The organism is Arthrobacter sp. 9V, assembly GCF_902506065.1.
In the GTDB taxonomy this organism is placed as follows: Bacteria; Actinomycetota; Actinomycetes; order Actinomycetales; family Micrococcaceae; genus Arthrobacter.
The window spans coordinates 3,030,914-3,087,434 of sequence record NZ_LR732912.1 but is presented as its reverse complement, the minus strand read 5'-3'; the positions used below and the strand labels follow the sequence as shown (position 1 = coordinate 3,087,434).

At 62.8% G+C, this 56,521-nt stretch carries 56 protein-coding genes (2 of these 56 cut by a window edge); 37 read left to right on the top strand and 19 right to left on the bottom strand.

Features of this window, described 5'->3' with window-relative positions; all coding sequences use genetic code 11:
• A protein-coding gene (locus BACI9J_RS14245) for a MaoC family dehydratase (RefSeq protein WP_159734952.1) crosses the window boundary here: on the top strand, window positions 1–229 show its 3' portion. 257 nt of this gene lie to the left of the window's left edge; the window shows 229 of its 486 coding nt (coding positions 258–486); the start codon falls outside the window, past its left edge; it ends in the stop codon at window positions 227–229.
• A gap of 55 nt (window positions 230–284) precedes the next feature.
• Window positions 285–1,124, top strand: a complete 840-nt coding sequence (locus BACI9J_RS14240) for an HpcH/HpaI aldolase/citrate lyase family protein (protein WP_159734951.1) — start codon at window positions 285–287, stop codon at window positions 1,122–1,124.
• Between the two features lie 86 nt (window positions 1,125–1,210).
• Here the strand turns inward: BACI9J_RS14240 and BACI9J_RS14235 are convergent, their stop codons facing one another.
• The 7 genes from BACI9J_RS14235 to BACI9J_RS14205 are packed head-to-tail and all read right to left on the bottom strand — an operon-like array spanning window position 1,211 to window position 8,550.
• Window positions 1,211–2,386, bottom strand: a complete 1,176-nt coding sequence (locus BACI9J_RS14235) for a Gfo/Idh/MocA family protein (protein WP_442858642.1) — start codon at window positions 2,384–2,386, stop codon at window positions 1,211–1,213.
• Window positions 2,371–3,072 carry a ThuA domain-containing protein gene (locus BACI9J_RS14230; protein ID WP_159734950.1) on the bottom strand — a complete coding sequence of 234 codons (702 nt, stop codon included), beginning with the start codon at window positions 3,070–3,072 and terminating at the stop codon, window positions 2,371–2,373. The genes BACI9J_RS14235 and BACI9J_RS14230 overlap by 16 nt, the downstream gene beginning before the upstream one ends.
• Before the next feature lie 49 nt (window positions 3,073–3,121).
• A complete protein-coding gene (locus BACI9J_RS14225) occupies window positions 3,122–4,126 on the bottom strand; it encodes a sugar phosphate isomerase/epimerase family protein (RefSeq protein ID WP_159734949.1) in 1,005 nt (334 codons plus the stop codon).
• Window positions 4,127–4,137: 11 nt separating this feature from the next.
• Complete coding sequence (locus tag BACI9J_RS14220) at window positions 4,138–5,358, bottom strand: Gfo/Idh/MocA family protein (RefSeq protein ID WP_159734948.1); 1,221 nt, start codon at window positions 5,356–5,358, stop codon at window positions 4,138–4,140.
• 30 nt (window positions 5,359–5,388) lie between these two features.
• A complete protein-coding gene (locus tag BACI9J_RS14215; RefSeq protein ID WP_159734947.1) occupies window positions 5,389–6,288 on the bottom strand; it encodes a carbohydrate ABC transporter permease in 900 nt (299 codons plus the stop codon).
• On the bottom strand, window positions 6,288–7,226 hold the full coding sequence (locus tag BACI9J_RS14210) for a carbohydrate ABC transporter permease (RefSeq protein WP_159734946.1): 939 nt from the start codon (window positions 7,224–7,226) through the stop codon (window positions 6,288–6,290). Before BACI9J_RS14210 ends, BACI9J_RS14215 begins: the two co-directional genes overlap by 1 nt.
• A gap of 4 nt (window positions 7,227–7,230) precedes the next feature.
• Window positions 7,231–8,550, bottom strand: coding sequence for an extracellular solute-binding protein (locus BACI9J_RS14205; RefSeq protein ID WP_159734945.1), 1,320 nt, complete (start codon window positions 8,548–8,550; stop codon window positions 7,231–7,233).
• 279 nt (window positions 8,551–8,829) lie between these two features.
• On the opposite strand from BACI9J_RS14205, the gene BACI9J_RS14200 reads away from it, so the two are divergent.
• Complete coding sequence (locus tag BACI9J_RS14200; RefSeq protein WP_159734944.1) at window positions 8,830–9,897, top strand: LacI family DNA-binding transcriptional regulator; 1,068 nt, start codon at window positions 8,830–8,832, stop codon at window positions 9,895–9,897.
• Here the strand turns inward: BACI9J_RS14200 and BACI9J_RS14195 are convergent.
• Window positions 9,868–11,328, bottom strand: coding sequence for a lipase maturation factor family protein (locus tag BACI9J_RS14195; RefSeq protein WP_159734943.1), 1,461 nt, complete (start codon window positions 11,326–11,328; stop codon window positions 9,868–9,870). The two genes, BACI9J_RS14200 and BACI9J_RS14195, sit on opposite strands and share 30 nt — an antisense overlap.
• 103 nt (window positions 11,329–11,431) lie before the next feature.
• Here BACI9J_RS14195 and dxr point away from each other — a divergent pair, with 103 nt between their 5' ends.
• From dxr to BACI9J_RS14170, 5 genes are all read left to right on the top strand, one after another.
• Entirely contained in the window at window positions 11,432–12,616 is a 1,185-nt protein-coding gene (dxr, locus tag BACI9J_RS14190) for a 1-deoxy-D-xylulose-5-phosphate reductoisomerase (protein ID WP_159734942.1), read from the top strand.
• 33 nt (window positions 12,617–12,649) lie between these two features.
• Complete coding sequence (locus BACI9J_RS14185) at window positions 12,650–13,981, top strand: M50 family metallopeptidase (protein ID WP_159734941.1); 1,332 nt, start codon at window positions 12,650–12,652, stop codon at window positions 13,979–13,981.
• A gap of 84 nt (window positions 13,982–14,065) precedes the next feature.
• Window positions 14,066–14,359 (top strand): YciI family protein, encoded by a 294-nt coding sequence (locus BACI9J_RS14180; protein WP_159734940.1) that lies wholly within the window; start codon window positions 14,066–14,068, stop codon window positions 14,357–14,359.
• Between the two features lie 48 nt (window positions 14,360–14,407).
• Window positions 14,408–15,574, top strand: coding sequence for a flavodoxin-dependent (E)-4-hydroxy-3-methylbut-2-enyl-diphosphate synthase (gene ispG / locus BACI9J_RS14175; protein ID WP_011774258.1), 1,167 nt, complete (start codon window positions 14,408–14,410; stop codon window positions 15,572–15,574).
• Complete coding sequence (locus BACI9J_RS14170; RefSeq protein WP_159736483.1) at window positions 15,537–16,415, top strand: GNAT family N-acetyltransferase; 879 nt, start codon at window positions 15,537–15,539, stop codon at window positions 16,413–16,415. The genes ispG and BACI9J_RS14170 overlap by 38 nt, the downstream gene beginning before the upstream one ends.
• Before the next feature lie 34 nt (window positions 16,416–16,449).
• Here BACI9J_RS14170 and BACI9J_RS14165 read toward each other — a convergent pair whose 3' ends face one another.
• The 3 genes from BACI9J_RS14165 to BACI9J_RS14155 are packed head-to-tail and all read right to left on the bottom strand — an operon-like array spanning window position 16,450 to window position 18,577.
• Complete coding sequence (locus BACI9J_RS14165) at window positions 16,450–17,079, bottom strand: TetR/AcrR family transcriptional regulator (RefSeq protein WP_159734939.1); 630 nt, start codon at window positions 17,077–17,079, stop codon at window positions 16,450–16,452.
• A complete protein-coding gene (locus BACI9J_RS14160) occupies window positions 17,076–17,819 on the bottom strand; it encodes an ABC transporter permease (protein WP_159734938.1) in 744 nt (247 codons plus the stop codon). Before BACI9J_RS14160 ends, BACI9J_RS14165 begins: the two co-directional genes overlap by 4 nt.
• Before the next feature lie 8 nt (window positions 17,820–17,827).
• Window positions 17,828–18,577 carry an ABC transporter ATP-binding protein gene (locus BACI9J_RS14155; RefSeq protein WP_159734937.1) on the bottom strand — a complete coding sequence of 250 codons (750 nt, stop codon included), beginning with the start codon at window positions 18,575–18,577 and terminating at the stop codon, window positions 17,828–17,830.
• A 528-nt stretch (window positions 18,578–19,105) separates the two neighbouring features.
• Here BACI9J_RS14155 and BACI9J_RS14150 point away from each other — a divergent pair.
• Window positions 19,106–20,917, top strand: coding sequence for a proline--tRNA ligase (locus BACI9J_RS14150; RefSeq protein ID WP_159734936.1), 1,812 nt, complete (start codon window positions 19,106–19,108; stop codon window positions 20,915–20,917).
• Window positions 20,914–21,711 carry a sulfite exporter TauE/SafE family protein gene (locus BACI9J_RS14145; protein WP_159734935.1) on the top strand — a complete coding sequence of 266 codons (798 nt, stop codon included), beginning with the start codon at window positions 20,914–20,916 and terminating at the stop codon, window positions 21,709–21,711. Before BACI9J_RS14150 ends, BACI9J_RS14145 begins: the two co-directional genes overlap by 4 nt.
• Window positions 21,712–21,728: 17 nt before the next feature.
• Here BACI9J_RS14145 and BACI9J_RS14140 read toward each other — a convergent pair whose 3' ends face one another.
• The 4 genes from BACI9J_RS14140 to BACI9J_RS14125 are packed head-to-tail and all read right to left on the bottom strand — an operon-like array spanning window position 21,729 to window position 25,567.
• Window positions 21,729–22,505: an aspartate dehydrogenase domain-containing protein gene (locus BACI9J_RS14140; protein WP_159734934.1), complete on the bottom strand. Its 777-nt coding sequence runs from the start codon at window positions 22,503–22,505 to the stop codon at window positions 21,729–21,731.
• A 4-nt stretch (window positions 22,506–22,509) separates the two neighbouring features.
• Complete coding sequence (locus BACI9J_RS14135; protein ID WP_236558697.1) at window positions 22,510–23,532, bottom strand: aminoglycoside phosphotransferase family protein; 1,023 nt, start codon at window positions 23,530–23,532, stop codon at window positions 22,510–22,512.
• Between the two features lie 34 nt (window positions 23,533–23,566).
• Window positions 23,567–24,295 carry a VIT1/CCC1 transporter family protein gene (locus tag BACI9J_RS14130; protein WP_159734933.1) on the bottom strand — a complete coding sequence of 243 codons (729 nt, stop codon included), beginning with the start codon at window positions 24,293–24,295 and terminating at the stop codon, window positions 23,567–23,569.
• A gap of 51 nt (window positions 24,296–24,346) precedes the next feature.
• Window positions 24,347–25,567 (bottom strand): DUF4439 domain-containing protein, encoded by a 1,221-nt coding sequence (locus tag BACI9J_RS14125; protein ID WP_159734932.1) that lies wholly within the window; start codon window positions 25,565–25,567, stop codon window positions 24,347–24,349.
• A gap of 30 nt (window positions 25,568–25,597) precedes the next feature.
• Between BACI9J_RS14125 and rimP the strand changes: the two genes are divergently transcribed.
• The 6 genes from rimP to BACI9J_RS14095 all read left to right on the top strand — a co-directional run bounded on the left by rimP (window position 25,598) and on the right by BACI9J_RS14095 (window position 31,906).
• Entirely contained in the window at window positions 25,598–26,209 is a 612-nt protein-coding gene (gene rimP / locus BACI9J_RS14120; protein ID WP_159734931.1) for a ribosome maturation factor RimP, read from the top strand.
• Complete coding sequence (nusA, locus tag BACI9J_RS14115) at window positions 26,209–27,189, top strand: transcription termination factor NusA (RefSeq protein ID WP_159734930.1); 981 nt, start codon at window positions 26,209–26,211, stop codon at window positions 27,187–27,189. The genes rimP and nusA overlap by 1 nt, the downstream gene beginning before the upstream one ends.
• 128 nt (window positions 27,190–27,317) lie before the next feature.
• On the top strand, window positions 27,318–27,728 hold the full coding sequence (locus BACI9J_RS14110; protein ID WP_159734929.1) for a YlxR family protein: 411 nt from the start codon (window positions 27,318–27,320) through the stop codon (window positions 27,726–27,728).
• 152 nt (window positions 27,729–27,880) lie between these two features.
• Window positions 27,881–30,757 (top strand): translation initiation factor IF-2, encoded by a 2,877-nt coding sequence (gene infB, locus BACI9J_RS14105; RefSeq protein WP_159734928.1) that lies wholly within the window; start codon window positions 27,881–27,883, stop codon window positions 30,755–30,757.
• A gap of 77 nt (window positions 30,758–30,834) precedes the next feature.
• Window positions 30,835–31,338 carry a 30S ribosome-binding factor RbfA gene (gene rbfA, locus BACI9J_RS14100; RefSeq protein ID WP_062067557.1) on the top strand — a complete coding sequence of 168 codons (504 nt, stop codon included), beginning with the start codon at window positions 30,835–30,837 and terminating at the stop codon, window positions 31,336–31,338.
• A gap of 85 nt (window positions 31,339–31,423) precedes the next feature.
• Window positions 31,424–31,906, top strand: coding sequence for a nucleoside deaminase (locus BACI9J_RS14095; RefSeq protein WP_236558696.1), 483 nt, complete (start codon window positions 31,424–31,426; stop codon window positions 31,904–31,906).
• A 23-nt stretch (window positions 31,907–31,929) separates the two neighbouring features.
• On the opposite strand, the gene BACI9J_RS14090 is transcribed toward BACI9J_RS14095, so the two are convergent.
• Window positions 31,930–33,084 carry a pyridoxal phosphate-dependent aminotransferase gene (locus tag BACI9J_RS14090; protein WP_201296585.1) on the bottom strand — a complete coding sequence of 385 codons (1,155 nt, stop codon included), beginning with the start codon at window positions 33,082–33,084 and terminating at the stop codon, window positions 31,930–31,932.
• 34 nt (window positions 33,085–33,118) lie between these two features.
• Between BACI9J_RS14090 and truB the strand changes: the two genes are divergently transcribed.
• The 8 genes from truB to BACI9J_RS14050 all read left to right on the top strand — a co-directional run bounded on the left by truB (window position 33,119) and on the right by BACI9J_RS14050 (window position 40,856).
• Window positions 33,119–34,066, top strand: a complete 948-nt coding sequence (truB, locus tag BACI9J_RS14085; RefSeq protein ID WP_201296584.1) for a tRNA pseudouridine(55) synthase TruB — start codon at window positions 33,119–33,121, stop codon at window positions 34,064–34,066.
• Window positions 34,067–34,068: 2 nt separating this feature from the next.
• Window positions 34,069–34,422: a hypothetical protein gene (locus BACI9J_RS14080; RefSeq protein WP_159734924.1), complete on the top strand. Its 354-nt coding sequence runs from the start codon at window positions 34,069–34,071 to the stop codon at window positions 34,420–34,422.
• Between the two features lie 2 nt (window positions 34,423–34,424).
• Complete coding sequence (locus tag BACI9J_RS14075; protein WP_105692316.1) at window positions 34,425–34,877, top strand: hypothetical protein; 453 nt, start codon at window positions 34,425–34,427, stop codon at window positions 34,875–34,877.
• An 89-nt stretch (window positions 34,878–34,966) separates the two neighbouring features.
• Window positions 34,967–35,989 carry a bifunctional riboflavin kinase/FAD synthetase gene (locus BACI9J_RS14070; RefSeq protein WP_159734923.1) on the top strand — a complete coding sequence of 341 codons (1,023 nt, stop codon included), beginning with the start codon at window positions 34,967–34,969 and terminating at the stop codon, window positions 35,987–35,989.
• Window positions 35,990–36,109: 120 nt separating this feature from the next.
• A complete protein-coding gene (rpsO, locus tag BACI9J_RS14065) occupies window positions 36,110–36,379 on the top strand; it encodes a 30S ribosomal protein S15 (protein ID WP_017198030.1) in 270 nt (89 codons plus the stop codon).
• Between the two features lie 241 nt (window positions 36,380–36,620).
• Window positions 36,621–38,873 carry a polyribonucleotide nucleotidyltransferase gene (locus tag BACI9J_RS14060; RefSeq protein WP_017198029.1) on the top strand — a complete coding sequence of 751 codons (2,253 nt, stop codon included), beginning with the start codon at window positions 36,621–36,623 and terminating at the stop codon, window positions 38,871–38,873.
• Window positions 38,874–38,955: 82 nt separating this feature from the next.
• Window positions 38,956–40,299, top strand: a complete 1,344-nt coding sequence (locus BACI9J_RS14055) for a M16 family metallopeptidase (protein ID WP_159734922.1) — start codon at window positions 38,956–38,958, stop codon at window positions 40,297–40,299.
• A 47-nt stretch (window positions 40,300–40,346) separates the two neighbouring features.
• Entirely contained in the window at window positions 40,347–40,856 is a 510-nt protein-coding gene (locus tag BACI9J_RS14050; protein ID WP_236558694.1) for a DUF1579 family protein, read from the top strand.
• Here the strand turns inward: BACI9J_RS14050 and BACI9J_RS14045 are convergent.
• On the bottom strand, window positions 40,853–41,119 hold the full coding sequence (locus BACI9J_RS14045; RefSeq protein ID WP_159734921.1) for a MoaD/ThiS family protein: 267 nt from the start codon (window positions 41,117–41,119) through the stop codon (window positions 40,853–40,855). The two genes, BACI9J_RS14050 and BACI9J_RS14045, sit on opposite strands and share 4 nt — an antisense overlap.
• Window positions 41,120–41,123: 4 nt before the next feature.
• Window positions 41,124–42,284: a GTP 3',8-cyclase MoaA gene (gene moaA, locus BACI9J_RS14040; protein ID WP_159734920.1), complete on the bottom strand. Its 1,161-nt coding sequence runs from the start codon at window positions 42,282–42,284 to the stop codon at window positions 41,124–41,126.
• Window positions 42,285–42,418: 134 nt separating this feature from the next.
• On the opposite strand from moaA, the gene BACI9J_RS14035 reads away from it, so the two are divergent.
• From BACI9J_RS14035 to BACI9J_RS13995, 9 genes are read left to right on the top strand one after another with little or no spacing between them, the layout of a single operon-like run.
• On the top strand, window positions 42,419–43,189 hold the full coding sequence (locus tag BACI9J_RS14035) for a response regulator transcription factor (RefSeq protein WP_159734919.1): 771 nt from the start codon (window positions 42,419–42,421) through the stop codon (window positions 43,187–43,189).
• Window positions 43,176–44,441: a sensor histidine kinase gene (locus BACI9J_RS14030; RefSeq protein ID WP_159734918.1), complete on the top strand. Its 1,266-nt coding sequence runs from the start codon at window positions 43,176–43,178 to the stop codon at window positions 44,439–44,441. The genes BACI9J_RS14035 and BACI9J_RS14030 overlap by 14 nt, the downstream gene beginning before the upstream one ends.
• Window positions 44,438–46,018, top strand: a complete 1,581-nt coding sequence (locus BACI9J_RS14025) for a molybdopterin-dependent oxidoreductase (RefSeq protein WP_159734917.1) — start codon at window positions 44,438–44,440, stop codon at window positions 46,016–46,018. Before BACI9J_RS14030 ends, BACI9J_RS14025 begins: the two co-directional genes overlap by 4 nt.
• 59 nt (window positions 46,019–46,077) lie before the next feature.
• Complete coding sequence (locus tag BACI9J_RS14020) at window positions 46,078–47,304, top strand: molybdopterin molybdotransferase MoeA (protein ID WP_159736480.1); 1,227 nt, start codon at window positions 46,078–46,080, stop codon at window positions 47,302–47,304.
• Window positions 47,292–47,855, top strand: coding sequence for a cyclic pyranopterin monophosphate synthase MoaC (gene moaC, locus BACI9J_RS14015; RefSeq protein ID WP_159734916.1), 564 nt, complete (start codon window positions 47,292–47,294; stop codon window positions 47,853–47,855). Before BACI9J_RS14020 ends, moaC begins: the two co-directional genes overlap by 13 nt.
• Window positions 47,852–48,349: a MogA/MoaB family molybdenum cofactor biosynthesis protein gene (locus BACI9J_RS14010; RefSeq protein WP_159734915.1), complete on the top strand. Its 498-nt coding sequence runs from the start codon at window positions 47,852–47,854 to the stop codon at window positions 48,347–48,349. The genes moaC and BACI9J_RS14010 overlap by 4 nt, the downstream gene beginning before the upstream one ends.
• Window positions 48,339–48,794 carry a molybdenum cofactor biosynthesis protein MoaE gene (locus BACI9J_RS14005; protein WP_159734914.1) on the top strand — a complete coding sequence of 152 codons (456 nt, stop codon included), beginning with the start codon at window positions 48,339–48,341 and terminating at the stop codon, window positions 48,792–48,794. The genes BACI9J_RS14010 and BACI9J_RS14005 overlap by 11 nt, the downstream gene beginning before the upstream one ends.
• A 51-nt stretch (window positions 48,795–48,845) precedes the next feature.
• A complete protein-coding gene (dapB, locus tag BACI9J_RS14000; RefSeq protein ID WP_159734913.1) occupies window positions 48,846–49,604 on the top strand; it encodes a 4-hydroxy-tetrahydrodipicolinate reductase in 759 nt (252 codons plus the stop codon).
• 3 nt (window positions 49,605–49,607) lie between these two features.
• A complete protein-coding gene (locus BACI9J_RS13995) occupies window positions 49,608–50,096 on the top strand; it encodes a hypothetical protein (RefSeq protein WP_159734912.1) in 489 nt (162 codons plus the stop codon).
• Here BACI9J_RS13995 and BACI9J_RS13990 read toward each other — a convergent pair.
• Window positions 50,072–51,307, bottom strand: coding sequence for a heparan-alpha-glucosaminide N-acetyltransferase domain-containing protein (locus BACI9J_RS13990; protein ID WP_159734911.1), 1,236 nt, complete (start codon window positions 51,305–51,307; stop codon window positions 50,072–50,074). The genes BACI9J_RS13995 and BACI9J_RS13990 overlap by 25 nt on opposite strands.
• A gap of 89 nt (window positions 51,308–51,396) precedes the next feature.
• On the opposite strand from BACI9J_RS13990, the gene BACI9J_RS13985 reads away from it, so the two are divergent.
• The 4 genes from BACI9J_RS13985 to BACI9J_RS13970 all read left to right on the top strand — a co-directional run.
• On the top strand, window positions 51,397–51,732 hold the full coding sequence (locus BACI9J_RS13985; RefSeq protein ID WP_159734910.1) for a hypothetical protein: 336 nt from the start codon (window positions 51,397–51,399) through the stop codon (window positions 51,730–51,732).
• A gap of 126 nt (window positions 51,733–51,858) precedes the next feature.
• Window positions 51,859–52,791, top strand: a complete 933-nt coding sequence (gene dapA, locus BACI9J_RS13980) for a 4-hydroxy-tetrahydrodipicolinate synthase (protein WP_159734909.1) — start codon at window positions 51,859–51,861, stop codon at window positions 52,789–52,791.
• A gap of 6 nt (window positions 52,792–52,797) precedes the next feature.
• Window positions 52,798–54,489, top strand: coding sequence for a ribonuclease J (locus BACI9J_RS13975; RefSeq protein ID WP_159734908.1), 1,692 nt, complete (start codon window positions 52,798–52,800; stop codon window positions 54,487–54,489).
• A gap of 75 nt (window positions 54,490–54,564) precedes the next feature.
• Window positions 54,565–56,521: the 5' portion of an FtsK/SpoIIIE family DNA translocase gene (locus tag BACI9J_RS13970; protein WP_159734907.1), read on the top strand. It continues 911 nt past the right edge of the window; the window shows 1,957 of its 2,868 coding nt (coding positions 1–1,957); the start codon lies at window positions 54,565–54,567; the stop codon falls past the right edge of the window.

Genomic DNA, 56,521 nt, shown 5'->3' with positions numbered 1-56,521 from the left:
TATTGCGCAGTTGGGGCTGACGGATGTCACTTTTCCGCACCCGCTGTATCACGGCGATACCCTGTACACGGAAACGGTGATCACGGGAAAACGGTTGTCATCTTCGCGGCCCGGTCAAGGCGTGGTGACCATGCAGCACACCGGCCGTAACCAGGACGGGGCAGTGGTGGCCCTGGCTACCCGGACCTGCCTGATGTGGACGAAGGAAGCGCACGCCGCGCAGTCCTGAATCCCGGCGTTACATCGTCCCCAGTACTTCTCAGCACCCAGCAGCAAGGACTTTCATGCTCTCTTCCGATGTAACTCACTTCACCATGGGTCCGGCCCTCCTCTTCTGTCCTGCGGACCGGCCGGAGCGCTTCGGAAAGGCGGCGGATCGGTCCGACGCCGTCATCCTTGACCTTGAGGACGCAGTGGCTCCAGCGGACAAGCCCGGAGCCCGCGCCGCGATTTTGGCGCAGTTAGGCACAGACGGGTTGGAGCCGGACCGCACCATTGTTCGGGTCAACCCCGTGGGGACGCCGGAGTTCGAGGAGGACCTCGAAGCCCTGGCCGCATCGCCCTACCGCACGGTCATGCTCGCCAAGGCTGAGAGCGCTGCGCAGCTCAAGTCTCTGGAGGGCTATCGGGTCATCGCGCTGTGTGAAACGGCGGCAGGCATTCTCAACGCCTCGGCAATCGCAGCGGAGCCGAACGTCGTAGGGCTGATGTGGGGTGCCGAGGACCTGTTGGCTTCCCTCGGTGGCCTTTCCAGCAGGTACGACGACGGCGGGTACCGGGCTGTGGCCCTGCACTCCCGCTCCGCTGTGCTGCTTGCCGCCAAAGCCGCCGGCAAGGAAGCAATCGACTCCGTCTACGTGGACATCCCGGACCTTGAAGGTCTGGCGGCTGAGTCGCGGGATGCCGTGTCCAGTGGCTTCGGGGCAAAGGCCTGCATCCATCCGAACCAGGTAGCGGTTGTTCGGGAGGCCTACGCACCCACTCCGGGAGCAGTGGCCGAAGCCACTGAACTGTTGAACGCGGCAGAAGCTGCAGGGACAGGTGTCTTCCAGTTCAAGGGCAAGATGATCGACGGCCCTATCCTCAAGCACGCCCAAGCGACGCTTCGCCGGGCCCGCCCCTAAGCACGAATCCGGCCCTCGTTCGTCCCGCACGTCGCAGTACGGCGGGAGGAACGCACAAGAGCCGGATTCGTGGGGCGGTCAGAGCCCTAGGTGAGCACCGACGTCGGGATTTCCGCCAGTTCAACCAGTTCCGTCAGCTCAACCACGGGGGGCCGCGAGGCCGTGCTCTTGATGGCCACTGCCTGACCGCTCTTGGCAGATTCCAGCACCGATTCCATGACGTCCAAGGCATGGAAGGCCAGCTGGCCGCCGGCACGGGGTTCCTGCCCGGCCGGGGTCGCGGCGAGGTCCGCAATGCCAAAGCCGCGCCCGGAATCCACATAGCCGGCAGAGACGGGGAGTGTTTCCCAATCCTCGGCGCCGAGTGCGAACAACTGCACGTCTCCGTCGAAATGATTCGGGTCCGGGACGATCAAGGACCCGGTTTCGCCGTGGATCTCAATGTTGGGACTCTTCGTCTGGACGGCGTCGAAGCTCATGAACAGGGTGGACAGCGCGCCGGATGCGTGGACCAGGACACCGGTGACGTGCGAGTCGATGTCCACCGGAACCACCTGTCCCTGGCGCGGGCCTGAGCCGATGGTGCGTTGGTTCCGGGTGTGGCTGGCCGCGCCGACCACCGACACCACTGGCCCCAGCAAAGTAACCAGCGCAGAGACGTAGTACGGGCCCATGTCCAGCAGGGGTCCGCCGCCGGGCTGGTAGTAGAAATCGGGATTCGGGTGCCAGCGCTCGTGGCCCGGCGTGGCCATGGTGGCGGTGGCCGAGATTGGCGCCCCGATCAGTCCGTCGTCAATGGCCTTGCGGGCTGTCTGGATTCCGGTTCCCAGCACGGTGTCCGGGGCACAACCCACGGTAACTCCTGCCGCAGCGGCAGCCTGCAGCACCTGCTGAGCCTCGGTGGTGGTGGCAGCCAGCGGCTTTTCGCCGTAAACCGATTTTCCGGCCGCGATGGCCCGCAGTGCGATGTCAGCGTGAGCGGCAGGGATGGTGAGGTTCAGGACCAGTTCCACATCATCGGCGGCCAAAAGTTCGTCCACGGACAGTGCCCGGACGCCGTCGTACGAATCGGCAACCGCCTGCGCCCTGGCCGGGTCGAGGTCCGCAACGGCCACCAGGTTGATCGAATCGAGACGGCGGAAGTTGCTCAGGTACTGGGCAATGATGGCGCCGCAACCGATCACTCCCACGTTGAGCGGTGAAGAGGTATTGAGCGGTGAGGAGGTGTTCATCGGCTTGGCCGGGGTTATCGGGAGGCCCACAGCATGCCCCTTTCAATGATGGTGCGAACGTTGCTGTCCTGGAGGATTTCCACGCGGTGGCCCGGGGTGCAGACGAAGATTTTGCCCTTGCCCCACTGGCGGGTCCAGATGGCCGGCGAGGTGACTTCGCGGTTCCATGGATCCCACTCGCGAACTTTTTGGGTAGTGGTTGCCAGGACATCAATGTAGTCATCGGACAGGACCCAGTACTGTTCCGTGACGAGGTCGAAGTCACCGATTCCCCGCGTGATGGGGTGTTCGGAGGCGGCGGGCAGCATATTGACGGTGTAAGGGACGTAGTTGTCCGACTGCTCTCCGATTTGCTCATCGGCGTGTTTGCCGGGGTGGCAGGCGAACTGGCCGCCGATCAGGTGCAGGTAGTCCGAGTTGTTGCGGTAGGAATCAGCGATTCCACCGTGCCAACCAGCCAGGCCGGTGCCGTTTTCAACAGCAGCACGCAGGCCCTCAAATTCGTCCTTCTCAATGCTGGTCATGGTCATGCACTGCACGATCAGGTCAACAGTGGCCATGTATTCGGGGTCGGCATAGATCTTGGGGGATTCCTCCACCCGGACGTCGTAGCCGTTGTCCTTCAGGTAGGGGATGAACAGCTCTGTGGCTTCCACCGGCTGGTGTCCGTCCCAGCCGCCGCGGACCACCAGCGCTGTCTTGTTGTTGCTTGTCATGGTTTCCTTCATTTCGAGGCGTTTGTCATTGAGTCAGGGCTTGTTGCGATCAGCGCGTTGCGAAGGCAGCATCGAAAGCGGCAGCCGGAGGGCGTATGGCCGCAAGATCGCGGACCATGCGCAGCGCCTGGGGAGCGCCGAGCAACCTGTCCATGCCGGCGTCCTCCCACTCGATGCTGGTAAGGCCTTCATAGCCAATGGCATTGAGTGTGCGGAAGATCGGCTCCCAGTTCACGTCGCCATGACCGGCAGTGACGAAGTCCCACCCCCGCCGGGGATCAGCCCACGGCAGGTGGGAACCCAGCCGGCCGTTCCGTCCGTTGAGTTGGCGGACTGATTCCTTCACGTGGACGTGGAAGATCTTGTCCGCAAAGTCCTGGAGGAACATCACAGGGTCAAGGTCCTGCCAGATGAAATGGGAGGGGTCAAAATTGAGGCCAAAGTTCTCCCGGTTGCCTATCGCGTCCAACGCACGTTTGGCGGTCCAGTAGTCATAGGCGATCTCCGAGGGGTGGACTTCCAACGCGAACCGGACGCCCACTTCGTCAAAGACGTCCATGATGGGGTTCCAACGGTCCGCGAAGTCCTGGTAGCCGCGTTCGATCATGGCTTCGGATGCGGGCGGGAACATGGCCACGCACTTCCAAATGGATGAACCCGTAAATCCGGTGACCGTCTTCACCCCCAGCCGTGCCGCAGCATGCGCGGTGGTCTTCATGGCTTCCGCGGCCCGTTGACGGACCCCCTCCGGCTCACCATCGCCCCAGACTGAAGGGCTGAGGATGTCCTGATGGCGTTCATCAATGGGGTTGTCGCACACCGCTTGTCCCGTGAGGTGGTTGGCGATCGCGTGAACACTCAGTTGGTGCTTCTCCAGGATGTCCAGCTTGCCCTGCAGGTATCGGTCATCCTCAACTACGAGCTGCGGGTCCAGATGATCACCCCAGCAGGCGATCTCCAGACCGTCGAAGCCCCACTCGCCGGCCAGCCGCGCCACTTCCTCGAACGGAAGATCGGCCCACTGACCAGTGAACAGGGTAATGGGTCGGTTCATGATGGTTCCTTTCACACGTTCTGCCAGCGGCTTGCGTTCTCTGCGCTCGCCTCCACTGCGGCGAGCACTTTTTGCACCTGCAAAGCGTCAGCGAACGACGGCGTGGGCTGCTCGCCTGCGCCGATGGCAGTGACCAGGTCCACCACTTGGTGCGTGAAACCGTGCTCATAGCCGAGGCCGTGACCCGTGGGCCACCAGTTGCCCGTGTAGGGGTGGGACGGCTCGGTGACCATGATCTTGCGGAAGCCCGCATCAGGTTCCAGCGCGGAATCGTAGAACTGCAGGGAGTTCATGTCCTCGAAGTCGAAGGCGATCGATCCCTTGGTGCCGTTGAGTTCCAGGCGCATGGCATTTTTACGTCCCAGGGCAAAACGGGTAGCTTCGAAGATGCCGATCGGCCCGGCGGCGCCGCCGGCTCCCGAGCCTGCGTCAGCACCGGCGTCGGGCGTGGCCTCGAAACGGGCCGTGAACAGTGCGGCGTCATCCACGGTGACCGGTCCACGCGGACCGTCCGCTCCGCCGTGACCGCCCAGGCCCACAAGGTCCCCGCCCACGGGGCGCTCCTTCACGAAGGTCTCCAGCAGCGCCGAAACCCCGCTGACGTTCAGTCCCGTGATCCACTGGGCGGCGTCGATGCTGTGCGCACCGATGTCGCCGAGCGAACCGGACCCGGATTTGGACTTGTCAAGCCGCCATGTCAGCGGAGCGTCGGCGTCACTGAGCCAGTCCTGAAGGTACTGGGCACGGACGTGTCGGATGCTGCCGAGGCGACCGTCGTCCACCATCCGCTTGGCCAGTGCCAGGGCGGGGGTGCGCCGGTAGCTGAACCCGCACATGGAGAATACTCCGCGTTGGGCCGCTGCCTGGGCCACCTGCGTCATCTTTTCGGCTTCTTCCACGGAGTTCGCCAAGGGCTTCTCGCAGAGGACATGCTTGCCGGCCTCGAGCGCCGCGATGGCTATGTCGGCGTGGGTATTACCGGGCGTGCAGATGTCGATGAGGTCAATGTCATCGCGTTCAATGAGCCGCCGCCAATCGGTCTCGATGGATGCCCAGCCGTATTTGCCGGCTGCTGCCCGCACACCTTCTTCGTTCCTGCCCGCCACAGCGGTCAGTTCCGGAACGAGGGGAAGATCAAAGAAGCGTGGCGCGGTACGCCAGGCGTGCGAGTGGGCGGCGCCCATAAAGGCATAGCCCACCATGCCCACCCGCAGGGGTTGAGTCTCCGTCATAGGAAGTCCTTTCTGGTTGTTGGCGTCCGGCTACTTGCTGAAACCTGCGGTGAGGCCGCTGAGCAACTGCCGGCGCGCCACGACGTAGATCACCAGCAAAGGAAGCGTGGCCAGTACCACGGAGGCGAGTACCGCCGGGATGTTGACGCTGAACTCACCCTGGAAGGTCCACAGTGACAACGGCAGAACCCTGGTGTCCGGGCTTTGCGTGAGAATCAGCGGGAACAGGAATCCGTTCCAAACATGCAGTGCGTTGTAGATGCCTACCGTGATGACGGCGGGCTTGGTCATGGGCAGTGCGAGCCGCCACATCATGGCCCAGTCAGAACAGCCGTCCAGCCGCATCGACTCAAAAAGCTCGTTGGGAACATCCCGCATGAAGTTGGACAGGATGAGCACCGATACGGGGATCGCAAACGCAATGGAGGGCAGTATCAGCGCCAACAAGGTGTCATACATGTGGGCCTTGGTGATCATCCAGTAGATGGGGATGATGGTTGCGTGCAGCGGAATGGCCAGGCCCAGCAGGAAGACGTTGTTGGTCCAGCTGAGGAACCTGCCCTTGCCGCGCACAATGGCGTAGGCGGCCATGAAGGCGACGAACAGCGCCGGTACCACGCTGCCCACAGTAACAATAAGGCTGTTGGTGAAGTACTTGGCGAAGTCGTTCTCCAGGACAAGCTTGTAGTTGTCCAACGTTGGCTCGGCCGGTGGCAGCATCGGGTTGGAGGTGAAGAACCCTGCCTGGTTCTTCAGGCTGGTGATCACCACGTAGTACACCGGCACAATGATGATCGCCAGCCAAAGCCAGCCGCCCAGGCCGCCCAGGAAGTTTGGTCGCGAGCGGCCGAGTTTCGGAGGACGACGTCGGGTGGTTGCCGGTTGCGGCAACGCCGCCGGTGTCGTGGGCAGTTGTGTGGTGGAAGCCATTACGCACCTTCCAATTGGCTGGCGTTGCGGTTCTTTCCGCCGAGTCGTTGCAGGAACAGGGCCAGGGCCAGTCCGATGACAACGAGGATGACGCCCAAGGCGCTCGCCGCTCCCATATCGTTCGCTTTGAAGCCGGTCAGGTACATGTGCAACGGCAGGAGCCTGGTGGAGTAGCCGGGCCCGCCGGCGGTCAGCACGAAGATCAAGTCGAAGTACGCCAGGGAACCCACCACCATGAGGGTGGAGGAGGTGATCATGGTGTATTTGAGCTGCGGCAAGGTGATGTTGAAGAACTGTTGGACACGGCCGGCACCGTCAATTTGCGCAGCCTCGTACAGCGAGGCTGGAATCTGTCGCACGCCGCCTTGGTAGATCAGGGTGTGGAAGGGCACGAACTGCCAGGCGATGACGAAGACCACCACGAACAGCACCAGATCCGAGTTGCCCAGCCAGTCCTGTGCCAGGAAGGGCAGCCCCAGGCCGGGGCCGAGTCCGAAGTTGGGATCCAGCAGGGCTTTGAAGGCGATGGCCACAGCTGCCGAAGAGAGAAGCAGCGGTACAAAGTAGAGGACGGCCAGAGCTGCACGGTACTTCTGGCTGGCGGCCGTGAAGACGCCAAGCAGAAGGCTAATGGGTGCCTGGACAATGAAGGAGAAAAACATGATCTTGGCCGTCACCAACAAGGCGTTGCCGGTGACTGGATCAGCCAGGACCGTATTCCAGCTGGACAGTCCGTCCAGCTTGATCTCGCCCAGGCCGTCCCAGCTGGTGAAGCTCAGGAACAGCACTCCCAGGAGCGGGAGGATGGCGAAGAGCATGAAGAATGCCAGGGCGGGGACGGCCAGCCACCCTGACGGACCCTTTTCCAGGGTCCGTCGGGTGCCTGTGGTGCGTCCGACGCCCAACTCCTTGCGTGGAGTGGTGGTAGTTGCGGACACAGTATTACTTCCCGATCGTCGCGTTCATTGTGGAAGCGAACTGTTCAGGGGTGATCTTCTTCAGGAAAATCTGGTCCAGGTTGGCCAGCATGGCATCGCCTTGCGCGGGGCTCAGCGCCTGGTCCCAGGAAAGCGTGAAGTCCGGAGCGTCCTTGGCCATGCCGTATACATAGGTCAGGAAGTCCTTGTCAGGGGATGCCGCGAGCTTGTCTTCAATCCCGGTGACCACAGGCACTGCGCCTGAGTTGATCAGGCTTTGGACGTTCTCGTCGTTGAACATTCCGTCCTTGACGTATTCCAGGGCGGTCTTCTTTTGCTCTTCAGTGGCCTTGGAAGACACGGACCAGAAGTTGGACGGGTTTCCTACAACGTTTGCCGGATCGCCCTTGCCGCCTTCAACGGTGGGGAAGGGGGTGTAACCGAGCTTGCCGCTTGAGACGAAATCGGCCGCATCCTTCTTCATTCCCTGGTAAATCCAGCTGCCTTGCAGGATCATGGCGGTCTTGCCCGTGTACAACAGGGCCTGGTCCGCGTTGCTGTCAGCGGCGATGGAGGAGAAGCCGTTGATGAAGCCGCCGGCGTCAACCAGCTCCTGGATCTTGGTCAGTGCCTCCAGTACGGCGGGATCTGACCAGGCGTTCGGCTTGTTGGCTGCGATGTTGGCGAATACTTCGGGTCCGCCGATCCTGTCCACGAGGTATTCAAGCCACATCAGGTCCGGCCACTTGGACTGCCCGCCCAGGGAGAAAGGCGCAATACCTGCGTCCTTGAACTTGGGCACCAGCGCCATGAGCTCATCCCAGGTCTTGGGCGGTTCGGCTCCGATTTTGTCGAAGACTTCCTTGTTGAAGTAGAGAACTACGGGCTGCACCTTGTTGTTGGGCAGTGCATAGGTCTTGCCCTCGATCACACCGCTTTCAAGGATGGAAGGAAGGTAGCGGCTCTGGACATCGGGATTGTCCTTGAGGAACCCTGTCAGGTCATCCACCTGACCGGCATCGACGTAGGACTTCAGGACCCCGCCGCCCCAGCCGTAAACGAGGGTGGGTCCTTGGCCGGCGCCGACGGCGGTGCGGACCTTGGTCTTGTAAGCGTCGTTGGCAAAGAAGTCGAGCTTGATGGTGGAGTCGGGGTGCGACTTGTTCCAGGAGTCCACGGATGCTTGGAACACCGGCTGGTCACCACCGGTCAGTCCCCACATGGTTGCCGAGTCCGCCGAGGCTCCTGTTCCGGCCGGACCTGAGGACCCGCAGGCTACGAGTGAGATCGACAAAGCGGCTGCAGAAACGGCCATTCCGGCGGTGCGCAACTTGAGATTATTCATGTGCAGTTTCCATTCGTCCTTCGGGCTCGACGCTGATTGCCCGGTTGTGCGTGTAAAAGCCGCACTTCGCGGTCTGAGGATCAACTTCGATTCCCAGCTCCAGCAACTTTTCGAAATGTTTCGGAAGTCCTTTCGGAAGTGCCAACCAAACTTAGCCGTGACGCGCATCACCGTCAACCCTTTCTAATGAACAGTTTCGTTGCAGTAGCTGTCGGATTGACGGGAAGGGTGGCTCCGATGCAGACTGTCAGCAACCGAAACTTTTCGAAAGCGGTAACCGTGAGCCTAGACGAACGACCCTCCAAGATGACCCTTTCTGCCGTCGCGCGAGAGGTGGGGGTCTCGGTGCCCACCGTCTCCAAAGTGGTCAACGGGCGTGAGGATGTGGCTCAAAGTACCCGTGCCCGCGTCCTGGCCGCCCTGCAAAGAACCGGGTACAAATCACCCCTCCAACGCAAGGCAAACCCCACCCAGCGGACCGTGGAAGCGGTGTTTGATTCCCTGAACTCTGCCTACAACATGGAAGTCCTGAAAGGGATCATGGAGCAGGCCAACGTCTCGGACATGGAAGTCATCCTGTCGGTGACCGGCCTGCAGGCAGCACCCCCGCTGGGTCCGGAGGAACGTGCCCAGCGCATGGTCGATGAAGGACGCAGCGGCATGATTGTGGTGACGTCCGCGTTCGGGACAGCGCAGCTCGAAGCCTTCCAAAGGCGCCAGATTCCCATAGTGGTGATCGACCCCCTGAACCCGCCCCCGGCTGACCTGTTCAGCGTGGGTGCCAGCAACTGGGCCGGCGGGAAGGTCGCCGCCACCCACCTCCTGGAATTGGGGCATCGACGCATTGCCTACATCGGGGGTCCCGCCACCGCTGAGTGCAGCCAGGCCCGGCTCCACGGCTACATGGCGGCGTTGATGGCAGAAGGGATCACCGTTGAACACGAATACGTTTCCGCGGGCCAGTTCAGGCCCGAGAACGGAGCGGCGGCCTTCAAGAAGCTGGTGGCCTTGGAAGATCCGCCCACGGCCGTCTTCGCCGGAAGCGACAGCATCGCCATGGGTGTGCTGGCTGAGGCGCGCAGGCAAGACATCCGGATCCCCGAAGAAATGAGCCTCGTGGGGTTCGATGGAACATACCAGGCCGAAGAATCCACGCCGCCCTTGACCTCAGTGAGCCAGCCCCTCCAAGAGATAGGGCGTTCCGCGCTGAACTTCATCCTTCGTCAAATGCAAGGCGAAGAAATCGACTCCCGACGCGTGGAACTTGCCACCCACCTGGTGGTTCGGGAATCCACGGCCCCGCCCCGGGAGCCTGCCTCAGCCGGGAAACCGACGTCCCGGGCGTAGTTGCACCGGCGGGACGGCGTCGAAGAGCAGCACCCGCACCCAACGCTCGCCCGTCCTGCGGAACTCCGCACGGCTGGCGAAACGGTAAAGGTAGCTGCGTGCCCGCACCCAACGGGGGCGTTCGCCGTCGAACGGGTCATGGCGCAGCAGGCCAAGCGTCGCTTTATCAGCCGCGAGGAGCCGGTCCAGGAAAGCGTAAAACCAGTCCTCGTGGACGGTCCGCAGCGGCAGGAACCACATGAGCCAATCCAAGCGCAGGTGGTACGGCGCCCATTGCCGGGGGAGCCGACGGACGTCGCCCGGCTTGCCCTTGAATCCGTACTCCAGCCACTGCCCATCCGGCGCCTGCGGATCATCATCCATGGTGCCCTCAACCACGATCTCAACGCGCTGCTTTGTCACCGTCCCGAAAGCTCCATAGGCGTTCACCAGGCGCCAGCGGTTGAAGCTGGCATTCATCAGCTGCTGCCTGGAGAAGAGATTCAGGAGGGGACGGTAACTGAACACCACCAACACAAGGGTCACCAGCACGACGACGGCGAACCACCACACCGGGGTATCGGCACCCTGATGCCACTCCAGCGGGATGAACGGAAAAACGGCATGGGCAACGGGGTCGCTGACGGCAGCGAAAGCCAGGACGATTGCCACCCAGTTCAGCCAGGCGAAATTCCCCGTACCCACCAACCAGAGCTGCGTCACAATGATGATGCCGGCAGCGATACTGGCCAGCGGCTGTAGTGCAAAAAGGAAGAACGGCACTACCAGCTGTGCAAAATGATTGCCAACCACTTCCACCTTGTGCAGGGGGCGCGGCAACAGGTGCGCCTGCCTGCTGAGCGGTCCGGGCATGGGCTGTGTCTCATGGTGGTAGAACATGGCCGTCATGTCCCGCCACTCCCGGCCGCCCCGGATCTTGATCATCCCCGCGCCAAACTCAAGCCGGAACACCAGCCACAGAATAAGAATGAGGATGGTCGCCGGCGGCGGAGTCTGGTCCGAACCCAGGAATGCCACCGTGAAGCCGGCCTCGAGGAGCAGGATCTCCCAACCGAATCCGTAAAATGCCTGCCCCACGTTCACGATCGACATGTAGAGGAACCACAGGGCAAGGAAAGTCAGCATAGGCAGCCACGGAGGACCGGCCTGGGGGAGGCCGATGACCAGCAGAACGGACATTCCCATGCCCGTCCAGCACACAGCCCGGAGCAGCGAATCGGAGTAGCGCCACAGGAACAGGCTGGGCCGGCCAAGCCGGCGGGCCATCTCAAGGAAAGCCGGTACCGGCAACAGCCCGCGCTCGCCGAGAAGTGCCGGAAACTGGTTCAGGGTGGAAAGGAAGGCAACGAGGTACAGCGCGGCCGTGCCACGCTGCAACACCTGCCGGGCAAACTCGTAATCCCTGGCATCGAACCAGGACAACCACTCCACGATTCCACGGTACGCACGGGCGTGTGATGGTCAAGCGGTCTGGATTTTCCACATATGTGCTCCTGCGTTCGCAGCCCCCGGCAGTGACAGGGATACTTAAGGAATGCAGCCGCGCAAGATCGTCATCCTCGGGTCCACCGGTTCCATTGGCACACAAGCGATTGACGTCGTTGATGCCGCACCGCACCGTTTCGAAGTAGTGGCATTGAGCGCGGGCGGAGGGAACCTGGAACTCATTGCCCAGCAGGCAGTCCATACCAAGGCGCAGGCTGTGGGCATTGCCCAAGGAGATCCGGCAACACTTCGTCAGTTGATTGACGCCGCGGCCGCTGAGGCCGGGGTGCGAAATTTTGCTCCTGAGATCTTCGCCGGTCCGGACGCCTCCACCCGGATCGCAGCCATTGAGTGCGACGTCGTCCTTAACGGCATCACCGGTTCCATCGGGCTGGCACCCACCTTGGCCGCACTTGGTACCGGAGCCACACTGGCGCTGGCCAACAAGGAATCGCTGATCGTCGGCGGCGCCCTGGTCAAAGCCGCAGCCCGCCCCGGCCAGATCGTCCCCGTTGACTCAGAGCACTCCGCCATTGCCCAGTGCCTGCGTTCGGGTACTGACCAGGAAGTCGAAAAGCTCATCCTGACGGCTTCCGGTGGTCCCTTTCGTGGCCGCACGCGCGAGCAGCTTCATAGCGTCACCCCGCAGGAGGCCCTTGCCCACCCGACGTGGGACATGGGCCTAATGGTCACCACCAACTCGGCCAGCCTCGTCAATAAAGGCCTGGAAGTCATCGAGGCACACTTGTTGTTCGATGTTCCCCTGGACAGGATCGACGTCGTGGTCCACCCACAATCGGTGGTGCATTCGATGGTCCAGTTCGTGGACGGCTCCATCATTGCCCAGGCATCGCCGCCGGACATGCGCCTGCCCATCGCGCTTGGGCTGGGCTGGCCGGAACGGGTTCCGCATGCCGCTGCGGCCTGCGACTGGACACAAGCCACCAGTTGGACCTTCGAACCCCTGGATACCGTGGCATTCCCGGCCGTGGACCTCGCCAAGGACGCCGCCAAGCAGGGAAGCACGTTCCCGGCAGTATTCAACGCCGCCAATGAGGAAGCAGTGGAAGCCTTCCACGCCGGACGCATCCGATTTACGGACATTGTGGATACCGTTGACTCGGTCCTCAGTGAACATTCAGGCTCTTCCGAGCTAACGGTGGAGTCCGTACTGGATGCTGAGAGGTGGGCACGCGCCCGCACCCTTGATCGTTTAGCCAGCAGCGCCCTGTAGCTCACAACTTTTTACGGAAGCAGTCCCACCGGCATGAGTCCCGTCCTTCTCTTCATCCTCGGAGTCATCTTCGTCGCCATCGGCGTAGCCGTCTCCATCGCGCTGCACGAGGTGGGACACCTGGTCCCTGCCAAGCTGTTCAAAGTGCGCGTCACCAAATACATGATTGGTTTTGGACCTACCCTGTGGTCCAGGAAGAAGGGCGAAACCGAGTACGGCTTCAAGGCGCTTCCGCTGGGTGGATACGTGTCCATGATCGGTATGTACCCGCCGAACAAGGAAGACGGCGCCGTTCGGCCCTCCAGCACAGGGATGTTCCAGACCCTCGCCACTGAGGCGCGTTCCATGGCGCACGAGGAAGTGGGACCCGCGGACGAGAAACGGGTCTTCTACAAGCTCCCCGTCTGGAAGAAAATCATCGTCATGCTCGGCGGACCTGCCATGAACATGCTGATCGGGTTGGTACTGCTGGCCGTCCTGCTCATGGGCTTCGGCACAGCCCAGGCAACCACCACCATCGCGGATGTTTCCAAGTGCCAGGTTGCCGCGGGGGAGACTGTGGACCCCGATTCCGCCGACTGCAAGCTGACCCCGGCCGCAGCCGCAGGCCTCCAGCCGAACGACACCATCACCTCCTTCGACGGTAAAGCAGTCACCAGTTGGGACGAACTCACCGGCTGGATCCGGGCCTCCGCCGGAAAAGATGTGCCCATCACTGTGACACGCAGCGGATCCACCATGGAAACCACGGTGACGCCCGTACTCACGTCGCGGCCAGTGGTAGGCGCCGACGGCAGGGCCGAGCAGGACGCCAACGGTGTGCTGAAATACCAAGAGGTGGGATTCCTGGGTATCGGGCCGCAAAGCGCGTTGGTTCCACAACCGGCGTCGGCTGTTCTGCCCATGGCCGGAGAAAACATCAAGCAGATCTCCGGTGTGATCTTCAACCTGCCGGCCAGGGTTGTGGGGGTGGCGAAAGCAGCCTTCAGCGAAGAACCCCGGGACCCCAACGGGCCCATCAGCGTGGTGGGCGTCGGCCGCGTTGCCGGTGAAGTGGCGGCCATGGAACAGGTACCCCTGCAGGCCCGGATCGGCACTTTGATCGGGTTGCTCGCCGGACTCAACTTCGCCCTGGCGATTTTCAACCTGATCCCGCTCTTGCCCCTTGATGGCGGGCATGTGGCCGGGGCGCTCTACGAAGGGGCGCGACGCCGGGTGGCCAAGCTGTTGGGCAAACCGGACCCGGGCGCGTTCGACATCGCCAAGCTGTTGCCGGTCACCTACGTGGTTGCAGCGCTGCTGATGGCCATGGGCGCACTCTTGATCTACGCCGACATCGTGAAGCCCGTGAACATTTTTGGCTGAGTTGTTGGAATCCGGACTGAGCTGTGAAGATTCTTGGCCGAGCAGTGAACATTCTTGGCGGAGCAGGCGGGATAGGCTAGCTCCATGACTGTTTTCGCTGTTGAGTACGTATACGTTGCCGACTCTGACGCCCTCCGCGACGAAGCCCGCCCCGCACACCGTGCCTGGCTCGGTGAACTGGCCGAGGAAGGCAAACTGCTCGCCAGTGGGCCTTACGGTGACGGCGCCGGCGCTCTGCTGATCTTCAAGTCCACCGACGAAGCCGAACTCAATGGCCTCCTCAAGCAGGATCCGTTCGCCGAAGCCGGAGTCATCGCGGGTATCCGCAGCACGGAATGGGCCCCCATAATCGGCGTCCTGGCTGCCCACGCGTCCTAGTCCGGACGTCCTCCACCACCACGATCCACCCCAACCCAAGGAGTCCACGTGACCTCGGTCAGCCTGGGAATGCCAGCAGCCCCACCCCCCGTCCTTGCCCCGCGTCGTAAGACGCGTCAGATCAAGGTTGGGTCCGTTGGCGTCGGTTCTGACTCGCCCATCAGCGTTCAGTCCATGACCACAACCCCCACCACGGATATCAATGCCACCCTCCAGCAGATCGCTGAACTGACTGCTTCCGGATGCGACATCGTGCGCGTTGCCTGCCCGTCTGCCGACGACGCCGAAGCACTGCCGATCATTGCCCGCAAGTCCCAGATTCCCGTGATCGCAGATATCCACTTCCAGCCGAAGTACGTCTTTGCCGCAATTGAGGCAGGGTGCGCTGCAGTCCGCGTGAACCCGGGAAATATCCGCAAGTTCGATGACCAGGTCAAGGAAATCGCTGCGGCTGCGCGGGACCACGGAACGTCCATCCGGATCGGCGTCAACGCAGGCTCCCTTGAACCCGGCATCATGAAAAAGTACGGCAAGGCCACCCCGGAGGCCTTGGTTGAGTCCGCCGTCTGGGAAGCTTCCCTGTTCGAGGAGCACGGCTTCCACGACTTCAAGATTTCCGTCAAGCACAATGACCCCGTGATCATGGTGGCCGCCTACGAGATGCTCGCCGAGAAAGGTGACTGGCCCCTCCACCTCGGCGTGACCGAGGCCGGTCCGGCATTCCAGGGCACCATCAAGTCAGCCACGGCTTTCGGTGCGCTCCTGTCCCGCGGAATTGGCGATACCATCCGCGTTTCCCTCTCGGCTCCGCCGGTGGAGGAAATCAAGGTGGGCAACCAGATCCTGCAGTCCTTGAACCTGCGCCCGCGCAAGCTTGAAATTGTCTCCTGCCCGTCCTGCGGACGCGCCCAAGTGGACGTTTACACGCTGGCCGAGCAGGTCACCGCAGGCTTGGAAGGCATGGAAATTCCGTTGCGGGTGGCCGTTATGGGCTGCGTCGTCAATGGGCCCGGCGAGGCACGTGAAGCGGACCTCGGCGTGGCCTCCGGAAATGGCAAGGGCCAGATTTTCGTGAAGGGAGAAGTCATCAAGACCGTGCCTGAGAGCGAAATTGTTGAGACACTGATCGAAGAGGCCATGCGCATCGCCGAAGAGATGGGGGAGGCCGATGGCGAAGATGCTGTCAAGGGTAGCCCCGTGGTTAGCGTCTCGTAACGAGAACGGCTTGGGGGTCAGGGTGCTCGGCAGTGCCGACACCCTGGCTCTTCGCGCGCTTGCAAGAGAAGACGTGGTGGCCAATGTGTTCATCCTCGCCCACTTGGAAAGTACGGGTTCGGCGGCTCCCACCAGTGGCGGTGCCTGCATATTCGGAGTTTTCGACGGGCAAACACTCCTGGGTGCGTGCTGGGCGGGCGCCAACCTGGTCCCTGTGCAACTCGATCCCGGCCTTGCGGGCTATGTGGCAACCGCGGCCCACGAAACCGGACGCCGTTACGCGTCCATTTTCGGTCCGGCAGAAACCGTCATGGCCCTCTACGCGCGATTCGAACAACTGGGCCATGCTGCCCATGAGGTCCGTGCCCGGCAGCCGTTGCTCACCATTTCCGGTGCTCCGGTCATCGGCGCCAACCCGGCCCTGACCTTCGGCACCATGGGGGACTTCGACCGTATCCTGCCCGCCTGTGCCGCCATGTTCGAAGAAGAGGTGGGCTACTCTCCGTTCCTGGGCGGGCAGGAGTTCTACAGCAGGCGCGTTGCGGGGCTCATTCGGGAGGGCCACTCGCTGGTGCACATCGATGCCAACGGCACGGTGGTGTTCAAAGCCGAGCTCGGGGCAGTCACGCAGGACGTCACGCAGGTCCAAGGCGTATGGATGAACCCCGAGTTGCGGGGACGCGGCCAAAGCGGGGGCTACATGGCCGCCGTCGTAAATCTTTCCCGAACCTTCGCGCCGGTGACAAGCCTGTACGTCAATGACTACAACACCAAAGCCCGGGCAACCTACGAGCGGGTGGGCTTTGAACAAGTGGGAACCTTCGCCACCGTCCTGTTCTAGCCGCGGTACCCTGTTTTAGCCGCGGAACCCTGTTCTAGCCGCCGAACCCATCAATTACCGGGGAGTCCAGGTTACCTGTGAGGTAGCGCTGGATGTTGGGCGCTACCCAGCGGACCACATCGTCCTGATCCGCGGAGGCCAATGGCTCGAGCCGGATCACGTAGCGGACCAGCATCAGCCCCACAACTTGCGTTGCTACGAGGTTGCCGCGAACACGTACTTCCTCGGCAGGGCCGGGCAGTCCGGCCATGATCCGGGAAAGGATGGTTCGGTTGACCATCTCCCGCATGAGCGCCGTCTTGGCCTTGGAGCCTATGGTTCCCCGGACGAAAGCCACCAGGCCGTGTTGGGCCGGGCTTTCCCATAATCGGAGTACGGCCCGGACAATCGCTTCCGATCTCACCGAGGGGTCCATGGTTTCGACGCCGGCAAGAACCTCTGCAGGGTCGGCAGGCAACTCCACGCTGGCGGCAAAGAGCTCATCCTTGCCCCCGAAAAAGTGGTGCACCATGGCTGGATCCACTGATGACTCCCGGGCTACCTGCCGCAGGCTTGTCCCCTCGAACCCTTGCTCGGCAAAGAGTCTCCGTGCAGCTGTGAGGATCGCCTCTCTGGAGTGGTCTCCGGCGGCTCGGCGTCCCCGGCGGGCCTGGGGGAGGCTCATCGGGTTTGTCGGCGCAGGGTCAGTGATGCCAGGACCAGGACTCCCACCACAATCCCGCCCATGATCAGGGCGTCCTGCCACATGGCAGCTGTGGCCTCTGCATTTCCTGCGATCTCCTTCAAGGCATCCACGGAGAAAGTGAGCGGCAGGACCCCGGAGATTGCTTCCAGAACCTGGTTCATGTCCTCCCGCGCCACGAATAATCCGCACAACAGGATCTGCGGGACCACCACCACCGGCATGAACTGCACGGCTTGGAACTCCGTGCGGGCAAACGCAGAGCACAGGAGCCCCAAAGCGACTCCCAGGACGGCGTTGATCACGGCAATCATCACTACCAGTCCGGGGCTTCCGTTGATGTCGAGGTCAAAAACCCAGTAGGCAACGGCCGTGGCCACCATGGACTGCAAGGCCGCCATGATGGAGAAGGCAAGAGCGTAACCGAACAGCAGGTCTGCTTTGTGGATGGGTGTGGTCAGAAGGCGCTCCAGGGTCCCGGATGTGCGCTCCCTAAGCATGGTGATGGAGGTGACCAGGAACATGACCACGAAGGGGAAGATGGCCAACATCATCAAGCCGACGCGGTCGAAGGTGCGGGGGAATCCAGGTGGGAGTGTTTCGTTCTCGTAGAGGAAGTAGACGGCGGTGAGCAGCAATGCCGGAACAACGAGGATCAGTGCAACGCTCCGGTGATCGTGCCGCAGTTGTCCCAGGACACGGGTTGTGGTGGCAAGTGTCATGCGGAGATTCATGAGGTCACCCGGCTTTCTTCCTGTCCGCGGTCAGCGGCCTTGATGATGGCCAGGAAGGCCCGCTCCAGATCTGCGCTGCCTCCGCGTTCGGCCAGTTCCGCAGGAGTCAGTTGTGCCAGCAGGAGGCCATCACGCAGGAGCAGCAGCGAGGAACAATGGGATGCTTCCTCCATCACGTGACTGGAGACCAGCAACGTTGTTCCGGCCGCTGCCATGGCAGCAAAGCGCTCCCAAAGTTCGGCCCTTAGCACGGGATCAAGCCCAACGGTGGGTTCGTCCAAAACCAGCAGTTTGGGGTGGGCAACCAAGGCGCATGCGAGGGAGACCCGGCTGAATTGTCCACCGGACAGGTCTGCTGCCTTGTGTCGGGCAAATGATTCAAGCCCGACGGCGGCAATCGCCTCCGCGGTGTCCGCCGCCGTCGCGCCGTGCATGGCACCGAAGTAGCGCACGTTCGCTTGGACGCTTAGGTCCGAGTAGACGCTGGCACCCTGGGTGACGTATCCGACGTCGTGTCTGAGTAACGCGCTGCCTGCGGGCCGGCCGAGGACGGAGACGGTTCCCCGGCTTATTCGCTGGACCCCGACGATTGCCCGCATGAGAGTTGTCTTGCCGCTGCCGGACGGGCCCAGAAGTCCCGTGATCCGGCCGGCATCGACCGAGAAGTCCAAGCCTTGAAGGATTTTGCTCCGGGAACGGGACACTTGAAGGCCTGCCGCCGTGATGGCTGCTGGAAGGGGTGTCATACGGGCCTCCCATTGGGCTCCACTAATTCACCAGATGATGAATTAAAAGTAGGTGCGCGGGCCGGGATCGTCAAGGGTGGTCACCCGCCATGACAGGCCATCCTTGAAAATGTGTCTGCGATCACATAGGTTCTTCCCAAGCCGTGTCGTTGGGGTACGGGTGGTACAGGGGGAATCATGGTCAAGACCTTGAGGCGCGCCATCGGCGGCCTGGCCATCCGTGTGCTCGGCAGTAAATGCTTCCCAGCCGCAGGTGATCCCGTTCCGCTGGAGGGGACGGCGATCTAGTCTCCGGACAGAGTCTGCGGCCGGCCGGCCGCTGAGCCACGCCATCGCAGGATGACCAGCCGGTTGCGGCCAGGGGCTTCCAAACGCGGCGGCGTGGCTCTTCTCTTTGTATGGTCCAGCCCGACTCTGTGTATGGTCCAGCCCGACGCCGTCCTGGACGGTTAAAGAGCCCCCGCAGTCAGCCGGTAGATTAGTAGACAGTTGTTTTGCCACATCTGCCATAGAAACGGATACGTACCCGTGGTCCTTCGCCTTTCCCAGCTGTTCCTGCGCACCTTGCGTGAAGATCCCGTCGACGCCGAGGTCGCCAGCCACAAGCTGCTGGTCCGCGCCGGCTACATTCGCCGTGCTGCGCCCGGCATCTACACATGGCTGCCGCTGGGACTGAGCGTCCTACGCAAGGTGGAGGAGATCATCCGCCAGGAGATGTCCGCCATTGGAGCCCAGGAAGTCCATTTCCCGGCGCTGCTTCCCCGCGAACCCTATGAGGCCACCAACCGCTGGACCGAATATGGCGAAGGCCTGTTCCGCCTCCAAGACCGTAAGGGCGCAGACTACCTCCTGGCCCCCACGCATGAGGAAATGTTCACGCTCTTGGTCAAGGACCTGTACTCCTCGTACAAAGACCTGCCCCTGAGCCTCTACCAGATTCAGAACAAGTACCGTGATGAAGCGCGTCCGCGGGCGGGCCTCCTTCGTGGCCGTGAGTTCATCATGAAGGACTCCTACTCCTTTGACATCGACGACGCCGGCCTGGACGCAAGCTACGCCGCCCACCGCTCCGCCTACTTGAAGATCTTCGAGCGCCTCGGCCTGGAAGTCATTCCCGTTGCGGCAACCGCCGGTGCCATGGGTGGGTCAAAGAGCGAGGAATTCCTGTTCCCCACCGAGATCGGCGAGGACACGTTCGTGCGCTCTGCAGGTGGCTACTACGCCAACGTCGAAGCCGTGACCACCGTTGTCCCGGACGAGGTCGACTTCAGCAACGCTCCGGCCGCCCAGGTGCTGGATACGCCGAACACTCCCACTATCGAGACTTTGGTGGCCGCGGCCAACCAGCTTGCTCCCCGCAGCGAGTCCGACGGCGGCGCATGGACTGCCGCTGACACTCTCAAGAACGTGGTCCTTGCCGTGACGCTGCCCACCGGTGATCGCCAGATCGTGGTGATCGGTGTTCCCGGCGACCGCGGAGTGGACCTCAAGCGCGTCGAAGCCAACATCGGCTCACATCTGCCCATCGCCGGCGAAATCGGTCTTGAAGCTGCGAACGAAGAGGACCTCAAGAAGCTGCCGTGGCTGGTCAAGGGCTACATCGGCCCCGGGCTCTCGCTCGACGAGCCTGTCTTGGGCCTTGAAGGGTCTTCCAAGGTTCTCTTCCTCGTGGATCCCCGCGTTGTTTCCGGCACCAGCTGGGTTACCGGCGCCAACGCTGACGGCAAGCACGTCTTCGGGTTGGTCGCCGGCCGTGACTTCGCGTGGGACGGCGTGATCGAGAGCACCGACGTCCGTGCGGGCGATCCCGCCCCGGATGGGTCAGGTCCTCTGGAAACTGCACGTGGCATCGAAATGGGCCACATCTTCCAACTTGGCCGTAAGTATGCTGAGGCCCTGGACCTGAAGGTCCTGGACCAAAACGGCAAGCAGCAGGTTGTCACCATGGGCTCCTACGGCGTTGGCGTAACGCGTGCCGTCGCAGCCCTGGCTGAAGCAAACCATGACGACCGTGGCCTTGTATGGCCGCGCTCTGTGGCTCCGGCAGATGTCCACGTGGTGGCAGTGGGCCGCGGCGATGAGATCTTCGAAGCCGCTGAAAGGCTCTCTGCCGAGCTTGAAGCGGCCGGCCTTGACGTCATTTTCGATGACCGTCCAAAGGTTTCTCCCGGTGTGAAGTTCGGAGATGCTGAACTCGTCGGCGTGCCCACCATTCTGGCTGTCGGCCGCGGACTGGTTGATGGCGTCGTGGAAATCAAGGACCGCCGCAGCGGCGAAGCCGAGAACATTTCGGTGGACAAAGCCGTGGACTACGTGGTCAACGCTGTACGAACCCGGTGATTTCCGGCTTCGAGTCAATCCAGCTGAGCACACTCATCCTGATTGTGGTGGCTGGATTCGCAGCCGGCTGGGTTGACGCCGTAGTAGGAGGCGGGGGGCTGATCCAGCTCCCCGCCCTGCTGCTGGTTCCTGGCATCACCCCGGTGCAGGCCTTGGCCACCAACAAGATGGGGTCCATCTTCGGGACCACCACCAGCGCGGTCACTTATTATCGCCGCGTAGGGCCGGATCTGAAAACCGCAATTCCCATGGCGGTCATCGCACTGGCCGGGAGTTTCGCTGGAGCAATTCTTGCCGCGTCGCTTCCTGCCAGCGTTTTCAAGCCGATCATTGTGGTGGCCTTGATAGCAGTCGCGGTGTTCACTGCCCTTCGTCCCAGCGCCGGTGAACTGACCGCGCTACGCCACGATGGCCATAAGCACTACGTGGTGGCCTGCCTCATCGGGGCTGTCATTGGCTTCTACGATGGCCTGATCGGCCCCGGCACGGGCTCGTTCCTGGTAATTGCGCTCGTATCGGCCATGGGCTATGCCTTCCTTGAGGCCAGCGCCAAGGCGAAGATCGTTAACATGGCCACCAATGCCGGAGCCTTGATCTTTTTCCTCCCTCACGGCTCATTGCTGTGGGGCGTAGGGCTGGTCCTGGGACTGGCAAACATGGCCGGCGGTTACCTTGGGGCCAGGACTGCAGTGGCGAGGGGAAGCAAGTTTGTGCGCGTTGTCTTCCTGGTTGTCGTGGCGGCGCTGATCATCAAACTTGGCACGGACGTTTGGAATGAGAACTTCGCAGGGTAGAACGGCCGCGTCCAGCGTCAGATAAAACTGCCGCTGGCGTTGGCGAGAGTTTTCAAACCGCGGACGACGGCGTGAGGCACCAAGGCGCTCGACGCCGGGTTGCCGCGGGAAGCCTGGTTGGTCACACGGATCTCCAAGGTACCCAGGGAAGTATCAGCCACCACATGATGGGACGTCTGCTTGGCTGCGGGGTCTGCGATCAACACTGCTTCCACCACGTCCCAGTTGCCTGCGGCCAAGGCCAATGCTGAGACCACGTTGGTGGATTTGGGGAAGGCCTTGATCAATTCGTCCGGCCCGCCCCGCAGTAGTTCCATGGGCCGGGTAGCGGCAAGAATCCCTTTCTTCGTTTCATCATCCATCCACGGCTGGATCAAAGCCGAGGGAAGTTTTCGTGATTCCACGGTGATGCTGTGAACGGTGCCGCCTGCGCAGGCAGCTGTAATCGCATCCAGTCCTCCCAACGCCCCGGTTGTCAGGAGCGTCCGTCCGGGACCGTCGTCGAGCAGCGTTTTCCGTAGGGAACCATCACACAAGGCTCCGATCGAGGTGACCAGCAGGTCCCTCCCTGCCGAAACAACCCGGGGACCGAACTCGGCAACGGCTGCAACGCCGGCGCACTCCACCACCACGTCAGCGGTGTCCAGGGCTTCTTCGAAACTGAATCCTGTCCCTGCATGGCCGTGGGGAATCACTCCGGTGAGTTCTGCACCCGGGGCGTACCCGGCGTCGAGCAATTCGGCAACCCTCGATCCAATGGCTCCGGAACCAATCAGCGCGACTTTCAAGACCACGGTGTCAGGCCGCTTCGCCGGGAACGGGGAGGTCGTGCGCCCGCGGCAGGGCGTCCAGTGTGCTGCCGGCCAGAGTGCTGGCCACCCAGAGGGAACGGGCGAGGTCACCGGCGTGCCGGGGGTTGGCCGCGTACCACAGGGCGTTCTGCACCTCCCGGGCGATGCTCCATTGCCTTGCAACCTCAGCATCCAAACCCGCGGCGCGGCTGAAGTCGTGGCAACGCTCCAGCAGCCCGGCCTCCGGATCTGTCCTTGGAAGGTCCTGGATGCGGTTCCACAGGATGGGGGCCACGGCGAACTCAGCCTCACCGATCTGCGGTTGCGGATCAATGGCCAGATAATCGCCGCGGAGAGGTGCCCTTCCGGCATCTGTGGTGGCAAGAATGTTCATGAAGTGGAGATCCGTATGCACCAGGACATCAGTCCCGGATCGGCGCCCAACGGCCCCACGCGTCTGGCATACCTCCAGTGCCGCCTCCAGCAACCATCTGGGGAAGGGGCGGTCCAGTCGATCCCATTCCGCAGGCAGTTCATCGCTCCACCGCTCGGCGGTGGCAGCAACATGGTCCAATGCCCGCCATTCGCCTCGCTCGTCCGGCTGGATCGAGAGTTCGCGCATGATGTTCCCCCATGCGTCCCTGGCATCACCCAACGGGGCGTCCTGTAGCCGGCGGGAGGCGTCCAGGCGTTCGAGGACCATGGAGCAGCTCGCGTCATCCGAGGCCAGGAGGCGAACCGCGCCGTGCCCGTCCCACAGAGCCAGTGCGTAACGCTCCACCAGTGCTTCCTCGTGGGGATAAGCGATTTTCAGGGCTGCAGGGGTGTCGCCCTGAACAACGGGGACCACCAGGGCTCCGTGGCCATTCCACGGCTCATCGCCCGGTACCAGGTCCACTGAGAGCTCCCAGCGGTCCAGCGCCTCGGAGATGAGCCCTGGGAGGCTTGCCAGCCAATCCCTGCCCGCCGAGTCGCGGTTGTACCGGGCGTGGAGGTCGCCCGGGATGGGAATCATCGCGTGAAGGTTCACGCCAACAGCCTAACTCCGCGTCGCCATGTGCTCCTTAGAAAACGCCGCTGGCCCCCAACAGGGTACCGATCGAGAATGTGGCGGCCAACGCCAAAGCCCCGCCGAGCACCACTCGGACCGCTGCGCGGACGCGGGAAGCACTGCCGATCCATGCACCAACCGCACCGGTGATCGCCAGGGCCAGCAGGACTGCTGTGAACGTCAGGGGAACCCGCATCCCCGGAGGAGGCAGCAGGATGGCCAGCATGGGCAGAACCGCTCCCAAGGTGAACGCTACGGCCGAAGCCAGAGCAGCATTCCAAGGACTGACGACGTCATCTTCATGGATATTCAATTCGGCCGAGAGGTGTGCGGCCAAGGCGTCGTGTTCGGTCAGTTCCTCGGCCACTGTCCGGGCTGTCTTGGCGCTGAGTCCCTTGGACTCGTAGATGGCGGCCAACTCCCGGAGCTCATCTTCGGGCTGCTCCGCCAGCTCACGTCTTTCCTTCTCAATAAGTGCTTTTTGGGTGTCGCTTTGGCTGCTGACTGACACGTACTCGCCCAAAGCCATGGAAATGGCTCCGCCCACCAGGCCTGCGGTTCCGGCCGAGAGAATCACTCCGGTGTTGGTTGTGGCACCGGCAACGCCCACCACGATCGCAGCGACCGACACAATGCCGTCATTGGCGCCCAGGACGCCGGCGCGCAACCAGTTCAAGCGATGAGCCAGGTCATCCCGGTGGGGTTCGTTCTCGTGCGTCGTGGCAGTTTCTGTGGAAGCCATGCATCAAGCCAAGCACCGGCCGGCTTTCCTGGCCAGCATGGCTAGGCTGGCCTATCCACCGTGGGAAGAAGGCGTGGACGTTGTGGTGGGCGTCGGCAGCGAAGGCAACTCGCCGGCGTCGAGCATGAGTCCCGGAGCGTCAGGCAGCCCGGCGCCCCATGCGGTGCTCCTGCGGGCAGCTGCCAGCAGGTTCTCGATGGCCCACCCACGTGTCTCATCCGTGGACAAGGCAACCAGGTCACCGAATCGAGGCAGGGAGGCAAGCTCCACAGAGCCAAGGAAGGCGGCCGGATCCTGGCTGAACTGTCCCGGGAGCCGATAGCCAGGCTCGCTCGCAGGCGTGTCTGTGCAGTTGGCGGTGGTGAGTGATTCGGCCTGGCGGAGCAGCGCCTCGTGAACTTGCAGGTACTTGGCAGCGGCCGCCGACTTCGTCTCATCCAGCCTTTTCAGCGCCACTTGGTAAACGTAGATCGCTTCCTGCTGCGAGCGAACCACCGCAGCCAAAGCGGCGTCGGTGGTAGCAGATGCAGGATCCGCCCTGGGGCTGGCTGACGGGCACGAAGCCGTCAAGAGGGTTGCCGCAGGAGACTCGGTTTTGGATGCGGTCACCTGCCCCGACGTTTTTGTCCGCTCGGGCACCGGCATTTGCCACTCGGCAGCGAGCCTTTCGGCCTGAAGCAGCTGCGCGGTCCCGACTGCGGCAAGCAGGCGGGCGGTCCCGCCGTCGGCCTCGCGGGCATCCTCCAGACGCTTCGAGCCGCTGCCGGCCAACCCGGCCAGGAAGGATGCGAGGCTGCTCTGAGGCGTTGCGGCGCTGTCCGTTGCGGCGCTGTCCGTTGGTGCGGTGTCCGTAGGGTGGGACGGGCTGGTGCCGGATGTGGCGCTGGATGGTGCGCCCCGGGGGTCAGCCAACGCCTGTGCGTGGGTTGTCAGCAAAGTCACAGCGTTGGCTAGGGCAGGCTTTTCGGCCCCGGAAGTGGCTGCCTCCGCCAGCGTGGCTGCAGATTCCCGCAGCAGCAGCGTGTCCTGAAACGCAGCCGCGCGCGCGGTTTCGGAAAACGGCACAGCCGGGGGAGTGGCGGAATCACGCGGAATAAGAACCATTCCGGTGCCGGCAACAAGCAGTGCCACCACGGCAACCAGCAAAACCCTGCCCCAGGGTGGTGTTCGTCGTTTTTCGCTCGTCTGCCCGTTCACAACAGACCATGGTGTCACGCTGACGGGGAAGTCCGTGCACCATGTTCCCGGGAAAATCGTTAGGCTAGTAGTCACAACAACATCTATCGGGAGGCGGCGGGCAACGTGAGTGACTCGGAAGCCACGACTTCAACAGACCGTTCTGAATCGAACTCAACGGCCACCATCCACAACCCGGAAGAGAGCAGGCTTAGGGCGCTGCTTGAACCGGCTGTCCTTGCCAGCAGGCTTTACCTCGAGGATGTTTCCATCCACGTTGCCGGTTCACACCGTACGGTCCACGTAGTGGTGGACCTTCCCCAGGAAGAGACCGGCGGCGTCAGCCTTGACGCCATAGCCGAGGTCTCACGCGGACTGTCTGACATTTTGGACAACGATCCCCATGACGACGGCCGTCCCTACGACCTCGAGGTTTCTTCCCCCGGAGTAGGACGCCCCCTGACCGAACCTCGCCACTGGCACCGCGCCCGCGGCCGCATGGTCAGGGTCAACGTCATCCAAGGCGATAACCTCCTGGGCCGTATTGCCTCAGTGGAGGACGGTGCCGTGACGCTCATCCCTGAGCACGAGGTCAAGAAGGGCATGAAGCCCAAGCAAGGCGAACCCATCACTATTCCTTTCGACAGGATCCGCCAAGGAAAAGTCGAGATTGAATTCAGCCACCTCCACGAGGCTGCGCTGGAAGACGAGCACAACGGACCTTCCGAGGAGGCCTAATGGATATTGACATGAGCGCACTGAGACTCCTGGAGCGTGAGCGTGAAATCCCGCTGGATCTCCTGATTCCCACCATCGAGCAAGCACTGCTGGTGGCGTACCACAAGACGCCCGGCGCCTTCGAGAAGGCCCGCGCGGAGTTGGACCGCAAGAGCGGTCACGTGACCATTTGGGCTACGGAAATCGACGACGACGGCGAGCCCATCGGCGAGTTCGAGGACACTCCGGCCGGCTTTGGACGCATTGCTGCAAGCACTGCCCGCCAGATCATCCTGCAGCGCCTCCGCGATGTGGAAGATGACAACGTGCTGGGCGAATTCAAGGGCCGTGAAGGCGAGCTTGTGGCCGGCATGATCCAGCAGGGCAACAACCCGCACATGATCCAGGTCAACCTTGGATCCGTGGAAGCATTGCTTCCACCACCCGAGCAGGTCCCGGGCGAGAAGTACCTGCACGGAAGCCGCTTGCGCGCCTTCGTGGTGGACGTACACCGTGGCGCCAAGGGCCCGTCCATCACCTTGTCCCGTTCGCACCCGGGCCTGGTCCGCAAGTTGTTCGAAATGGAAGTTCCGGAAATTGCGGATCACTCTGTGGAGATCGTGGCATTGGCCCGCGAAGCCGGTCACCGTACCAAGATTGCGGTCAAGGCCAATACTGCCGGCATCAACGCCAAGGGTGCCTGCATTGGCGAAATGGGTTCCCGCGTCCGGGCAGTCATGACCGAACTCAACGACGAAAAGATCGACATCGTTGACTTCAGTGACGACCCCGCGACCTTCATCGCGAACTCCCTCTCGCCGTCGCGGGTGAATTCGGTCACTATCACTGACGAAGCAACCCGCTCCGCCCGCGTAGTGGTGCCCGATTACCAGCTTTCACTGGCGATCGGGAAAGAGGGCCAGAACGCGCGGCTCGCAGCCAAGCTGACCGGCTGGCGCATCGATATCATCTCCGACGCCGCTCCGGCCAAGACTGACTAGCGATTGAACCGGCGGCCTGTGCCGCCGGTTCAACGCCGCGCTGGAGGCATCCTTGGTTTCGGGAGACCGGGGCCGGGGGGCTAGAATAGAAGGAACCGGGCTTACGTCCGGTATCCGCGCGCTTTGGCGTGCCTCAGCTGCATTCGCAGGACCGGGGCCCGCCGGGTGCCAGTACCGTAAGGCAGGTTGGACACGTCGTGGCTGAACTGCTTGAACATGGCCACGGGCCTGTTCGCACGTGCATCGGATGCCGGAAACAAGGTTCCCGGTCCGAGCTTGTCCGGCTCGTCGCCCAAGGCAGCGGTTCTTCTGCTGTCCTGGTCGATGTTCGACGCCGGATGGCCGGCCGGGGTGCGTGGCTGCACCCCAGCGAAAAGTGCTTGGCATTGGCAATCAAGCGGCGAGCTTTCGGAAGGGCCCTCGCGGGTGCTTCCGATGCAGAAGCCGTTGAACGATACCTGATGCCCGGTACGCCACTTGTGGAGGCCCAGGCCACCGCAGGAAGACCGTCCAAACCTGAAAGCGGGTCAGAAAACTGATGGAAACCCGATGAGTTCCCAGCGATGAGTGCGTAACGATGACAACTTTGTTGCGCTCTGCAATGGGCCTTTCAATCGCGCAAGCGGCGAAGGCCCGCAGTAAGAAGTAGACGGTTCGTGCCTGGCTCGGTGCGGACCGAGACAGGAGAAATGTGGCCAAGGTCCGCGTACATGAGCTCGCCAAAGAGCTCGGTATTACTTCCAAAGATGCAGTAACCAAACTGCAGGAATTGGGCGAATTCGTTCGCTCCGCCTCTTCAACAATTGAGGCCCCCGTCGTGAAGAAGCTTCGCGACGCCTACCCGGGTGCCGGCGCTGCCAAGGCCGCCGCTCCCGCAGCAGCTCCGGCGGCAAACCGCCCCGCAGCATCCCGTCCGGCCGCTCCGGCACCGGGACCTGCAGCTCCGAAGGCTCCGGCCCCGGCACCTGCAGCCCCCGCTCCGGCAGCTCCGGCAGCCACTTTCCAGGCAGCACCGTCAGCACCTGCCCCGGCAGCCCCCGCAGCTCCTGCTGCGTCCACCCCGGTTTCGGCCAAGCCCGGCGCCCGTCCTGCCCCCAAGGCAGAGACTCCGGCCCCGGCGCGTCAAGGTGGCCAGGCTCCGCGTCCCGGCGGTCCCCGTCCGGGCAACAACCCGTTTGCTACATCCCAGGGCATGCCCCGGGGCCGCGGTGGCGACGGAGATCGTCCGCCGCGTCCGGGCAACAACCCGTTTGCACCATCCCAGGGCATGCCCCGAGGCGAACGCCGCAATGACGGCGAACGTCCCGGCGGTCCCCGTCCCGCGGCCGGCGCAGGCGGACCCCGTCCCGCAGCTGGTACCGGTGGACCCCGTCCGGGCGCACCGCGTCCCGGCGCACCCCGTCCGGGCGCACCGCGTCCCGCCGGTGGTCCCGGTGCCGGAAACCGTCCTACTCCGGGCATGATGCCCAACCGCACTGAGCGTCCGGCTCCCGGTGGCGCAGGCCGTCCGGGTGGCGCAGGCCGTCCCGGTGGCGGACCGGGTCGTCCCGGTGGCGCACCTGGTGCAGGCACCGGTGGCGGAGCTCCCGCCGGCGGTGGCTTCGGCAAGGGTGGCCGCGGTCGCGGTGGCACCCAGGGTGCCTTCGGCAAGGGCGGCGCCGGTCGTGGCAAGCAGCGCAAGTCGAAGCGTGCAAAGCGCCAGGAACTGGAGCAGATGAGTGCTCCGTCGCTGGGCGGCGTATCAGTACCCCGCGGCGATGGCGAGACCATCATCCGCCTGCGTCGTGGCTCGTCCATCACGGACTTTGCCGAGAAGATCGATGCCAACCCCGCTTCGCTGGTAACCGTGCTGTTCCACCTCGGTGAAATGGCAACGGCTACGCAGTCCCTGGACGAAGACACCTTTGGCTTGCTTGGCGCCGAACTTGGCTACAAGCTCCAGGTTGTTTCCCCTGAGGATGAAGAGCGCGAGCTGTTGGATCAGTTCGACATCAACATCCAGGACGAACTCGACGCCGAAGGGGACGACGTCCTCGAGGCACGCGCACCTGTTGTTACCGTCATGGGTCACGTTGACCACGGTAAGACCCGTCTGTTGGATGCCATCCGCAACTCGAACGTCGTTGCAGGCGAGCATGGTGGCATCACCCAGCACATCGGTGCTTACCAGATCAGCCACGTCCACGAGGGCACTGCCCGCGACATCACCTTCATTGACACCCCCGGTCACGAGGCCTTCACGGCTATGCGTGCACGTGGTGCCAAGGTCACTGACATTGCGATCCTGGTTGTTGCAGCCGACGACGGCGTTATGCCGCAGACGGTGGAAGCACTCAACCACGCCCAGGCAGCCAACGTGCCGATCGTCGTCGCAGTGAACAAGATCGACAAGGAAGGCGCCAACCCTGACAAGGTCAAGGGTCAGCTGACCGAGTACGGCCTGGTTCCGGAAGAATACGGTGGCGACACCATGTTCGTTGAGGTCTCTGCACGCCAGAACCTCAACATCGACGAACTGATCGACGCCGTTCTGCTCACGGCCGATGCCGCACTGGACCTCCGCGCCAACCCGGACAAGGACGCTCGAGGCATTGCCATCGAAGCGAACCTGGACAAGGGCCGCGGTGCTGTTGCTACCGTCCTGGTCCAGTCCGGAACCCTGGCAGTGGGCGACACGATCGTGGCCGGTACGGCTCACGGCCGCGTCCGCGCCATGTTCGACGAGAACGGCGAGGCACTTGATGTCGCACTGCCGTCCCGTCCGGTTCAGGTTCTCGGCCTGTCCAACGTGCCGCGTGCAGGCGACACCTTCCTGGTGACCCCTGACGAGCGTACGGCCCGCCAGATCGCTGAGAAGCGTGAAGCTGCCGACCGCAACGCCGCACTGGCCAAGCGTCGCAAGCGCATCAGCCTGGAAGACTTCGACCAGGCCGTTGCCGAAGGCAAGATCGACACCCTCAACCTCATCCTCAAGGGTGACGTGTCCGGTGCCGTGGAAGCCCTCGAAGACGCCTTGCTCAAGATCGACGTCGGAGACGACGACGTTCAGCTTCGGGTCATCCACCGCGGTGTGGGTGCCATCACGCAGAACGACGTCAACCTCGCCACGGTGGACAACGCCATCATCATTGGCTTCAACGTCAAGCCGGCCGAGCGTGTTGCTGAACTGGCTGATCGTGAAGGCGTGGACATGCGCTTCTACTCGGTCATCTACGCAGCAATCGATGACATTGAGATGGCTCTCAAGGGCATGCTCAAGCCGGAATACGAAGAGGTCCAGCTCGGTACTGCCGAGGTTCGCGAAGTCTTCCGTTCTTCCAAGTTCGGAAACATCGCCGGCTCGATCGTCCGCACGGGCATCATCCGCCGTAACACCAAGGCACGTGTCAGCCGCGACGGCAAGGTCATCGGTGACAACCTCACCGTTGAGACGCTCAAGCGCTTCAAGGATGACGCCACCGAAGTCCGCACCGACTTCGAGTGTGGTATCGGTCTTGGCTCCTTCAATGACATCACTGAAGGCGACATCATCGAGACCTTCGAGATGCGCGAAAAGCCGCGCAGCTAGGTTCCGTATGGGACGGGTCCGTCGGGTAACCCCGGCGGACCCGTTCCGTTCCCTTTTCTACTTTCCAGGAGGAAGTCATGGCTGATCCCGCACGCGCTGCCAAGCTGGCACAGCGGATAAAGGTGGTTGTTGCTGAGGCCCTCGGACGCCGGGTCAAGGATCCGCGCGTCGAGTCCATTACGGTCACCGACGCCCGCGTCACCAACGACCTTCAGCACGCCACCATCTACTACACCGTCTTTGGTGACGATGTAGCCCAGGCGGACGCCGCCAGGGCACTGGAGAAAGCCAAGGGTGTGCTGCGGCAGGAAGTGGGCCGCAATATCACTGTTCGCCTCACTCCAACCCTCGAGTTCGTGGCCGACCAAATTCCGGTCAATGCCTCCAACCTTGAGGAGTTGCTCCGTGAAGCCAAGCGCCGTGACGCAGAGGTAGCCGCTTTGGCTGCCAGCGCCAAGCACGCAGGCGAAGCAGACCCCTACAAGGGCGACGCCCCGGAGGACATTGACGAGGACGACTTCGACGAAGAGGACACTGACCTCTCCGGCGACAACGAGCTCGACGAAGACGCCAACCGCTAAAAGTTCAGCGTTTTTGTACAGCAAATGCCCCTAAGACTGTGTTTTAGGGGCATTTGCTGTACTCAAGCTCGCTATGATCGGGAGCATGTCGGCGCACAGTGCTCAGCAACGTGATGAATACCTGAACCTGGCCATCAAGCTGGCCGTTCAGAACGTTTCCGACGGCGGCGGCCCGTTCGGCGCCGTCGTGGTCACCCCGGACGGAACCGTCCATGAGGGTGTCAACCGGGTCACGCGCGACCATGATCCCACAGCACATGCCGAAGTGGTGGCGATCCGCCGGGCGGCTGCCGCTCAGCGGAAATTTGACCTCACCGGTTCCGTTCTCTACGCAAGCTGTGAGCCATGCCCGCTTTGCCTGTCAGCCACGCTCTGGGCTCGGATCGGGCAGGTCTATTTCGCGGCAGACCGGCACGGTGCTGCCAGGGCCGGCTTTGACGACGCCGTATTTTATGAATACTTCGAAGGCACCAGGCCGGACCTGCTGCCCGTGGAGCATGCTGCATTGGCAGCATCGGATGAGCCTTTCGAGGCGTGGCGGAGCCATGCACACCGGACGGCCTACTGACCGCGCTGACGCAAGGAGCGAAACTAGGCCTTGGCGGGAAGGCGGGCAACGCCGTCGAGCAGTTCCTGTTGGCCGCCACAAAGCGCGATCCTGATCCAGCCCTCGCCTATGGAGCCGAAGGCCGTACCCGGGGCGAAGGACACCCCTGAGTCCGCCAGGAAGGCCCGCACCCACGCCCTCACGTTACCGCCGCTCACGTGCGAGACATCTGCCCACAGGTAGAACGCTCCCTGGGCGCCCAAAAACGGAATTCCCTTTTCCGCCAGCAGCGCTGAGGCTGCATCCCGGTTGCTTCGGTAGTGATCGCGCGCCCGGGAAACATAATCCTGCGGACCTGTCAGGGCAGCCAAAGCGGCGTACTGCGAAGGAGACGCCACACAGGACACGATCGACTCCATCACGTTGTTCATCTTCTGTTCCAACCCCGGCGGGCAGATCAGCGCCCCGATCCGCAGGCCCGTCAGCCCGTAGGTCTTGGAGAGCGTGAGGGATGTGAAGACCCGGGCTTCGCCGGGCACATGGCTGTCGAAGCGCGCGGGACTGACATGCGGGACATCAAAGGTGAAGGCTTCATAGCATTCGTCCGAAATGATCCAGAGGTCGTGGCGGACAGCCAGCTCAACCAGTTGCCGCGTCGATTCCTCGCTGATCACCGCGCCCAGGGGATTGGACGGAGAGTTCAGCATGATGACGCGCGTCTTTGGCGTGATGAGGGCCTCAATGTCTTCCATGTGCGGCTGGAAGTCGTTCTGCGGATACAGCGGGTACTGGACCGGCACGGCGTGCAGCAGCCGGCTGGTCATTGCGAAGGTGGGATAGCCGGGGTTGGGAATGAGGATTTCATCGCCGGGGGAGAGGAGAAGGCTCATGGCGAAGTGCAGTCCCTGCTGGGCGCCGTCCACCACATAGACCCTCTCCGCGCCGATGTTCACGCCCTGTTGCTCCCGGAAGCGGGCGGCAAAGGCTTCGCGAAGGGCAGGAATCCCGGCGTTGGGTGTGTAGTTGGTCTCATCCCGATCCAGGCACTCGATGCCCGCATCCAGGACATGCCGGGGGAGGGCAAAACCCGGTTCTCCGATGCTGAGCACGATCGCTCCGGGGGTGGACCATGCGGCTTCGGTGATCTCACGGATCTGGTTCACGGGGACGTCGCGGACGTGTGCAGCAAGCTCAGGCATGGGAGCCATCCTAGCCACCCATATACTGGTAAGCGTGCTTTCTGGACTGGTAATCGTTGACAAACCGCAGGGATGGACCAGCCATGATGTGGTTGGCCGGATGCGGCGGCTGGCCGGTACCCGGAAAGTGGGGCATGCCGGCACGCTTGATCCCATGGCAACCGGCGTTCTGGTGCTGGGCATCAACAAAGCTACGCGCTTGTTGACGTACATAGTTGGCACCTCCAAGACGTACACCGCCACCATCCGCTTGGGCGAAACCACCATCACCGACGACGCCGAGGGCGAGGTCACCGAGGCCCGCAACGCAGCGGCCGTCACCGACCAAGCCATAGCCGCCGGCGTTGCCGCACTCACCGGGCCCATTCAGCAGGTCCCCAGCAGCGTGAGCGCCATCAAGGTCAACGGCGAACGCTCCTACGCCCGCGTCCGCTCTGGTGAAGAGGTCAAGCTCGCGGCCCGCCCGGTGACCATCCACCGCTTTGAGATCCACTCCATCACCAGGATCGACGGCGGCAGGGTAGTTGACGTCGACGTCACCGTCGAATGTTCGTCCGGTACCTACATCAGGGCCTTGGCGCGGGACCTCGGCAACGCCTTGGACGTCGGGGGACACCTGACAGCCCTGCGCAGGACCCAGGTCGGACCGTATTCCCTTGATCAGGCCCGCACCTTGGAAGAACTGGCAGTAGAGCTCGAGGTCCTGGACATGTCCCTGGCAGCACGTGCGCTGATGCCCAACAGGGAGCTCAGCGAGGAAGAAACCACGGAGATCTCCTTCGGCCGCCGCATCGCTGCCGGACCGGGAGCAGGGACCCCGGACGCCGCCACGGCAGAGAATCCTGCCGCAGCATTCGCGCCGTCAGGAGAGCTCGTGGCCCTGTTGGCGGATACCGGCAATTTCGCAAAACCCGTGCTGGTCTTTGCGCCGGGAACGGGAACCGGCGCAGCCGGGCAGAGCGCAGCCGGGCAGGCAAAATAAGCATGGACGGATACTTTTACGCCATCCTCATCGTCGGTTTGGTGTCCACAATCATGTGCATCGTGTCCGGTTTGATGAAGAAGGCTCCGAACGACCCCACCATCTTCTCGGTACTCGCTGTTGAGCTTGCCCTGGTGGTGTACTTGGTGGGCTCGATCATCCGGGTTGCCATGGGCGAACAAATGGCAGGCGAAGCATGGGAGTTTTGGGGCTACCTCATTGTTGCCATGATGATCCCCTTAGGGGCCGTCTATTGGGCCATCCTTGAACGAACCCACTGGAGCAACTTCGTCCTGGCGGCCGTGGGCGTTACGGCGCTGGTGATGGCCGCGCGCATGAATCAGATCTGGTACTGACCTTGAAGGAAGAACACAACGTGACTGGAACCGAGACCAACCCGGCTAACCGGCAGCCGCAGCCCAAGGACACCCGGAATACCGGGCCTGGGCGCTTGCTGATCGCTGTGTACGCCATTTTCGCGTTGTCGGCCACGGCCCGTGCCGGATACCAGATCGCCACAAAGTTCGCAGAAGCGCCGTTGGCGCACATTCTTTCGGCGTTCGCGGCCGTTGTCTACATTGTGGCCACGATTTCGTTGGCGAAGCCAGGCCGGACCTGGTTCAAAGTTTCTTTGGCCGCTGTTCTCACCGAGCTTGTGGGTGTGCTGGTGGTAGGGGCAATCAGCCTCTTCGATCCGGTTGCTTTCCCGCACGACACCGTATGGTCCCTGTTCGGGCGTGGCTACGGCTTCGTCCCGCTGGTCCTGCCGATCCTGGGCCTTCTGTGGCTCAACAAACGCCGACCGTCCTGAGACAAACACCCTAGCGGGTAACCTTAGAATGTTCCGGCGCCGGGAGGTTGCCGGGCCGAACGAACATCTGCAGTAAAAAGGCGAGGTTGATGGTCCACATCTGGAACGATCCCACCGAAGTCCCCAAGGACTTCGGACCTACTGTTGTCACCATCGGGAATTTTGACGGTGTCCATCGGGGCCATCAGCACGTTCTGGCGCAATTGACCACTACGGCCAATCGGCACAACCTCGCCTCGGTCGCGGTGACCTTCGATCCCCATCCGGCCTTGGTGCACCGGCCGGACTCTGCCCCCGAGCTGATCATGGGGCTCCAGGACAAGCTGGACGCCTTGGGCCACACCGGGGTGGATGCCGTACTGGTGATGAAGTACACCCTTGACCTTGCCGCGATGACGCCGCTGGAGTTTGTCCGTGAAATCCTTCTTGAGGGACTCCATGCCGCACACCTCGTGGTTGGACACGACCTCCGCTTCGGCGCCGGCAATGCAGGCGATGTCGTCACTATGCAGGAGTTGGGCGATCAGCTGGGCTTCGGGGTGACCGTTGTCAACGAATACGGCGCAGGAGGCTTCCCCGTCCACGACGACGGCGATTCCGACCGCCGCTGTTCCTCCACCTGGGTGCGTGAAGCTTTGAGCGAAGGCGACGTCGTGACCGCTGCAGCAATCCTGGGCCGTCCCCACCGCATGCGCGGGGAAGTAGTGCACGGAGCTGCCCGAGGGCGTGATCTGGGCTTCCCCACGGCAAATCTTTCCCACGATTCCACGGGTTACGTTCCGGCGGACGGCATCTACGCGGGGTGGCTGATCGACCAAGCCGGCACGCGTTGGCCCGCCGCCATTTCCGTTGGTTCCAACCCCACCTTTGACGGCGTCAGCCGACAGGTGGAGGCACACGTGATCGATCGTCCAGAAGAGAATGTGGAGGACTTCGACCTCTACGGGCAAAACGTCGCCGTCGAATTTACGCAGCGCCTGCGTGGCATGGTGGCCTACCGTGGGCCGGAGGCGTTGGTCGAACAAATGTGCCTCGACGTAGCCCAGGCGCACGAGCTGTTGACCCGGCGCCAGGGGCATTTCGACAACACTGCTGACGTGCCGGTAAACTGATAAGTGGATCCGGCTGCAGTCCGTGGCGGCTGGACCTGTTTTTGTGTGCGGCAACGTACCAAAGGCAACCCGTCAGCGAGGCGCTGCACCGGGAGGCACGGCACAACTCTAGGAGTTCACGTGGCACTTGACGCCGCTGTAAAGCAGTCCATCATCAAGGAATACGCAACCTCTGAAGGCGACACCGGTTCGCCCGAGGTACAGGTTGCAGTCCTGACTCAGCGGATCAAGGATCTGACTGAGCACATGAAGGAGCACAAGCACGACTTCCACACCCAGCGCGGTCTGCTGGCCATGGTTGGTCGTCGCAAGCGCATGCTTTCCTACCTGAAGAACACTGACATTGCCCGCTACCGTGCGCTCATCGAGCGTCTCGGCCTGCGCCGCTAGTCTGCCTTTAGGGGCGGCCCGCTCCTTACAGGAACGGGCCGCCTTCTTCACCAACAACTAAAAACAGGAATCAACCGCATCGCGCATTCGCGGTCCTCGGTAGTGATTCCCGGGAGAGAAAATCGGCGACGATTTGCCCGTGGATCTCGATCGATGACCGGGTGTAGTACAGGCCAGAAAAAAAGAAGAGGCCTGGGTTGATGCGGCGGACTTCCGCTAACAGAAACGGAGGTGACTCTCTATGGAGGGTCCCGAAATCCAGTTCTCCGAAGCCATTATTGATAACGGTCGTTTCGGCAAGCGAGTCATTCGCTTCGAAACAGGCCGCCTTGCCAAGCAGGCAGCCGGCGCGTCGATGGTCTACATCGACGAAGACACCGCACTGCTCTCGGCAACCACCGCAGGCAAGCAGCCGCGCGAAGGTTTCGACTTCTTCCCGCTGACGGTTGACGTTGAAGAGCGCATGTACGCTGCCGGCCGTATCCCGGGTTCGTTCTTCCGTCGCGAAGGCCGTCCCTCCACGGAAGCCATCCTGGCTTGCCGCCTGATGGACCGTCCCCTGCGCCCCGCGTTCGTCAAGGGCCTGCGCAACGAGGTCCAGATCGTAGTTACCGTTCTGGCCATCAACCCCGATGAGCTCTACGACGTCGTTGCCATCAATGCTTCCTCGATGTCCACACAGCTTTCCGGCCTCCCGTTCTCCGGCCCGATCGGTGGCGTCCGCGTTGCCCTCATCGCCGACGAACAGGGTTCGCAGTGGGTTGCTTTCCCCAAGCACTCCCAGCTTGAGAACGCCGTGTTCAACATGGTTGTTGCCGGCCGCATCGCCGGTGACGACGTCGCCATCATGATGGTCGAAGCCGAAGCAACGGACAACTCGTGGAACCTCATCAAGGAACAGGGCGCAACCGCTCCTACCGAAGAGGTTGTTTCCGAGGGCCTTGAGGCTGCCAAGCCGTTCATCAAGGCACTCTGCGAAGCACAGGCTGACCTCGCAGCCCGCGCTGCCAAGCCCACCGTTGAGTTCCCGGTCTTCCTGGATTACCAGGACGACGTCTACGCCGCTGTTGAAGCCGCTGCCGCTGACAAGCTTGCCGCTGTGTTCCAGATTGCTGACAAGCAGGACCGCGACAACGCCTCTGACGAGCTCAAGGACGAAGTCCTTGGCTCACTTGCCGGCCAGTTCGAAGGCCGTGAGAAGGAGCTGTCCGCAGCTTTCCGCTCGGTCACCAAGCACGTTGTCCGCCAGCGCATCCTCAAGGACCAGGTCCGCATTGACGGCCGTGGCCTGACGGACATCCGCCAGCTGACCGCCGAGGTAGAGGTTCTGCCCCGCGTTCACGGTTCGGCGATCTTCGAGCGCGGCGAGACCCAGATCATGGGTGTCACCACGCTGAACATGCTCAAGATGGAGCAGCAGATCGACTCGTTGTCGCCGGTAACGCGCAAGCGCTACATGCACAACTACAACTTCCCGCCGTACTCCACCGGTGAGACCGGCCGCGTCGGTTCCCCGAAGCGCCGCGAAATCGGCCACGGTGCCCTCGCAGAGCGTGCCCTGGTTCCGGTTCTGCCCACCCGTGAAGAGTTCCCGTACGCCATCCGCCAGGTATCCGAGGCTCTCGGTTCCAACGGTTCGACGTCCATGGGTTCGGTCTGTGCTTCGACGCTCTCCATGCTCAACGCCGGCGTGCCGCTGAAGGCAGCTGTTGCAGGCATCGCCATGGGCCTGGTTTCCGACCAGGTTGACGGCCAGACCCGCTACGCAGCGCTGACCGACATCCTCGGTGCCGAAGACGCATTCGGCGACATGGACTTCAAGGTTGCCGGTACGTCCGAGTTCGTCACGGCCATCCAGCTGGACACCAAGCTCGACGGCATCCCCGCTTCCGTGCTGGCAGCAGCCCTGAAGCAGGCCCGCGAAGCCCGCCTCCACATCCTCGAGGTCATCAACGCAGCGATCGACACCCCGGATGAGCTCTCCGAGTTCGCACCGCGTGTTATCGCCGTCAAGATCCCCGTGGACAAGATCGGCGAGGTCATCGGCCCCAAGGGCAAGATGATCAACCAGATCCAGGAAGACACGGGCGCGGACATCTCCATTGAAGACGACGGCACGGTCTACATCGGCGCCACCAACGGTCCGTCTGCAGACGCAGCACGCTCGGCCATCAACGCCATCGCCAACCCGCAGGTACCGGAAATCGGTGAGCGCTACCTGGGTACGGTCGTCAAGACCACCACCTTCGGTGCTTTCGTTTCCCTTACCCCGGGGAAGGACGGCCTGCTGCACATCTCCGAGCTCCGCAAGCTGGCCAACGGCAAGCGCGTGGACAACGTTGATGACGTCGTCTCCGTGGGCCAGAAGGTCCAGGTTGAGATCACCAAGATCGATGACCGCGGCAAGCTTTCCCTCTCCCCGGTTGTTGCCGAGGAAGAAGGAGCAGCCTCAGAGGACGCTCCGGCCGAGGCCGCTGAAGAGTCCGCAGAGTAGTCTGTAAGCAGTACACCCGGCAGGGCCGGTGGGCTTGTAAAAGCTCCACCGGCCCTTCCGGCCTTAACCCCGAAAGGCCTTAATGACTGTCGTACCCTTGCCGCTGGAACAGACCCTCCCCGGCGGCGAATTGATCCATGGTGCCGAGGGCGGTTCCGTCGTGCGGCGCTCCGTCCTTCCCGGCGGCGTGCGTGTCCTGACCGAGGCGATGCCCGGCCAGCGATCGGCCACCATAGGGTTCTGGGTGGCAGTGGGTTCACGCGATGAAGCGGACGGCCAGCACGGTTCCACACACTTCCTTGAGCACCTCCTGTTCAAGGGCACCAAGCGGCGCACAGCCTTGGAGATTGCGTCCGCGTTCGACGAGGTGGGCGGCGAATCCAACGCGGCGACAGCCAAGGAAAGCACCTGCTACTTCGCCCGTGTCCTGGACACCGACCTTCCCATGGCGATCGATGTCATCGCAGATATGATCACCGGCGCGGTTCTTGATCCTGCCGAGTTGGAGCAGGAACGGGACGTCATCCTCGAGGAAATCGCCATGGACAGCGACGACCCCACGGACGTGGCCCATGAGAAGTTCGTGGCTGCCGTCCTTGGCAACCATCCGCTGGCCCGTCCCATCGGTGGAACTCCGGACGCCATCAAAGCCGTGGCAAGGGATTCGGTGTGGGCGCACTATCAGCGCTACTACCGCCCCGAAGAACTGGTCATCACCGCAGCGGGCGGCCTGGATCACGACGTCGTCTGCCAACTGGTTCTGGATGCACTGAAGGCTGCCGGTTGGCAGCTCGACGCCGACGCCGCGCCGGTAAACCGCCGCGGAACTGACCGCGCCGTCATCACCGGCACCTCGGGGCTGCACGTGGTCAAACGCCCGGTGGAGCAAGCGAACATTATTATGGGTTGCCCCACGATAGTGGCCACCGATGACCGCCGCTTTGTGATGAGCGTGCTCAATGCCGTTCTAGGTGGTGGCATGTCCTCACGCCTGTTCCAGGAGATTCGTGAGAAGCGCGGCTTGGTGTATTCCACGTACTCGTTCACAGCCGCGTATGCAGACGCCGGATACTTTGGCATGTACGCAGGCTGCACGCCTTCCAAGGTCCGCCAGGTGGTGGAACTTCTGGGCCTGGAGCTGGATAAGCTCGCCAAGGAAGGCATTACCGACGAAGAGCTTCGGAAGGCTGTCGGCCAGCTCAGCGGTGGGATTGTCCTCGCGCTGGAGGACACGGGTTCCCGGATGTCACGGCTTGGCCGGGCGGAATTGGTGTCCGGTGAGTTCCAGGACATTGACGAGACCCTGGCACGTATCAAGGCTGTCACGGTGGAGGACGTTCAGGATCTCGCCCGCGAACTCGCCGCGGCGCCCCGCACCATCACCGTTGTTGGTCCGTTTGAGGAATCCGAGACCTTCGGCCTCTAGGTTCGCCTCCGCCGATCTCTGGACTCCTGCACTGTAAACAGGGCAGCATGATCACACGATCATGCTGCCCTGACTACATTGGAGACCTGATGGATCTGCCCTCAAGCGGCCATGCTGCGGAGATACTGCGGGATTTCATCGGTCACTGGCGGGGCATCACGGAGATTGCTGCCTCGCCCTGGGGAACAGCCCGGACGGCTGAGGCCGAAGCGGTATTCACCAAAGCGGCGGGCGGGCATGCCGTGGTACAGAGCTACAGGCACCGCGAAGCCGATGGCACGCATTTTGAAGGCCACGGAATGTTTACCGTCGACCGCGACCACGGCCAGACGCTGTGGTACTACGTGGACAGCATGGGGCGGCCGCCATCCAGCCCGGTCCGCGGGACATGGCATGCGGGTACGCTGACTCTGGAGCGGAGAACGGCCGACGGCGTGGCCAGGCACACGTTCAGGGTTGAGGACGGCGTACTGGTGCACACCGCAGACCTGCGTCTCGAAGGAACTGCCGGGTTCAGCCCGTTGTTGAAGAGCGTTTTCCGAAAGGTTCAGGCTTAGCCCCCGGCGAAGGGCGGCAGCACGTCAATCACGTCATCATGACCCAGGGGAACTGTGCGGTCCCGCACGGCCACCTCGTTGCGGAGGAAACTGCTGCGCGCCACGATCCGGGAAAGGGGCGGCGTGCCCTCGGGAGGCAGCGGACGTTCGATGGCGAGGGCAGCTTCCAACAGCCCCTCCAAGCTGGTGCCTTCGGGCAGGACGTGAAGTTCTTCTTCCACCCCGGCCGCCGCGCGCGCGGCAGCGAAGTAACGTACAAGCAAGGGTTCAGCCTCCGATTGCGCTCATGCTGCGGTCCGGCTGGACGAAGTCCGCTGCGCCAAGACCGGTGTGATCCATACCGTGGGCCTTCGGCTTGACCCACATGGCATCTTGCCATCGAGATGCGAGTTCCTCGTCCGTGGCGCCTTCGCGAAGGAAGCCCAGAAGGTCGAATTCTTCACGGGAGAAAAGGCAGCTCATGATTTTGCCCTCGGCCGTAATGCGGGTCCGGCGGCAATCCGAGCAGAAGGGCTCCGTCACCGAGGCGATGATGCCCACTGTACCGAGGACCGGACCCGTGGCATCGCCCGTTTCCGTGTCCCGGCGTCGTACTTCAAACCGTTCGGCAGGTGCGCCGTCCCGCTCACGGGGGTCCGGGCCCAGCACAAAGTCACGGGAGAGCAGTTCCCGGATCTCGGCAGCTGTGATCATATTCCGCCGGGTCCAGCCATGGTCCGCATCCAAGGGCATTTGCTCGATGAAGCGAAGTTCGTAGCCGCGGCCCAGTGCCCATGCCAGGAGATCAGGCGATTCGGCGTCGTTGATGCCGCGCATCAGCACGGCGTTCAATTTCACCGGGCCCAACCCGGCAGCCCACGCGGCATCAACACCGGTCAGGACGCGATCCAGGAACGGGCGTCGGGTGAGTTTGGTGAACGTTTCCTCGTGGAGGGAATCGAGGGAAACGTTGATCCGGGTGAGGCCGGCGGCTTTCAATGCTGCAGCCTTCTTATCCAGGCCCACGCCATTAGTGGTCATGGAGATGGGCAGGTCCGGGTGGTTTGACCTGATACCCGCAATGATGTCCACCAAGTCGGCGCGGACCAGAGGCTCACCACCGGTGAGCCGGAGTTCCCGTACGCCCAGTGCGGTGACGCCGATGCCGACGATCCGGACTATCTCGTCCCTGGTCATCACAGCTTGTTTCGAGAGCCATTCCAGCCCCTCGGCGGGCATGCAGTAGGTGCAGCGCAGATTGCATTTGTCTGTCAGGGACAAGCGCATATCCGTTGCGCGCCTGCCGTAGCGGTCCCACAGCCCGGCGGGCGTACCTGCCGGACGCGGGGGCGGAACGGCGGCGCCGCCGCCGGTATTGCCGCCCGCGCTGCCCGTGTTGCCTGCGGCGCTGCCCGAAGGGGGCATCGGCATGCCTAGCTGAACACTCATAAATTCAGGCTACGCCACCATGGCTGGATCAGTGACACCGATTACAGTCATACAGTTCTTACGGAATCCATACAATTGGGCTTTGGAGGCCCTGACCGGGTGCCGGGCTTCGCCAGCAAACCTATGCTGAAAGCGTGACCACACATACGGGAACATCAGCGGAGCCAGGGAATCGTCGCATCCTTCTGGTGGAGGATGAAAAAACCATCGCCGACGTCGTCCGCGACTACCTCGTGAAAGCGGAATTCCAGGTGGACGTGGCCGGGGATGGTTTCACTGCACTTGAGTTGGCAGCCTCACGTCAGCCCGATCTGGTGATTTTGGACCGCATGCTCCCGGGATTGGACGGTGTTGAGGTCTGCCGCAGGCTCCGTCAAACCATGAGCGTGCCGGTCATCATGGTCACGGCCCTGGGAACCGAGGACGACCGCATTCTGGGCTTGGAAATGGGTGCCGATGACTACGTCACCAAACCTTTTTCCCCACGGGAACTGGTGCTTCGGGTGAAATCGGTACTGCGCCGGAGTATCAAGGAGTTCACGCCGGAACCGCCTGTTGAAGTTGCAGGACTCCACCTTGATCCAGCCTCACGCACGGTGACGCACCGCAGGGTTCCTTTGGCCTTGACGGTCCGCGAGTTCGACCTCCTGGCTTTCCTGATGCGACGCCCCAACCAGGTTTTCAGCCGGGAAGAACTCATCAAGGCCGTGTGGGGCTGGGACTTCGGCGATCTGTCCACTGTGACGGTCCATGTCCGGAGGTTGCGGGAGAAGATCGAAGCGAACCCCACCAAACCCGAACTGCTCAAGACCGTTTGGGGCGTCGGCTACCGCTTCGATGCCAAGCAAGCGGATACCGACGACGTACGCCTGGACAGTGGGGAGGGTGTTCATGGAAGGCAGTGAGCTGTGGACCATCCTTGCCTGGGTCTTGTTCTGGGCCGTGCTCGTCGGGGCCGCCACGTGGGTGCTTCTCAGGCTGCTTCGCCGGGCCTCGGTACTTGCCCAGATCTGCCTGGTAGTGCTGGCCACGGTAGCTGTGCTGGTGGCAGGAATGGTCAGTGCCTTCAACGCCATGTTTATCTCCGCCAGGGACCTGGAAGTCATGTGGTACATCCTGGCCACTGCCTCAGCTGTTGCCGTGGCCTTGTCCCTCATGCTCGGAGCCGGCGTCTCCCGGAACGCGGCCCACCTGGTGGACGCTGCCCGGCGCCTGGGGCGGGGAGAAACCCTGGAGCACACCGTTGGGGAGGGCCGGGGGAGCGCTCCGGCCATGACGTCCGAGCTCGCCGAGTTGGCGCAGGAACTTGAGGCCAGCAGCCGCAGCCTGGCCGAATCGAGGCGTCGTGAAGCCGCCATTGAAACTGCCAGGCGGGAACTCGTTTCCTGGATATCACATGACCTCCGCACACCGTTGGCCAGCATGCGCGCCATGACTGAAGCCCTCGAGGACGGTATGGCGTCGGACGTTCAGGGCTACTACCGGAAGATCATCGGCCAGACAGAGCAGATGACCGCTATGGTCAACGATCTCCTGGAACTGTCCAAGATCCAGGCAGGCACTCTCCGCCTGCGGGCTGAACCACTGGACCTTTACGACCTCGTCAGCGACGCCATCTCCGACCTCGCGCCGCTTGCCGCCAAGCGTGGCATCAGGCTCGACGGCGGTGGGGACCGGGAGTGCATGGCCGTGGCTGACGGACCAAGTCTCGCCCGGGCCGTGCGGAACATAGTGCTCAACGCCATCATCTACAGCGTGCCGGACAGCGACGTCCACATCAGCGTCGGACGGGAAAGTGTTGGACTAAACAGCGACGGAAACGCGGTGATCGCCGTAGAAGATCATTGCGGTGGCATTCCGGAAGAAGACCTCCCGCACTTGTTCGAAACGGGCTGGCAGAAAGACCCCGCCCGCCGCACCCCCGAAGCCCTGCAGGGCGGCTACAGCGGCGCCGGCATCGGCCTCAGCATGGTGGCCGGCATTGTCAAGGCGCACGGGGGAACAGTGACCGTGGAAAACCTCGACGGCGGGTGTCGCTTCGTCTTGTCGCTTCCGGCGGGCGCGGACTCCCCGGAGCCGCTGACGCCGGCCAGGACCTCAATTACTCCCGCTCCTCAACCTATCGCCAGCAATGACCGCTTTGGAGGCACCTCATGAGCACGCTCACATCCGCCGACACCCAGCACCGGCGCACCATGGGCAAGCCTGCGTTGTGGGCCGCTGCTGCCGGGGTGGCGGCCGGAGCTGCCGGGATCGCCGCAGGTGAACTGACGGCCGGACTCCTCAGCCCCTTGGTTTCTCCTGTTACGGCCCTTGGCGGCGCTGTGATCGACGCTGTGCCGCCTGGAGTCAAGGACCTGGCCGTGCAGTTGTTCGGCACTGCGGACAAGATTGTGCTGGTGGCCTGCATTGTGGCCGTGGCAGGAATCCTGGCGGCGCTCGCTGGTCTCCTGGAACGCCGCCGGACCGGCTGGGGGCTGGCGCTGGCTGGACTGGCAGGCGCGGCGGGACTGACCGCCGTCGTGACCCGTGCCCAAGCGAGCCCCCAGGCAGCCCTTGCACCGATCGTCGCCGCGGTCATCACCATGGTGCTTCTGCGAACGCTGGCGAGGCGGCTTGCAACCTGGGCCCCGTCCCAAGAGACCCCTGGACGTATGGAGGCGCCGCTGGCCCGGCGAAGCTTCCTGAACGCCTTGGCCGGGACCTCGCTGGCCGCTGTCGTGGCTGGAACGGTGACAACAGTCCTCACCAGGGCCACGGCAGTGGCCTCCGGGTTCCGGGGGTCCATGACGCTCCCGGAGCCCGCCATACCGGCCCAAGCCATCCCGGCTGGTGCATCCCTGCCCGTGGACGGCATCAGCCCCCTGGTCACCCCGAATGCCGACTTCTACAGGATAGATACCGCCTTGACGGTGCCCGCCATTGATCCCCCTGCCTGGAAACTGAAGGTCACCGGCATGGTGGAACGCGAGGTGGAGATCGATTTTGCCACCCTCCTGGCCAAGCCCATGACCGAACGCCACATCACCATCGCCTGTGTATCCAACAACGTAGGTGGGGACCTCATTGGCAACGCCCTTTGGCTGGGTTGGCCGGTGAGGGAGCTGTTGGCAATGGCAGGGCCAAAAGCCGGCGCAGACATGGTCCTGTCCACCAGTAATGATGGATGGACGGCCGGCACTCCCTTGGAGGCGCTCACCGATGACCGTGACGCACTCCTGGCTGTGGGCATGAACGGCGAACCGCTTCCGCTCGAACACGGATTCCCCGTACGGATGATCGTTCCGGGACTCTACGGATTTGTCTCAGCCACCAAATGGTTGACGGAATTGAAAGTCACCCGCTTCGCCGACGACACCGGGTACTGGACCCCCCGCGGCTGGAGCGATCACGGACCCATCAAGACGCAATCACGCATTGACGTGCCTCGCAGCGGCCGTAGCGTCCCGGCGGGCAAGGTGCAGTTTGGCGGTGTGGCGTGGGCCCAGCACCGCGGCATCAACCGCGTGGAACTTCGCATCAATCGCGGACCTTGGCAACAGGCAACGCTGGCCGGCAGCATATCCACTGACACCTGGTACCAGTGGCAGTTGGGCGTGGATCTGACCCCGGGCGACTACGAGGTGCAGGTGCGGGCCACAGATTCGGCCGGGGTGCCACAGACCGAAGACAAGGCACCTGTAGCACCGGATGGCGCCACCGGATATCACACCATCAACGTCAAAGTGAGCTAAGGCCCTAGTCTGGGTACGTCCGGAGAATTCACCGGAAGCCAGCGTGTCCACACAGGAGGATATCCGTGCCCAGATCTGTTGCAGCCCACCGCCAGGAAGTGGTGGAACTGTTGACCGGCGTCCTTGCCGGCAAGGACAAGATCGCACTGCCACTGCTGGACGCGCTGGGTAGGGCGCTCGCAGTTGACGTCTACGCGCCGCTGTCGCTGCCCCCGTTCGCCAATTCCCAAATGGACGGGTTTGCCGTCCGCTCAGCAGACATTCCCGACGGCGGTGCGGAGCTCCGGGTAGCGGAACCGGTTCCGGCAGGTGCCGCGCCGGCGGCGCTGAAGCCAGGCTTTGCCGCCCCGATAATGACCGGGGCCATGATGCCCGCGGGGGCTGACGCCGTCGTGCCCATTGAGAAGGCAAGTCCAAACACCTTCCCGGACCCTGACGCTGGACAAGCCGTTGTGGAACTACCCGCGGCACCTCCCGGCACGTACGTGCGGGATAGTGGCAGCGACATTCGAAAAGGCACTTTGGCGCTGGCCGCCGGTACCCGCATGGGACCTGCTCAATTGGGCTTGTTGGCTGCCCTTGGCATGAGGACCGTTGACGTCCGCCGGCCTTGCCGCGTGCTCCTGGTCACCACCGGAGACGAAGTGGTGGAGCCGGGTGAGGAGCTCACAGCCGGGAAAATCTTCGACTCCAACGGAACATTGCTCGAAGCCTCCATGCTGCAGGCCGGCCTGGACGTGGTCCGCGCTGGTATTTCCGATGACCACCCCTCCGGGTTGCTTAGGGTCCTCCGCCGGCACATAGGACCGGCGGACAGCATGGTGGACCTCATCGTTACCACCGGGGGAGTGAGCAAGGGTGCCTACGAAGTTGTGCGGCAAGCCATGGAGGATCAGCCGGTGGATTTCCTCCCGGTGGCCATGCAGCCTGGTGGTCCCCAGGGGTTGGGCACCTTTGACGGCGTTCCCTTTCTTGGCTTTCCCGGGAACCCGGTCAGTTGCCTTGTCTCCTTTGAGATGTTCCTCCGGCCGGCCCTGTCTCAAATACTGGGGACTCCCGCACCGAGGCCGGTGTTGCGGGCTCGGCTGGCCGAACCTCTGACTTCCCCCGAAGGCAAGCACCAGGTCCGTCGGGGAACCTTGGACCCGGATGGAAAGGTTCGGATGGAAGGCGGCGCGGGATCGCACTTGGTCCACGCCTTGGCCCGGGCAAACGCACTGGTGCAGATCCCTGGAGACGTCACGGAACTCGCCGAAGGGGACGAAGTGGAAGTATGGATGCTGTGAATGAAACCTCCGGGGCTACAGAACCCGCCACTGGCCTGACCCATCTGAGGCAGGACGGCACCGCGCAGATGGTGGACGTCTCCCAGAAAGCTGTCACTACCCGCGAAGCAACTGCCACGGCTACGGTCCGCAGCACATCCAAGGTGCTGGCCCTCCTGGGCGCCGGCGAGTTGCCCAAGGGGGATGCCCTTGCGGTGGCGCGCGTTGCGGGAATCATGGCGGCGAAGAAGACGCCCGATCTGATTCCGCTGTGCCATCCGTTGCCGATCTCCAAGGTCACCGTGGATTTTGAGCTGGGCGCCGACTCTGTTGGCATCCTGGCAACCGTCAAGACCAAGGGTGTGACCGGAGTGGAAATGGAAGCGCTGACGGCCGCGTCGGTGGCCGCCTTGAGCGTCTACGACATGATCAAAGCTGTGGACAAGCATGCCGTGCTGACCGATATCCGTGTCCTGGCCAAGAGCGGCGGAAAAAGCGGCGACTGGGACCTCTCAGCACTTTCAACCGCGCAGGCAACCACAGAGTCAACCGCAGGGGAGGTCGGCGCGTGAGCGCGTGCGAGCCGAACGTGCAGCGGAAAGCCGGCGTCGTAATCGCTTCAACCCGGGCCGCTGCAGGAGTCTACGCCGACGAGACGGGGCCGATCATCCTCGATTGGCTCAAGGAGCACGGTTTTGATGCCTTTCCAACCATGGTGGTGCCGGACGGTGAGCCTGTTGGCGCTGCGCTGAGGGCCCTCCTGACCCAGGAGCCCGCCGTCGTGATCACCAGCGGTGGAACGGGCCTCAGCCCCGATGACCGCACGCCGGAAATGACACGGCCGCTGCTGGAACGTGAAATTCCGGGCATCATGGAGGGCATTCGGCGCGCGGGCGTGGCCAAAACTCCCATGGCCATGCTGAGCCGTGGCCACGCGGGAACAGCTGGAAAGACGTTCATCATCAACCTGCCCGGATCCCCGAAAGGCGTTATGGACGGGTTGGCTGTCCTGGACCCCGTGATCGGACACCTTTGTGAGCAATTGGAAGGAAACCATGGGCACTGAAACAAACTTCGAAGTGGTCAGCGCTGTCCTCAGCGCCGAGCCCATCTCCGTGGAACAAGCCATCAGGGCGGTGGAATCGGATACCGCGGGAGCGGTTGTCAGCTTCAGCGGCGTCGTCCGAAACCACGACGGCGGCAAGGCTGTGGACCGGCTGAGCTACAGCGCGCATCCCACAGCGCATCAGGTGATGTCAGAGGTGGTGGCGCAACTGGTAGCCGAGCATTCCGGAGAGGCTGCACAGCCGGTCCGGATCTGGGCAGCCCACAGGATCGGCATGCTGGAGATCGGGGACCCCGCTCTGGTATGCGCTGTGGCTGCTCCCCACCGCGGCCAGGCCTTCGCCGTGTGTTCCGAACTCGTGGATCGGGTCAAGGAGCAGGTCCCCATTTGGAAGGAACAGTTCTTCACTGATGGCACCGTGGAATGGGTGGGAGCAGGGGAGTAGGCCGGAGTAACGGTTCCTGCCGGGTTCCTGTCCGGCGGTAGGGTTAATGGCATGACCGAACAACTTGCTGTTGCAGTGCTGGGTGCCCACGGGCGTATGGGAATGGAAGCCGTTAAGGCTGTTGAGGCAGCCGAAGACATGAAGCTGGTTGCGGCTTTGGGCCGCGGCGATTCCTTGGAGAAACTGCTCGACGCCGGTGCACAGTATGTTGTTGACCTGACCGTTCCGGACACCACCGAAACCAACGTCCGCTTCGCGGTGGAGCACGGCATGCATGCCGTTGTAGGTACCACCGGGTGGAGTGCCGAACGCTTGGAATCCTTGCGCAGCCTCTTGGAACAGAAGCCGGCCACCGGCGTCCTGATTGCCCCTAACTTCGCCCTTGGGTCCGTGCTCGCATCCGCCTTCGCCGCCAAGGCGTCGCAGTACTTCGAGTCCGTGGAAATCATCGAACTGCATCACCCCAACAAAGTTGATGCCCCGTCCGGCACCGCCGTGCGCACGGCTCAATTGATCGCTGAAGCACGCCAGGACGCCGGTGTCCCGGCCAGCCCCGACGCAACCGAAACATCCCTGGATGGTGCACGTGGCTGCGACGTGGACGGTGTGCGTGTTCACAGTGTGCGTCTCCGCGGATTGGTAGCCCACCAGGAAGTACTTTTCGGCGGTCCCGGTGAGCAGCTGACGTTGCGGCACGATTCCTTCGACCGTGCGTCCTTCATGCCGGGCGTCCTGCTGGGGCTTCGCAAAGTTGCGGCCAACCCCGGCCTCACGGTGGGCCTGGATGGCTACCTGGATCTGGGGCTCTAAGCCATGGGTAATTTCTGGACCTCATTGAAGAAGAACCGAACCAAAATCTGGGTAGGTGCCATCACCCTGCTTTTGGTGCTGTACCTGGTGGTCTCGGTTCAGCGCTCGTTCCTTTTGCTCGGCGACCCCAACCTGGTGGCCAAGGGGATCGGAGCGGCCTATCTGGTCTTGCCTGTCGTCGGTGCGTGGGCACTCATCCGCGAGCTGCTCTTCGGCGCCCGGACAGAACAAATGGCCAAGGTCCTGGAGGCCGAGGGCGGGTTGCCGGTGGATGAACTTCCGCGGACGCCCGGCGGCCGCATAGTCCGCGCCGCCGCTGACGCCGAGTTTGAGAAGTACCGCGTTGAGGCTGAGGCCGCACCGGAGGACTGGCGCTCCTGGTTCCGTCTGAGCTGCGCCTACGATGCTTCCGGGGACCGTAAACGTGCCCGCGCATCGATGCGTGACGCCGTGAAGCTCTTCCGTTCTCAGCCCACAGCAGCAGGCCGTTGACCACCCAGGCTTGATGCGGTGTGGGCTACCCATTCCAAGGGCCCGCGCCGCCGGAGGACGGCGAAACAGATGCCAATCGCTACGGCGGTCAGGGCCTGGGCCCAGTACATTCCTTCGTCCGTCCACCCGGAAGGATAGGGCTGGTTGGTGAAGCCGGACAGCACCCAGACGTGGGCGGAGTAAAGGCTCAGGGTCATGGCACCCGGCCCGCTCAGCAGGATCAGGAAATTGACCTTGACCCGCTCCGCCAGGGTGCCGAGCAACAAGAACAACCCCACCACGGCCGCAGCAACGCCGCCGCTATGCAGCAGGTCCAAGGTAGTTCCGGCATGCGGAGCTGCCGTTGCCAGCCACCACCACGAGCCGGTCTGTTCCAAGCCGGTGACATTGACCTGAAGCATGCTTTCCAAGGGATATCCCCTGGTGACAGGGAGGGCTGACAAGGCAGTCCGTCCACCCCACGCCTCCATGGCGAGGATCCCGACCACTTTTGCCACCCCGGCAATCGTAATCCCGCAGGTCACCAGCAGCAGCTGGACTCTCGCCGTCGTCAGCGCCAAGCGGCCGATCACCAATCCGACCAGTAGATATGAGAGCCACTGAAACACGGGGTAATAGCCGGTGAAAAAGAGGTCGGCGAGCAGACGCGCAGGCGTGCCGAAATCCTCCCAATTGGGGTTGTGGCCCAGCTTCAGGGGAGGGTTTGCGTCCAGCAGCAGCGGACGAACCAAGTACGCAAGCAGCGGAGACAACAGGACCCAGCCGATTGCCCAGAAGCAGAGTGCCTTGAGCCGGAGGCCCAGGAAAGGCAAGATGCACAGGAACAGGACTGCATAGTGAACCAGGATCACGGCCACGTTGACGTCAAGGCCTCCCAGCATCAGTCCGACGACGGCGATCACCAAGGCGCGCAGGGCAACTCCGCGCCGGGCAGCCCACAGTTCCGCACCGCTGCGCGGTTCTTGCTTGCCGGTACTGAGCGCCAGGCCGATTCCGGCCAATACCGCAAAGAGTGCTGAGGAACGGCCTGAAAACACCAGCCCCACAAACGTTGGCTCCCACTGCGGCGCGGGACCGAACGTCGGCATCACGTGCGTGGCCATCATCCCCAGCAGTGCGGCGCCCCGGGCGGCATCAATACCTGTGAGCCGAGAGGAGACCTTGCTCTTACCCGGGGCTTTTCGCGGAGGCGCTGTCTCTTGCGAAGTCATGCAGCGATCGTCTCATAAGCGTGTGATTGGCATCTGCGATGTGACACGAATCCCTTGTATTCGAACATATGTTCGAATAGCATTGCTGCATGAACGATGCATCCAAGCCGCCGGCAGGCCTCCAGGGTCCCATGAAAGCCATGAGCCCCGGCGTGGTCGACTTCCTTTTCAGGCAGCTCGTTTCCGGCGAGCCTCCGGAAGATACCCAGTGGCGCCGCGAGGGTACAGTGCTGGCTGAGCAGGTGCCGGGCGCTGAACTGGCACGCCGGCTGGCCGAGACGGACTTGGCCTCGTTGACGCCCCTTGAGCTCTTTGAGTACGTCCGCGCTTCCCAGCGACTCGTGGCTTGGGCGGAGCAGCTCAAGGAGCGGGCTGTGGCGCACTATTGCGCGGAGGAGCCTGCGCGGGCGCCTAAACCGGCGTGAGGCCCGCCGTTACCTCATGACATCTGCGGTTCAGGTCAGTTGCGTGTGGCTCCGCCACTGATGACGGAGGACCATCAGGCGGGATCCATTCTTCCAACGAGGCTGTCACAGGGTAACGTTTTTCGTATGTCTGACTTGCGCGCCCACACTCCCGCCCTTGGTACCCTGCTGACCGCCATGGTCACCCCGTTCACTGAAGACGGCAAGGTGGACTATGACCAAGCCGCAGCGCTGGCAGAGAAGCTCGTCCAGGACGGTTGCGATGGCCTCGTGGTCACCGGCACCACTGGAGAGACCTCAACCCTTACAGACGACGAAAACCTTGGTATGTTCCGGGCGGTCAAAGAGGCCGTTGGCGGCAAGGCTGCCATCATTGCCGGCACCGGCACCAATGACACTGCACACTCCGTGCACCTCTCGCAGCGCGCGGCAGAACTCGGCGTTGATGGTCTCCTGATCGTCACGCCCTACTACAACAAGCCCAGCCAGGCGGGCGTTCGTGCACATTTTGAGACGATCGCCTCGGCTACGGACCTTCCCGTCATGCTCTATGACATCCCGGGCCGTTCCTCCATTGCGATCGCTCCGGAGACCATGATTGCGCTGGCAAAGCACCAAAACATCGTGGCCGTCAAGGACGCCAAAGCAGATTTCGCTGCCGCAACGCGGGTAATGGCTGAGACGGACCTGGTGTTCTACTCCGGTGATGACGGCCTGACGCTGCAGTGGATGGCGCTGGGCGCCGTCGGCTTGGTGGGCGTCACCACCCATGTAGCCACCCGCCGTTTCCGTGAGCTTGTGGACGCCGTAAATGCCAGCGACCTCGCCACGGCAAGGGCCATCAATTTTGAACTGGAACCCGTCATACGAGCAACCATGACGCGGGTCCAAGGCGCAGTAGCCGCCAAGCAGATTCTCAAGTGGCAGGGAGTCCTGCCCAACTCGGTTGTCCGTTTGCCCCTCGTGGAGCCGGACGCGGCCGAGATCGACATCATCCGCGGGGATTTGGCGCAAGCCGGAATGGACTTCGACGTCCAGGACGGTTCCGCCGGAAAGTAGCAAAACATGACCCAAACCGCCCTTCCCGGACTGGTTACGCCGCCGAAACTGCCCAAAGGTACGTTGCGGATTGTCCCGCTCGGTGGACTGGGAGAGATTGGCCGCAACATGGCGGTCTTCGAAATCGACGGCAAACTGCTGGTGGTTGACTGCGGCGTGCTCTTCCCCGAAGAGACCCAGCCCGGCGTCGACTTGATCCTGCCTGATTTCTCGTACATCGAGAACCGGTTGCAGGACATCGTAGGCGTCGTGCTGACCCATGGTCACGAGGACCACATTGGTGCAGTTCCGTACCTCCTGCGCCTCAAAGCTGACATCCCTCTGATCGGATCGCAGCTGACCCTTGCCCTGGTGGAAGCCAAGCTTCAGGAACACCGGATCAAGCCCTACACGCTCACCGTCACGGAAGGGCAGGTGGAGCAGTTCGGCCCGTTCGAATGCGAGTTTGTGGCAGTCAACCACTCCATTCCGGATGCCTTGGCAGTTTTCATCCGCACAGAAGGCGGAAACGTCCTTCACACCGGCGACTTCAAGATGGATCAGTTGCCGCTGGATGGCCGCATCACGGACCTTCGGCACTTCGCCCGTTTGGGCGAAGAGGGTGTGGACCTGTTCATGGCGGACTCCACCAACGCTGACGTGCCTGGATTCACCACGGCTGAAAAAGAAATCGGCCCCACCCTGGACCGGTTGTTCGGGCAGGCCAGGAAGCGCATCATCGTGGCTTCCTTCTCCTCTCACGTCCACCGTGTCCAGCAGGTTCTGGATGCCGCAGCCAAGCACAACCGCAAGGTGGCCTTCGTGGGCCGGTCGATGGTCCGCAACATGGCCATCGCCGCCAAGCTCGGGTACTTGGATGTGCCTGAAGGCATCCTGGTGGACATCAAGAACATCGACAACATGCCGGACGACCGCGTAGTCCTCATGTCCACGGGTTCCCAGGGAGAGCCGATGGCAGCGCTCTCACGTATGGCCAACGGCGATCACCGCGTGATTGTGGGCAAGGGCGATACCGTGATCCTGGCTTCCAGTCTTATCCCGGGCAATGAAAACGCCGTTTTCCGCATCATCAACGGCCTCCTGAAGCTCGGCGCAGACGTGATTCACAAGGGCACTGCCAAGGTCCACGTGTCCGGGCACGCTGCGGCCGGTGAACTGCTTTACTGCTACAACATCCTTGAGCCCCTCAATGCCATGCCCGTTCACGGTGAAACACGCCACCTGATTGCCAATGGCAACATTGCACTCGAATCCGGCGTTCCGTCCGAGGGCATCATCCTGAGCGACAACGGCACAGTGATTGACCTCAAGGACCATAAGGCAAATGTGGTGGGCCAGGTGGAAGTCGGCTTCGTCTACGTCGACGGTTCCAGCGTGGGCGAAATTACCGACGCCGACCTCAAGGATCGTCGCGTCCTGGGGGATGAGGGCTTCATTTCCGTCATCACTGTCATCAGCCGCACCACCGGCAAGATCGTCTCCGGTCCGGAGATCCATGCACGTGGCGTAGCGGAGGATGATTCCGTGTTTGACGAGATCATTCCCAAGATCAACGCCGCGCTCGAAGAAGCTGTGCTGAACCACACGGATCACACCAACCACCAGTTGCAGCAGGTGGTCCGCAGGATCATCGGAACCTGGGTCAACCGTAAGCTCCGCCGCCGCCCCATGATTATCCCGGTAGTCCTGGAGGCGTAGCCGCCAAGCAACATGAATGCCCAAGGGGGCCTGAAATCCGCGGATTTCAGGCCCCCTTGCGGTAGCGTGGCACTTATGGCGACCCGTACTACCTCCACGCCACGAGGCAGCTCAAGCAGCAAATCCGGCGGCACAGGCCGAAGCGGAGCTGCATCCAAAACCAGCGCCGCAGCCAGCAAAAGCGGTCGTGGCAGCACTGCCCGCACCAAGCAAGCGGCCGCCGTCGAGCCCCAAGCGCCGCTGCCGCTGCGCATGCTGTCAGGTTTCTGGCAAGGCATAGGCCATGTGGTGGGCGCCGGGGTCCGGCGAATCGGCTACGACGTCAGCGATCTCGACCCCGCTGATCGCCGGGATGGTGCAGCCCTGTTCAATTTGGTGCTGGGCATCGCCATCGCCACCTTTGCCTGGTGGGGTCTTACAGGCTGGCTTCCGGACATGGTCTACAGCGTGGTCAACGGCACTTTTGGATGGATGTCCCTCATCCTGCCGTTCATGCTGTTCGTCTGTGCTTTCCGGCTCTTCCGTAAGCCGCAGGACGGACGCGGCAACAACCGTGTGGGCATCGGCTTCATGATCATGACCTTGGCCGGCTCCGGCCTGGCCCATGTGATCGGCGGGCTGCCCACGGTTGCGGACGGTTTCGACGGCTTACGCAAGGCCGGCGGAATGTTGGGCTTCCTCGCGGCCGCTCCCTTGGCTGCGATCCACGTGGCTGTTCCCGTTGTTCTGTACGGACTGCTGGCGTTCGTATCCGTGCTGATCGTGACTGCCACGCCGTTCGGTGCCATTCCGTCCCGTATCCGGGGCGCCTACGAGCACCTTATGGGCGTGGACCTTATGGACGAGTCCGGCAAGGACGCCCACGACCGCAGCTACCTCTATGAGAATGAAGCTGCCGCCAAGCCCAAGAAGAAAAAGCGCATGCGCTTCTTCGGCAAGGACGAGGAAGCGGACACCGGCTTGGAGGGCTACGTCGGGGACGAGGCTTTCGAGCACGCAATAGTCGACGACGACGAGAACCCGGATACGCCTGCACCACGGGTTCCCCCGGGTGTGCGTCGTCCAACCCAGGCGGAGATCGCCGTCGGGAAGATCAAGGCCGCCCAGGGCCTGGGTGCCAACCCCGGGATCGAGAACCCCACCGAGGCCATCCCGATTCTTACTCCGGAGATCTCTGCACCCGCGCCTCAGGTTGCGCAGGTTCCGGCGAAGCCCACAGGGGCACCCCTCCCGCAAACGCCCATCCCTCAACGCACAGAGCAGCTTTCCTTGGCCGGCGACGTCACCTACACCTTGCCGGCCTCTGATTACCTCACGCCGGGCTCCATCCCGAAGGAGCGCACGGAAGCCAACGACGCCGTCGTCGCGGCCTTGACGGACACTCTCACGCAGTTCAATGTTGAGGCCGCTGTAACGGGCTTCAGCCGTGGTCCTACTGTGACGCGCTATGAGATCGAACTCTCGCCCGGCACCAAAGTGGAGCGCGTTACGGCGCTGTCCAAGAACATTTCCTACGCCGTTGCGTCCAGTGACGTGCGTATCCTGAGCCCCATCCCCGGCAAATCAGCCATCGGCATCGAGATTCCCAACACGGACCGCGAAACGGTGTCGCTGGGCGATGTGCTTCGAAGCCAGAATGCGCGCCGTACGGACCACCCGATGGTCATGGGCGTCGGCAAGGATGTTGAGGGCGGCTACGTCGTAGCCAACCTCGCCAAGATGCCCCACTTGCTCGTCGCCGGTGCCACCGGTGCCGGTAAGTCCAGCTTCGTGAACTCCATGATCACCTCCATCCTCATGCGGGCCACGCCGGATGAGGTGCGAATGGTCATGGTGGACCCCAAGCGTGTGGAGCTCACCGCCTACGAGGGTGTGCCGCACCTCATCACGCCCATCATTACCAACCCCAAGAAGGCCGCCGAGGCCCTTCAATGGGTGGTCCGGGAGATGGACGCCCGCTACGACGACCTCGCCAATTACGGCTACAAGCACATTGACGATTTCAACAAGGCGGTCAGGGCAGGCAAGGTTG

Excerpts from the sequence above, each read along its gene's own strand:
- BACI9J_RS14060 (WP_017198029.1), top strand. The coding sequence starts at position 36,621 with ATGGAGGGTCCCGAAATCCAGTTCTCCGAAGCCATTATTGATAACGGT.
- nusA (WP_159734930.1), top strand. The coding sequence starts at position 26,209 with ATGGATATTGACATGAGCGCACTGAGACTCCTGGAGCGTGAGCGTGAA.
- BACI9J_RS14225 (WP_159734949.1), bottom strand. The coding sequence starts at position 4,126 with ATGAACCGACCCATTACCCTGTTCACTGGTCAGTGGGCCGATCTTCCG.
- BACI9J_RS14215 (WP_159734947.1), bottom strand. The coding sequence starts at position 6,288 with ATGGCTTCCACCACACAACTGCCCACGACACCGGCGGCGTTGCCGCAA.
- BACI9J_RS14240 (WP_159734951.1), top strand. The coding sequence starts at position 285 with ATGCTCTCTTCCGATGTAACTCACTTCACCATGGGTCCGGCCCTCCTC.
- BACI9J_RS14050 (WP_236558694.1), top strand. The coding sequence starts at position 40,347 with ATGATCACACGATCATGCTGCCCTGACTACATTGGAGACCTGATGGAT.
- BACI9J_RS14185 (WP_159734941.1), top strand. The coding sequence starts at position 12,650 with ATGAGTCCCGTCCTTCTCTTCATCCTCGGAGTCATCTTCGTCGCCATC.
- BACI9J_RS14090 (WP_201296585.1), bottom strand. The coding sequence starts at position 33,084 with ATGCCTGAGCTTGCTGCACACGTCCGCGACGTCCCCGTGAACCAGATC.
- BACI9J_RS14230 (WP_159734950.1), bottom strand. The coding sequence starts at position 3,072 with ATGACAAGCAACAACAAGACAGCGCTGGTGGTCCGCGGCGGCTGGGAC.
- BACI9J_RS13975 (WP_159734908.1), top strand. The coding sequence starts at position 52,798 with ATGACCCAAACCGCCCTTCCCGGACTGGTTACGCCGCCGAAACTGCCC.
- BACI9J_RS14180 (WP_159734940.1), top strand. The coding sequence starts at position 14,066 with ATGACTGTTTTCGCTGTTGAGTACGTATACGTTGCCGACTCTGACGCC.
- BACI9J_RS14095 (WP_236558696.1), top strand. The coding sequence starts at position 31,424 with ATGTCGGCGCACAGTGCTCAGCAACGTGATGAATACCTGAACCTGGCC.
- dapA (WP_159734909.1), top strand. The coding sequence starts at position 51,859 with ATGTCTGACTTGCGCGCCCACACTCCCGCCCTTGGTACCCTGCTGACC.
- BACI9J_RS14160 (WP_159734938.1), bottom strand. The coding sequence starts at position 17,819 with ATGACACTTGCCACCACAACCCGTGTCCTGGGACAACTGCGGCACGAT.
- BACI9J_RS14155 (WP_159734937.1), bottom strand. The coding sequence starts at position 18,577 with ATGACACCCCTTCCAGCAGCCATCACGGCGGCAGGCCTTCAAGTGTCC.
- dxr (WP_159734942.1), top strand. The coding sequence starts at position 11,432 with ATGCAGCCGCGCAAGATCGTCATCCTCGGGTCCACCGGTTCCATTGGC.
- BACI9J_RS13995 (WP_159734912.1), top strand. The coding sequence starts at position 49,608 with ATGGGTAATTTCTGGACCTCATTGAAGAAGAACCGAACCAAAATCTGG.
- BACI9J_RS14030 (WP_159734918.1), top strand. The coding sequence starts at position 43,176 with ATGGAAGGCAGTGAGCTGTGGACCATCCTTGCCTGGGTCTTGTTCTGG.
- BACI9J_RS14055 (WP_159734922.1), top strand. The coding sequence starts at position 38,956 with ATGACTGTCGTACCCTTGCCGCTGGAACAGACCCTCCCCGGCGGCGAA.
- BACI9J_RS14220 (WP_159734948.1), bottom strand. The coding sequence starts at position 5,358 with ATGACGGAGACTCAACCCCTGCGGGTGGGCATGGTGGGCTATGCCTTT.
- rbfA (WP_062067557.1), top strand. The coding sequence starts at position 30,835 with ATGGCTGATCCCGCACGCGCTGCCAAGCTGGCACAGCGGATAAAGGTG.
- BACI9J_RS14025 (WP_159734917.1), top strand. The coding sequence starts at position 44,438 with ATGAGCACGCTCACATCCGCCGACACCCAGCACCGGCGCACCATGGGC.
- BACI9J_RS14130 (WP_159734933.1), bottom strand. The coding sequence starts at position 24,295 with ATGGCTTCCACAGAAACTGCCACGACGCACGAGAACGAACCCCACCGG.
- BACI9J_RS14080 (WP_159734924.1), top strand. The coding sequence starts at position 34,069 with ATGGACGGATACTTTTACGCCATCCTCATCGTCGGTTTGGTGTCCACA.
- dapB (WP_159734913.1), top strand. The coding sequence starts at position 48,846 with ATGACCGAACAACTTGCTGTTGCAGTGCTGGGTGCCCACGGGCGTATG.
- BACI9J_RS14170 (WP_159736483.1), top strand. The coding sequence starts at position 15,537 with ATGCTGTCAAGGGTAGCCCCGTGGTTAGCGTCTCGTAACGAGAACGGC.
- BACI9J_RS14070 (WP_159734923.1), top strand. The coding sequence starts at position 34,967 with ATGGTCCACATCTGGAACGATCCCACCGAAGTCCCCAAGGACTTCGGA.
- BACI9J_RS13990 (WP_159734911.1), bottom strand. The coding sequence starts at position 51,307 with ATGACTTCGCAAGAGACAGCGCCTCCGCGAAAAGCCCCGGGTAAGAGC.
- BACI9J_RS14005 (WP_159734914.1), top strand. The coding sequence starts at position 48,339 with ATGGGCACTGAAACAAACTTCGAAGTGGTCAGCGCTGTCCTCAGCGCC.
- BACI9J_RS13985 (WP_159734910.1), top strand. The coding sequence starts at position 51,397 with ATGAACGATGCATCCAAGCCGCCGGCAGGCCTCCAGGGTCCCATGAAA.
- BACI9J_RS14205 (WP_159734945.1), bottom strand. The coding sequence starts at position 8,550 with ATGAATAATCTCAAGTTGCGCACCGCCGGAATGGCCGTTTCTGCAGCC.
- moaC (WP_159734916.1), top strand. The coding sequence starts at position 47,292 with ATGGATGCTGTGAATGAAACCTCCGGGGCTACAGAACCCGCCACTGGC.
- moaA (WP_159734920.1), bottom strand. The coding sequence starts at position 42,284 with ATGAGTGTTCAGCTAGGCATGCCGATGCCCCCTTCGGGCAGCGCCGCA.
- BACI9J_RS14165 (WP_159734939.1), bottom strand. The coding sequence starts at position 17,079 with ATGAGCCTCCCCCAGGCCCGCCGGGGACGCCGAGCCGCCGGAGACCAC.